The organism is Massilia cellulosiltytica (genome assembly GCF_047325105.1).
Taxonomy (GTDB): Bacteria; Pseudomonadota; Gammaproteobacteria; order Burkholderiales; family Burkholderiaceae_D; genus Telluria; species Telluria orientalis.
This window is the reverse complement of sequence record NZ_CP168562.1, coordinates 3658551-3716221: the sequence shown is the minus strand read 5'-3', so window position 1 is coordinate 3716221 and position 57671 is coordinate 3658551. Positions and strand designations below refer to the sequence as shown.

The following is a 57671-nucleotide window of genomic DNA, read 5'->3' as shown; positions in this document are numbered from 1 at the left end:
TCGGCTTCACCACGCCCACGATCCTGTCCTGGGACAAGCGCTGGCTGGAAGGCCGCGTCACCACGGAAGGCGTCGTCGAGACGGCGCGGCGCTACATTCCGGAGATGCGCAGGAAGGGCGCCGACGTGATCGTCGCGATCTCGCACGGCGGCCTCGATGCGAGCCCGTACTCGCCCACGATGGAAAACGGGAATTACTACCTCGCGCAGGTGCCCGGCATCGACGCGCTGCTGCTGGGCCACGCGCACCAGCAGTTCCCGAACCCCACGAGCACGGTGGCGCAGTTCAATCTCCCGAACGTCGACAAGGCGCGCGGCACCGTGTTCGGCGTGCCGACCGTGATGGCGAGCCTGTGGGGCAAGAACCTCGGCGTGATCCGCTTCGACCTGCGCCACGACGGCAAGGGCTGGACGATCGCCCGTGACAATACCGTCGTCGAGACGCGCGCCACGCAGCGGGCGGACAAATCGTATGTGGCCGCCGACCCGGCCGTGCTCGACCTCGTGCGCGCCGAGCACGAGGCGACGATACGCTATGTGAAAACGCCGGTCGGCAGCACGGACTTCCGCATGTCGACGTATTTCGCCGACGTGGGCGATCCGTCCGCGATCCAGCCCGTCAACGCCGCGCAGGCGGATTACGTGCGCGCCTACGTGAAGGCGAACCTGCCGCAGTACGCGAACCTGCCGGTGCTGTCCGTGTCCGCCGCATTCAAGGCCGGCGCGGCTGGACCGGGCGATTACACGGACGTGGCGCCCGGCAGCCTCGCGCTGAATAATGCGGCGGACCTGTACCTGTATCCGAATTCGCTGTACGCGGTCAACGTGGACGGTGCGGCGCTGACGGCGTGGCTGGAAAAGGCGGCGCACCGTTTCAACACGATCGACCCGGCGCGCGCCGAACCGCAGGAGCTCGTCAACGGCGGCTTCCCCAGCTATAACTTCGACACGGTCACCGACGCGGATCTGCACTACGAGATCGACGTGACGCGCCCGCCCGGCCAGCGCATCCGCAACCTCACGTGGCAGGGCAAGCCGGTCGCGAGCGGCCAGGCGTTCCTCGTCGCGACGAATAACTACCGCGCGAGCGGCGGCGGCAACTTCCCGGGTCTCGATGGCAGCAAGACCGTGCTCGCGTCGCCGGACGCGAACCGCGACGTGCTCATCGCCTGGATCCGCGCGCACAAGCGGCTCACGCGGGCGGCCGACGGCGCCGCGCGCAGCTGGCGCTTCACGCCCGTGACGACGGCCGGGCCGGTCGTGTTCCACGCGCCGCCGGGCAAGCTGGACCTGGCGCGCGCGGCAGGCATCGACAACGTCACGGAAGTGCGCGCCGACGACGGCCAGGGCAAAGGGATCGCGCTGTACGCGGTCGACCTGTCGAAATGACGAGATTGCTTGCGGCGAGGCTGCGGGCGGCGCTGGCGCGGCCTGCGGGCGGGGACGCCGCCGCCGCGCGGCGCCGCCTGCAACAACGGGCGGAAGGCGGCGAACCCGCCGCGATGTTCCTGCTGGCGCACATGCTGGCGGACGGGGAAGGCGGCCCTCCGGATGCGGCGGCCGCGCGCGCGTGGCTGGCGCGGGCTGCCGAGCTGGAGTATCCGGAAGCGTTACAGGAGCTGGCGCTGTCCGAGCCGGACCCGCAGCGGGCGGATATGCTCATGCGCGCGGCCGCGCACGCGCTGGCGCACCGCGCGCACCGGCATTGATCAGTTGCGGACGTTGCGGCCCGTGGCCTGGATCTCGCTCGAGGCGATCTCGGCCAGGTCGATGAGGCCTTGTACTTCGGCCGCGCGCAGGCGGCGCGGTTCGCGGTCGATCACGCACAAGGTGCCGAGCGGCTGGCCGGACTTGTCGCGCAGCGGCACGCCGGCATAGAAACGGATGTGCGGTTCCTGCAGCACGAGCGGATTCGTGCGAAAGCGCTCGTCTTCCATCGCGTCTTCGACGACGAACAGTTCGTTTTTCAGGATCGCGTGCGAGCAGAACGCCCAGTCGCGCGGCGTCTCGCGGGCGGCGAGGCCGACCCGGGCCTTGAACCACTGGCGGGTCGACGTCAGCAGGGAGATCAGGGCGATCGGCGAGCCGGTCACCATCGAAGCGAGGCGGACGAGGCGGTCGAAGCGGGCTTCCTCGTCGGTGTCGACGAGGCCGGTGGCGGCCAGCGCGGCGAGGCGCGAACGTTCGCCGACGCCGATGGGGTAGCCCGGTTGCGGCGCCGGCTGGTATTCCTTGTCCGTGCTGGGGTTCGGGGTCGACCGGGCCTGGTCGTCGCCATGCATCAGGCCTTGCACGAGGGAGAGACGCGTACGGCGGTGTCCGCCCGGCGTCTTCCACGATTCGATCGCGCCGCTTTCCATCCAGATTTGCACGGTGCTCGTCGCCACGCCGAGCAGGCGCGCGACTTCGCTCGTGGTCAGGATCGGGTCGTCTTCTTGTAAGTTGCTTTGCATAAACTTCCTCACTTCACGCCAGTATAGCGGATTCGGAGGGATCACATTTCTTAAAATCTAGTTGCTGTACGGTAATGTGCTTGCTGGCCAACACTTTCTCAGTGGACAGCGTGCTTTTCCGGCTGCACGAGCACGAACGGGCTCACGACGGAGGCCCACAACAGGGTGTCGGACGCCTGCCAGGTGCTGGCCTGCACGTCGGATACCTTGGCAACCTTGCCGTCGTTCATCCAGCGGCCGATGGCATCCTTGTCATCATGGGCGATGCGCAGCGCGACTTCGACGAGGTCCAGTTCTTCGCTCACATACACGACGGCACCGTGGGCGAAATGGCGTTCGAGTTCGGACCAGTGCACGCGGGCGGTCTCGCGGTTGATCTTGTCGTGCAGTTCGGTGTCTTTGAGCGGATCGGTTTTCATGGTGGTGTCTGGTTCAGAGGGGTTCGATGGCGGGAAGCGGCGAACCCGCCCATGTTAACCGATATGCATGCCCCTTGCGGACATTGCCGACCAATGCGGGGCGGAAGCATGCGAGATTCGTGCCCTCGGGCCGGCGCACGCTCGGGTAGATGACGCCCATCGAACCCGCCTCCAGCAACTCCGCCGCCAGCGCCTGCGACGCGACATAGCTGTCGGCCGCGAGGCAGTCGTCCCACGCGTCGGCGCCGCGCAGGTCGTGGAAGCCGGCGCTGAAATCGGCCAGCAGGGCCTGGTAACTCACGCTGTCGTCGAAGCGGCCGATTTCCTGGTATTCGACGGTTTTGTGGAACGCCACCTCGGCCAGCGCCGTCTCGACCTCGAACGCGCAATACCACGCGCCCCGTTCGCCGTCGTTGAAGCGGCTGCCTTCCGGGCGCGCATACGTGTAGGCCGCGTTGATGATGCGGAAGTTCGGCACGCCGAACACGAGTTCGTCGACGCCGATGCCGGGCAGCAGGCCCGATTCGCCGCGCAGGCGGTCGTTGGTGGCGTTGTCGAGGTCGAACAGGTCGCGCAGCATGCCGTCGTCATCGGCCAGCGGGGCCAGCACGGAATCTTCGAGGTCGGCGAAGCGCGACGGGATCAGGCGGCACGTATCGAATTGCCGCAACGCCGTCAAACGGGGGATGAGTTTCACTCACAGCCCTCCGCGGCGGGCGTCGAGCAGGCGGCGCACGGTCTGCATCGCCAGCAGGCCGCCGCCCAGCATGTAGGCCAGCGGCGTGCGGCCGTTGAAGATGGGATTGGTGTTGGGAAGGTGGATCCAGTCGTCGGCGAGCTTGTCGCCGTACAGGATGTGCAGGGCTTTATAGATGCCGAGCAGGTAGGAGATGCGGGTGATGCGGTCGACTTCCAGCACCCGCGCGGGGTGCTTCTTCCATTCGTAGAACGAGGACGACGACAGGCCGCCGAGCAGCTCGCGCGCATCCTCGTCGCGGATCTGCCAGGCGCCGGCCAGGCGAAAGAAGCCTTTCAGGGCCGATTCCGACAGCCGTTCGCGTTCCGAGCGGGCGGACAGGTCGACGAGTACCGCCGGTTCGAACCGGCTCTTGGGGTAGGCGTAAGCGAAGCTCATGAGGAATTCTCCGGTTATGGACTATATATACTCCGCTTTCGGACGTCGCGCAAGCGTCTTGTACAAACCGAATTGCCGTGCCAGAATTCAACGCTTGTCAAATCATCATCCTGGACAACGACATTAAAGGGGGGCGCGATGCGTCTGCTGTCGATTGGGGTCATGTGCATCAGCATGCTGATGCTGGCTATGGCGAGCGCGGCGCGGCCGTCGCACGACGAGCTGAAGAAACAGGTAGCAGACATCGAGCGTGCCTTTGCCGCGACGATGAAGGCGCGCGACCACGCCGCGTTCATGTCGTTCCTGGCCGACGAGGCCATCTTCTTTTCCGGTCCGACCCCGCTGCGCGGGCGCGAGGCTGTCGCGAATGCGTGGCGCAAGTATTACGAGGACGAACGCGCGCCATTCTCGTGGGAGCCGGAGCAGGTGGAAGTCGTGGATTCCGGCACCCTGGCCTATAGCGGCGGGCCCGTCTACGACCCCAGCGGCAAGGTGGTCGGACGCTACAACTCGATCTGGCGGCTGGAAGCGCCGGGGCGGTGGAAGATCGTGTTCGACCGGGGCGAGGCGCCGCCCTGTCAGTGTGGCAAGAACAAGTAACCGGCCCGCTGAACATTGTGACTGCTTGCCTGGAGCGAATTGACACTCGCCAGGCCAATCCAGATACTCGAACGCCCGACAACAACGACGAGCAGGCTGGAGACATGATACCGATCCGAACCGTTGCACCGCTAGGGCTGCTGGCGCTCGCCCTCACGCAATCCGCGTTTGCCGCGCAGGGCAAGCAGGTTGAAAAACTCGACCGCGGCGTCGTCGCCGTCGCCACCGGCAGCGGCGTCTTCGTCAGCTGGCGCGTGCTGGGCGTCGACGACCCCGACACCCGTTTCAACCTCTACCGCGACGGCGTCCGCCTGAACGGTGCGCCGCTTACGGCGAGCAATTTCATTGACACGAACGGCACGCCGGCGGCCCGCTACACCGTGCGCGCAATCGTCGACGGGCACGAAAAGAAGGACGAAGCGGCCGGCGCCACGTGGAGCCAACCCGTCCTTCGCATCCCCGTGCAGCGGCCGGCCGGCGGCGTCACGCCGAAGGGCGAGGCCTACACGTACGATATCAACGACGGCACACCGGCCGACCTGGACGGCGACGGCCAGTACGAGCTGATCGTCAAATGGCAGCCGACCAATGCCAAGGACAATTCGCAGTCGGGCTATACCGGCAACACGTATGTCGACGCCTATCGGCTCGACGGCACCCGGCTGTGGCGCATCGACCTGGGCCGCAACATCCGCGCGGGCGCCCATTACACGACGGTGGTCGCCTACGACTTCGACGGCAACGGCAGGGCCGAGGTGATGCTGAAGACGGCCGACGGCACCGTCGACGGCCAGGGCAAGGTGATCGGCGACGCCAATGCCGACTTCCGCAACGCGAACGGCTACATCCTGTCCGGTCCCGAGTACCTGACCGTGTTCGATGGCCGCACGGGCAAGGCGCTGGCGACCACGGACTACCTGCCGGCGCGCGGCTCGGTGGCCGCGTGGGGCGACAACTATGGCAACCGCGTCGACCGTTTCCTGGGCGGCGTCGCCTACCTGGACGGCCGCCGGCCCAGCGCCATCTTCTCGCGCGGCTATTACACGCGTGCCGTGGTCGCGGCATGGGATTACCGCGACGGCGTACTCTCCAGCCGCTGGGTGTTCGACACGGACAAGGAAGGCAGCGCCGTCCGCGGCCAGGGCTCGCACTGGTTCGCGGTGGCGGACGTCGACGGCGACGGCCGCGACGATATCGTCTACGGCGCGGCCGCGATCGGCAGCGACGGCCACATGTTGTACAGCACCGGCCTGTGCCACGGCGACGCGCTGCACGTCGGCAAACTCGACCCGACCCGCGCGGGCCTGCAGGCGTACATGGTGCACGAGACGCCGTCCTGCTACGGCGCCACCGGCTCCGAGATGCACGACGCGGCGACGGGCCAGATCCTGTGGGGCGTCAGCGGCAGCGGCGCCGACGTCGGCCGCGGCGTGTGCGCGGACATCGATCCGAACTACCTGGGCGAGGAATGCTGGGCGTCGCGCGGCGGCCTGATGGCGGCGAACGGCCACCAGATCTCCGCGGCGCGTCCGGGGAACATGAATTTCGCCAGCTGGTGGGATGGCGACTTGGGCCGCGAACTGCTCGACGGCACCGTCATCAACAAATGGCAGCCGGCGACGGGGAGCGTCGTGCGCCTGCTCGACGGCGCGCCGTACGGGGCGGCATCGAACAACGGCACCAAGGCGACGCCGGTGCTGTCGGCCGACATCCTCGGCGACTGGCGCGAGGAAGTCGTGTGGCGCACGGCGGACAACTCGGCGCTGCTCGTGTTCACGACGACGGCGCCGACCACTGCGCGCATTCCGACCTTGATGCACGATCCGCAGTATCGCGCGCAGGTGGCGGGGCAGAATGCCGGGTATAACCAGCCGCCGCATCCGAGTTTCTACCTGGGCGAAGGGATGGGGGCGGTGACGCAGGCGCCGATTTTTACCCGCTAGGCCCGTAACGTAAAACCGTCATTCTCGCGCAGGCGGGAATCCATTCTGAGGTTCCGAAGTCGGTTGCTCAGTATGGGTCCCCGCTTTCGCGGGGACGACGGGTTATACGGGTTCCGCGTGCTCCACCAGCAGCTGCACCTTGGTCACGCCATTGTATTCATTGGCATCCAGCCTGAACGCCACCCGCGCCTTGTCGCCCAGCGCATCCGTATGCCCGAACCAGATGGCATCGTAGCGCCGCCCGTTCCGCTCCAGCAGCAGCTTGAGGTGCTTGTCCTTCAGGATGCGCTGGCTGACGACGCGGAATTCGTCGCAGAACACGGGCGGCGCGAACCCCTGGCCCCAGACCTGGCCGTCCAGCAGTTCGATGAATTGCGTGCTGTAGAAATCGTCTTCCAGCGGGCCGTCCGTCTCGACGATACGCTCCAGCTGCGCCTCCGTCAGCCACGCGCGGCCGACGGCTTCGAACGCCTGCGCGAACGTGTCGAAATGGTCGCCGCGGATCGACAGGCCGGCCGCCATTGCGTGGCCGCCGAACTTGTCGATCAGCCCCGGCACCTTCTTCGACACCAGGTCCAGCGCGTCGCGCAGGTGGAAGCCCGGGATCGAGCGGCCGGAACCCTTGATCCAGCCGTCGCCCGCGGGCGCGAACGTGATCGTCGGGCGGTAGAATTTCTCTTTCAGGCGCGAGGCGACGATGCCGATCACGCCCTGGTGCCAGCCGTCGTCGAACACGGCGATGGTGCTGGCGTCCGCCGGCTTGAAATCGTCCAGGTGCAACAGCGCCGTACCCTGCATGTCGGCCTCGATCTCGCGCCGCTTCAAATTGATGTCGTTGAGTTCCTGCGCGATGGCCCAGGCGCGGCCCTCGTCGTCCGTGATCAGGCATTCGATCCCGAGCGACATGTCTTCCAGGCGGCCGGCGGCGTTCAGGCGCGGACCGAGGGCGAAGCCGAGGTCGAACGGCGACGCGCAGCGCGCCTCGCGGCCCGCCACGCGGAACAGCGCCGCGACACCCGCGTGCATGCGGCCCGCGCGCATGCGCTTGAGGCCTTGCGCGACGAGGATGCGGTTGTTCGTGTCGAGTTTCACCACATCGGCGACGGTGCCCAGCGCGACGAGGTCGAGCAGGTTGTCGAGCTTGGGCTGTGTCTGCGCGTCGAACACGCCGCGCCGGCGCAGTTCCGCCCGAAGGGCCAGCAGCACGTAGAACACGACGCCGACGCCGGCCAGGTTCTTGCTGGGGAAGCCGCATTCCGGCTGGTTCGGGTTCACGATCACGCGCGCGTCCGGCAGCGCGTCGCCGGGCAGGTGGTGGTCGGTGACGACGACGTCGATGCCGCGCGCCTTCGCCGCCGCCACGCCGTCGATGCTGGCGATCCCGTTGTCGACGGTGATGATGATGTCCGGGGATTTCTCGCGCGCCGTCAGTTCGACGATTTCCGGCGTCAGGCCATAGCCGTACTCGAAGCGGTTCGGCACGATGTAGTCGACGCGCGCGCCCATCGCCGTGAGGCCGCGGATCGCCGTGGCGCAGGCGGTGGCGCCGTCGCAGTCGTAGTCGGCGACGATGGTCATCTTCTTGCCGGCCGCGATGGCGTCGGCGAGGTAGACGGCCGCCGCGTCGATCTGGCGCAGCGCGCCGGGCGGTACCAGCGCTTGCAGCTCGACGGCCAACTCGCGCGGGTCGGTCAGGCCGCGGGACGCAAACACGCGCGCGAGGACGGGGTGGATGCCGCCCTGGCGCAGCATTTCGGACTGGCGTACGGGGCAGGGGCGGATGGTGATGCGGGTTTTCAAAGCAGTCGTTCCAGGGTGGGGCGGCGCCAGAATTTACGTTGCGCCAGCGGGGTCGTCGTCGTTTCGAGGTGGCCGTCGCGGTGGCTCAGCACGAGGCGCACTTCCTTGATGCGGCCGGATTTCAATGCGGCCAGCAAAGGCGCGAACAGCTCGGTCTCCAGGCGCTGCATCTGCTGCAGCCAGCCATGCCAGTCGGCCGCGATACCGGACGCCGCCACGTTGCCGCAGGCGAGCAGCCAGTGGCCATCCTCGTCCAGGATCGAATCGAGGCCGGCCAGGGTGTCCAGGCGGCGGTCGGCCAGCGCCGTCAGCCAGCCGGGCGTGTCGAACGCCGCCACGCGCGGGCGTACGAGCGGCTTGCCGGAGACCTTCGCCACCAGCTGCTGGGCGTGTTCGGTCGCCATGCTCGCATTCCCCCACGGCCAGAAGGAATTGATCGGCAACTGGCCGCGCGCCTCGCGCGCCGCGTTGGCCGGATCCGTGAACCACGTCACCTGCACGTCGTTCTGCAGCTTGCGGAACGCGCGCGCCTGCGGGCCGGATGGCATCCAGTCCGTCAGGTTCATGTTCACTGCCGCATCCGGGCTCGCCGTCGTGATCTCCGTCCAGTCGTCCGCGCGCATGAACCAGGTGTCGTGGGCGCCCCACGCGAGCGCGTAGCCGGCGTCCTCGAAGCAGGGGCGGGCGCTGTCGAACAGGGCGCGCGCTTCGTCCTCGCGCAGGTCGAGCTGGCGCATGTCGCCCATCTGCAAATGCGTGCGCGCGATCTGGATATGGGTCGGGTTCACGACGAACCACATGCCGTCGTCCGGATCGAGGCCGACGCCGCGCATCGCGCTGGTCGCGACTCCCGGGACGAGTCCGTGCGCGACACCCAGCGCCCGCGCGATCCAGAGCTCATAGGGCAGGACGCGGGCGTCGGTGTCCAGCGGGCGGTAGCGCGCATCTGATATTTTCGACAACAGCGCGGCCAGCGCCGGCGCCTGCAGGGCACGGGTCAGGTCGGGCGCGAATTCGGGAGCGGGGAGGGCGAACGGCAGGACGAGCGAAATGTGGGCCATCCCTCTATTTTAGGCGAAATGGACTCAGATGTCCGCCCCCGGTCCCGGCGTCGTCACGTCCGGCGACGTCGTGGGCGCGGTCGTCGAATCGGGCGGCATCCCGGCCGACCCGCCCGGCGGCAGCATCCCGGGAACGGGCGTCAGCCCGATGGCGTCGTGATACCACCCCTGGACGAGCACCAGGTGCCGGTGCTCGTCTTCCAGCGCCAGCGTGAAGCCGGCCACGAGGTCGTCCTGGCCGGCCTCGCCTGCGAGCGCGATCAGCGTCTCCCAGCCGGCGCGGTCGGCCAGCTCGGCCGTCAGCAGCGCGTGCAGCGACTGGGCCAGGCTCGTGCGCGGATCGTTCAGCACTTGCACGAACCCCAGGGACTCGACGCCGGTCACGTCCGCGCTGGGCGTCTGCGCCGTCGGGTCGCCGCCCAGCGATTCGATCGCCTCCTTCAGCAGCAGGAAGTGGCGGGCTTCGTCGCGGCGGATGGCGGCGACGTGGTCGCGCGTCATGCCGGCCGGGCCGCCCTGCAGCACGTCGCATTTCGCCAGCAGCGCGTCGTAAAGACGGGTGCCCGTGCGTTCGAACGCCAGGCGTTCGCCAAGCTTGTCGAGCAGGATCTGCGGCCGGTCGCCCTTGAGCATGTGCATGCCCATGCTGACGGCGCCCGCCACCGAGCCCGGCATGGGGATGGAGCCGATGTCGCCGGCGTCCATAATGAGTGCTTCGCGCGCGTCCAGCAGGGCGCGCTCGTCGCCCGGCGCGCCGCGGATCGGCGCGTTGTCGCTGCCCTGCATGGCCGCCGTGTCGATGGGCGACATCTGCACGCCCGTCCGGTTCATGCCGAGGTGTTCGGTCTGCTGTGCCATGGTGTCTCCGTTGCGGTTCAGGGCTGGACGACGCCACCCTGGTTGGCGGGCAGGGTCGTCGTGACGGCCGTCGTGGTGGCCGCGCCATGGCTCACGAGTTCCGTGCCCGGCGTCCACACGTAGCCGGCCGCCACCGCCTCGCTGGGCGAGCCGTCGCGGTTCATCTGCCGCCGGTAATCGATGCTGGCCTGGTCTTCGTGCGCCTTCGGCACGAATTGCGTGCCCAGCGCGCGCAGGTCGACTTCGCTGGCCAGCACCTGCCGCACGTAGTCGCGCTGGCTGCGGAACGGGATCGGGCCCGAAAAATCGCCGACGATCTCGGCCGGATCGCGCCGCTCGTAGCGCCGGAAGGCGTCGGCGGCCATGTGGAAGTGGCCCAGCTCGTAGTCGAGGCACCGCTCCCACACGGCCTTGACGTGGTGGTTCGTCTCCGTTTCGACGCAGCTGTAATAGGTGTAGCACTCGTTCGCCTCGTGCAGCATCCACTGCTCGACCCACGTCTCCGTCGGGTCCAGCAGCGATTCATATTGCGTGACGTGCTGTTCCTCCACCGAGGCGATCTCCGCATACAGCTGGCGCGCGACCGGGTCGGCGAACGCCGGGCCCACGTTCATATAATAGTTGTGGGTCTGCGCCTCGGCCGCCGTGATCGTCAGCGCGTGCAGCTTGCTGAGCATCGTGGCCATGCTGCGGTCGTACGGCATGCGCAGGTCGTCGCGCGGGGCGCGGTGGTGCTCGGGCGTGGGGCGGCCGGGGAGAATGTCCGTATAGCTCTGCAGGATATTGTTCGCATCCTTGCCCTCCACGCGGTCGAGCAGCGCCGCGTAGCGGTACAGGTGGTCGAAGTCTTCCAGCAGGCCGAAACGGTAGACCTGGGACAAGTAGTCGTCCGGCTCGGCCCGGGCCACGCTCGCCGTCAGCTCGATGGCGAGCTGTTCGTAGGCGATGGTCGTCTCGAGCGGAGAATGATCGGGCGACAGCAGCCAGTTCACCATCGTTGCCTGGTGCTGCTCGACCCGCCTGACGTCGGCCAGCGGCTGGCGCAGCGCCATGTTGCAGCGCGCGGCCATGTGCGAGAAGCGCAGGGCCTCGAGCTCGATGCCGTTCATGAGGATGATGCGCATGCGGGTAAAGGCATCGTCGTCCAGCTTGCTGATCGGCTTGCGCACCATGTCGCGCCACGTGGTGTGCTGCCGGTCGAGCGGCGTGCCCTTCGAATCGAAGACGGAAAATGCCATGGTGGGCCTCCTGTCTGCGTTCGATAGTCTTGCCGCGCCCGGAGTTCCGGACATTTTATGATGTGTGCAAGATAGAAAAAGTACTTCCAATTGTGACAACGCCCCACATGGATGAGCGTTGTGTGGCAAACTGCGGGACCAAAGCATTTACCCTGGAGCCCATGAGTCTCATCCACAAACTGCCGTACGAATGGCTGGTCGGCTTGCGCTACACGCGCGCCGGCAAGCGCAGCAGCCGCAACAGCTTCATTTCCTTCATCTCGCTGATCTCCGTGTCCGGCATCGCCCTCGGCGTGGCCGCCCTGATCGTCGTGCTGTCGGTGATGAACGGGTTCCAGAAAGAGGTCACGGACCGCATGCTGTCCGTGCTCGCGCACATCGAAGTGTTCGACGCGAGCGGCACCATGCCGAACTGGCGCCAGGCCGAGCAGGAAGCCTTCCGCAACCCGGCCGTGCGCGGCGCCGCGCCGTTCGTCGAGACGCAGGGCCTGCTGGTGCGCGAGGACACGATGAAGCCGGCCGTCATCCGCGGCATCCTGCCGTCGGAAGAGCACAAGGTGTCGGACGTGGCGAAGCAGATCCGCCAGGGCAGCATCGAGAGCCTCAGGCCCGGCGAGTACAACATCGTCATGGGCTACGCGCTCGCGCGCTCGCTCGGCGTGGGCATCGGCGACAAGGTCAACATGCTGCTGGCGCAGGGCCAGACGACGCCGGCCGGCATGGTCCCGCGCTCGCGCGTCTTTACGGTGAGCGGCATCTTCGAGGCCGGCCACTACGAATTCGATTCGGCGCTCGCCTTCATCAACATCGAGGACGCGCAGCGCATGGTGCGCATCGACGCGCCCAATGGCCTGCGCCTGCGCATCGCCGACATGCACCAGGCCCCGTTCGTCGCGCAGGAACTCAAGCGCAGCATGTCGGGCGAGCTGATGATGCGCGACTGGTCGCAGCTGAACGCCAACTGGTTCGCCGCCGTGCAGACGGAAAAGCGCATGATGTTCATCATCCTCACGCTGATCATCGCCGTGGCCGCGTTCAACCTCGTCTCGACCCTCGTCATGACGGTGACCGACAAGCAGCCCGACATCGCCATCCTGCGCACCCTCGGCGCATCGCCGCGTTCGATCACGAAGATCTTCATGATCCAGGGCGCCCTCGTCGGCATCATGGGCACCGCGGCCGGCGTGGGCCTGGGCGTGCTGGTGGCGCTGAACATCGACGTCATCGTGCCGTTCATCGAACACCTGCTCGGTGTGCAGTTCCTGTCCAAGGATATTTATCTGATCAGCGAAATCCCGTCCGACCTGCGCTGGCCGGACGTCTTCAAGATCGGCGGCGTCTCGGTGCTGCTGGCCTTCGTCGCGACCATCTACCCCAGCTGGTCCGCGTCGCGCGTGAAACCGGCGGAGGCACTCCGCTATGAATGACATGAATGTGAATACGGCTGTACTGGCCTGCCGCAACGTCGGCAAGACCTTCCGCCAGGGCGATTACTCGGTCCAGGTGCTGGACAACATCGATTTCTCGATCGGCCGCGGCGAGCGCGTGGCCATCGTGGGCGCGTCCGGGTCCGGCAAGTCCACGCTGCTGCACATCCTGGGCGGGTTGGACACGCCCAGCACGGGCAGCGTCACCCTGCAGGGCGAGGACTTCGCGACCCTGTCGGAGACGCGCCGCGGCGAGCTGCGCAACCGCTCGCTCGGCTTCGTCTACCAGTTCCACCACCTGCTGCCGGAGTTCACGGCGCTGGACAACGTCGCGATGCCGCTGCTGATCCGGCGCATGAAGCGCGAGGACGCCGTCGCGCGCGCCGAGGCGATCCTGGCGCGCGTGGGCCTGACGAAGCGCGCCATCCACCGGCCGGGCGAACTGTCCGGCGGCGAGCGCCAGCGCGTGGCGCTGGCCCGTGCCCTCGTCACGGAACCCGCGTGCGTGCTGGCCGACGAACCGACCGGTAACCTCGACCACTCGACGGCGCAGGGCATCTTCGACCTGATGCTGGAACTGTCGAAGACCCTCGGCACCGCGTTCGTCATCGTCACGCACGACCCGGAACTGGCGCGCCGCTGCGACCGCGTGCTGCGCATGACGGAGCACGGCCTGCAGCCGGCCGGGGCTTGACCCTGCCATGTGGATCGACACGCACTGCCACCTCAACGCCCACGAATTCGGCGGGGACTCGCGCGCCATCGCCCGGCGCGCGCAGGAACTCGGGGTCGGCATGATCGTGATACCGGCCGTCGCGCGCGCCAACTTCGACGTCGTGCGCGGGCTCGCGGCCGACCTGCCCAACGCCAGCTATGCGCTGGGCATCCACCCGATCTACGTGCCGCAGGCGACCGACGACGACCTCGCCGAACTGCGGCGCCAGGTCGAGGCGTCGCTGGCGGACCCGAACTTCGTGGCCATTGGCGAGATCGGCCTGGACTTCTTCATCCCGATGCTGTGCGAGCCCGCGATGCGCGACAAGCAGGAGCGCTTCCTGCGCGAGCAGCTACGCATCGCGCGCGATTTCGACCTGCCCGTGCTCGCGCACGTGCGCCGTTCGCAGGACCAGGTGCTGAAGCACGTGCGCCAGATCCGTCCGGCGGGCGGCGTCGCGCACGCGTTCAACGGCAGCTTCCAGCAGGCGAAGGCCTTCATCGACGCCGGCTTCCACCTCGGCTTCGGCGGCGCCATGACCTTTACGCGCGCGCTGCAGATCCGCCGGCTCGCCGCGGACCTGCCGCTGGAATCCATCGTGCTGGAGACGGATGCGCCGGACATCTCGCCGGCGTGGGTCCACCCGGGCCGCAACAGCCCGGAGCAATTGCCCGCGATCGGGGCCGCGCTGGCCGCCATGCGCGGACTCGATGCGGACGCCGTGCGCGCGGCGACGCACGCGAGCGCGCTGGCGACAATGCCGCGCCTGACCGCGCTGCTGGGCTGACTACGCGGCCCGCATGAAGCCCATGGGTCCTACCCGGCCCTCATGACGGCGCGACCGCGCCTGGACACGCCCGGTTCCATCGAGTCGCGCCGGCGCGCGACGCGCACCCGCGCGGCGCGCAGCGTGGGACCATCCGCATGCGCCGAAGTTCGCTCCTGTACACCCTGACGCACGTTAATCTCGCGCCGGTTGAAGCATGGAAGAATCCATTCTCGTGCCGCAGCCGCGGCGTGTTCACGGGAGAGACAGTGGAAAGCGCGAGCGATTTCCTGCGGGTTCTGCAGCACGAGAAGGTCCTGAGCACCGCGCACCGGCCGTTGCGCCTGCGCCTGGCCCACGGCGGCCAGCTCGCGGAGGACGTGCTGCTGCCCCAGCGGGTCGTGGGCCACGAGGCGATCTGCGGCGGCATCGACTACCGCGTCGCCTGCCTCGCCAGCAGCCCGCACATCGCGCTGAAAGACCTGATCGCGCTGCCGGCCGAACTGCAGTTCGTCACCGACCGCGGCATGCTGCGCAGCGTGTGCGGCATCGTCACCGAGGCGCGCGCGGGCGATGCGGACGGCGGCCTGGCCGGCTACGAGCTCGTCTTGCGCGACGTGTTCGCCGTGATGGAAAAGCGCACCAACAGCCGCGTGTTCCGCTACCAGAACGAGCTGGAGATCGTGCAGGTGCTGTGCGCCGAATGGCGCCAGTCGAACACCGTGCTGGCCAACGCCTTCGAAGTCGAACTCGATCCGCTGTTCGACATGCGCCAGTTCCCGCCGCGCGAACAGACCATGCAGTACAACGAGTCGGACGCTGCGTTCGTGCGCCGCCTGCTCAAGCGGCGCGGCATCGCCTGGGTGTTCCGGCCGGGCCGCAGCCGCGGCAGCCCCGTCGACCCCGCGCACGACCGCACGCCCGCGCACACGCTGGTGCTGTTCAACGACCCGAACGGCCTGCCGCAGAACGCGGCCGGCACGGTGCGCTACCACCGCGACAGCATGGCGGACGGCCGCGACACCGTCAGTTCCTGGCGCGCCGCGCGCCGCCTGCAGCCGGGCGTCGCCACGCGCCACAGCTGGGACTACAAGAATCCCGGCGGCGCGCAGTTCATGACCGCCTCCGCGCGCAGCAACGTGGACCAGGGTCCGAGCGGCAACATGCTCGCCGCGTCGCTGGACGACTATCTGATCGAGATGCCGCACGCGGGTAACGACGTCGAGGACCACTGGCGCCTGGGCCAGGTGCGCATGAGCCGCCACGAATTCGAATCGAAGTGCTTCCAGGGCGAGGGCAGCGTGCGCGACTTCTGCGCCGGCCAGTATTTCGCGCTCGAAGGCCATCCGGAGATCGACACCCATCCCGCCGCCGAGCGCGATTTCGTGATCACGGAGTTGCACGTGGTGGCCGACAACAACCTGCCGCGCGACCTGGAACGCCACGCGAGGCAGGTGGCGGCGGATGCGGCGCTGGGCGCGCTGCCGGCCCCGCGCACGGGCGACGGACAGGCGCGCGTGCGCGTCAGCTTTTCCGCCGTCCGGCGCGGCATTTCGATCGTGCCCGCGTACGACCCGCGCACCGACCTGCCGCAGCCGCCGCTGCAGAGCGCCATCGTCGTCGGGCCGGCCGGCGAGGACGTCCATTGCGACGCGCTGGGCCGCGTGAAAATCCGGTTCCCCGGCATGCGCGTCGCCGACCACCGCCATGCGCACGGCGCCGGCGCGTCCGATTCGCCGGCCGATTCGGCCTGGGTCCGCGTGGCGTCCAACTGGGCCGGCAACGGCAACGGCAGCCAGCAGCAGGCCGGCGCGCTGTCGCTGCCGCGCGTCGGTTCCGAAGTGCTGGTCGCCTTCCTCGGCGGCGACCCGGACCGCCCGATCATCCTCGCCCAGCTGTACAACCAGCGCACGGCGCCGCCCGCGTTCAGCCAGGCGGGCGCGCTGCCGGGCAACCGCTACGTATCCGGCACGCGCACGCACGAGATCCAGGGCGCGCGCGGCAACCAGCTGCGCTTCGACGACACGCGCGGCGAGATCAGCGCGCAGCTTGCCAGCGACCACGGCACGTCGGAACTGAACCTCGGCTGGCTGACGCGTCCGCGCGCCGATGGCACCGGCACGCCGCGCGGGGAGGGCGCCGAGCTGCGCAGCGACCTGGCGGTGGCCGTGCGCGGCGCCCAGGGCGTCCTGATCAGCGCGGAGGCGAGCCCGCAGGCGGAAGGCGGCCAGCTCGACCGCGCCGGCCTGGTGGGCCTGGCCGACGTCATGCAGGGCATCCTCGACGAAGTGGGCAGGCTGGCCGCGGTCCACACGGACGACGAGCCGACGGGCCGGCGCCTCGCCGTCCTCGTCGACAAGCTGAAGCGTTGGCATGCGGGCAGCAACGTCGCGGAAGGTGCCGCGGGCGGCGGGGAGCCCATCCTGGCCGCGACGGCGCCGAACGGCATCATCGTCGCCAGCAACGACAACCTGGCACTGGGCGCGAGCGGCAAGGTGGACGTCGTCAGCGCAGGCGACGCCGAGGTCGCGGCCGGTGCCAACATTTTCGTGCGCGCCGCTCGCCGCCTGAGCCTGTTCGCCCACGAACTGGGCGTGCGCCTCGTCGCGGGCCGCGGCGACATCGTCGTGCACACGCACGTGGGCAATATCCAGATCAAGTCGGCGGGCCGCATCAGCCTGATCGCTGCCGAACGCATCGAACTGGAAGCGCCGGCCGTGAAGATCATCGCGCCGGGCGCGCAGACCGACTGGGCCGACGGCACGGTCACCCAGCAGACGAGCGGCCGCCAGGTGTTCAAGGCGACGGAGCACGACCTGGTCGGCCCCGGCGGGGCGGCACCGGCAGGCGTGCGCATGCCGACGTCGCACCTGCACACGGACGAATACGTGGTGCTGCGGCACCAGCAGACCGGCAAGCCGGTCCCGAACCAACGCTACAAGGCGACGTTCGAAGACGGCCGCGCCGTCACCGGACGCACGGACGAACAGGGCCGCACCTCGTTGCTGATCGGCGAAATGATCGGCGACGTCGACATGGCCTTCCTCCCCGACGACGACCCGGCCCGTTGACCCCGAATTTTACGCAAACTCAACCCAGACCACGGAGCGCGCATGGCAGACCCGACCCGCCCCTTGCCCAACCTCGTCCCGCAGCCCGACGGCAGCTGGACGGGCCGAACCGTCCTGACCCCCACCTCGTTCACGACACGCGGGCTGTTCACCTTGCCGCCGTCGAAAGTCATTCCGGTCATCGTCGTGCCCGGAATCATGGGGAGCAACCTGCGGGCGGCGACCAGTCCGGCGATGCGGGCGAACGCCGTGCTGGATCCGGGCGAGCCGGCGTGGCGGGCGCCGAACGGGACGTTCGAGGGATTGAAGGCGGCGCGCAAGTGGAAGGAGTTCGATCCGAAGAAGCGTCAAAAGATTCTCAACGCACGGACGCTCGAGGTGGATAACCGTGGCGATATCCACTTGCCGCTGGAAGCACGCAACTACGGTACGACCGAGGCCGAGGTGCGGCAGCGCTGGTGGGGGGAAGTGCATTGGGATTCGTATGGCAGGCTGCTGTACGGCTTGCAGGTCGGCCTCAATCACACGTTCGAGATGGATCCGCTGGATAACGTCCGTGTGATATGCAGCCATTGGAAGAACGTGATGGCGTGCGATCCGGCGCAGTGGGGTGTGCGGGGCATCGCCAGGGTGACGGAGGCGGAGCTCGACAAGCACGCGGCGTATTACTATCCGGTTTATGCCTGTGGCTACAATTGGCTCGAGTCCTGCGACGCATCGGCCAAATGGCTGCGGCAGCGTATCGAACGGATCATTTCTTTCTGGACTGAGCGCAAGCGCGAATGCCGGCAAGTGATCCTGGTCACCCACTCGATGGGTGGATTGGTTGCGCGCGCTTGCGCGAAGCAGATCCCGGAGCAGATCCTGGGCGTCATCCATGGTGCCATGCCTGCCCTTGGTGCGCCCGCATGCTATCGCCGCATCGCATGCGGTACCGAGAAATGGAGTCCTAGCAATGGGCAGGTCGACAATATCAAGGCAGAGCACGTCGCCGAAATCCTGGGTGAACTGCCCAAGGACACGATGCCGGTGATGGCCGCCGCGCCCGGCGCTCTGCAGCTGCTGCCCAATCATCTTTATCCGCAGCCCTGGCTGCACATTTGCCTGGTCAACAAGGTCAACCATAAAGATGTGCCGCGCGAGGTGGTGCATCTGCCCGCGGGTGATCCATACGATATGTATCGCGATACGCAGTCGTGGTACAGATTGATCGACCCTGTGCTCGCAGACCCTGCAAAGCTCTACAACGATACCGAGGTCGTCGATGTTCTACGGCGAGCCGTCGACGAGGCCGAGCGGTTCCACCGCAAGGTCCTGGATACGTACTATCACCCGAACACGTACGCATTTTATGGCGCCGATCCGGAACACATGTCGTTTGGCGCGGTGCGATGGGTTGCACGCGACCCGGCTGCCGGCGCCGTGTTTACAGAGTCCAATATCAGGGCGGCGGCCCGGACGGGCTATGGCCCGGGTGGCGGGCGACGCGTGCGCGTGGAAGGACGTAGTGATCTCTACTTTGTTCCTGCACGCCAGGACGTGGCCGGCGACGGCACCGTGCCACATCAGTCCGGAGCGGGCCCCCGGGGAAAGGTCAGCCAGTTGTTCGACGTGCGTGGAATCGATCATCAGGGCGCATACAACAATGATGCAACCCTGATGCTGACCCAGCACCTGATCGTCAAACTGGTTCAGAAGCTGCAATGAAGCGCACCGGGAAACAGCGTTGGCGCCGTCGCGCCACATCGGTTGCGCCTCCATGCATGATGAGACGCAAGGAAACCCCAAGCCTCATCCGGTGTGCGGGGGCCGCTAAATGTAAATTGGATGGGCGAATGATTGTCGTCCGTACGGTCGATCGTATGGATGCGTTCATGCGGCAAGTCGTCTTGTCGTCGGGCCCAGTTTCCGTTGCCATGCCGGTACCGACGTTGCCATGACGCGAACAAGGAAACGCGGTTGGCGAGAGCTCATCGTTTTGCTTGCAGCTCTCGCCTGTGCAGGTACCTGGGCCGCTGGCCAGGTCCGCAGCATACGGGACAGATCCGAGGTGGCAAAAATGACGGGAAAGATGAAAACGGTATGCGTCGGACGGTACCTGGTCGACGTTCCTGGCGAGGCCGACGTCAGCTTGTCGGGCGAAAGGATATCCGGGTTCGCGATCGACTCCGTCGAGGAGGATGAGGCCACATTCCGTGGGCGGGTGGCGGCACGCGAGGCAGAGATCGCGGCACGCGGCCGCGATCACGACGACAGCGGCGAAGGCGGGATGCTCGACGCCCATGACCTCCGTATTCCCGGGGTCACCGGGCGAAGCTTCGTTTACGGCCGCAGCCGCGGGCATATGATGAACGGGGATCGCCGGATCGATATGGAGTCGGTGTCGATCGAAGTCCATGCGCACATGAACGGTTTGAGTTTCACGATGTCGGCGTCTTCGAAGCAGGCGCAAGGTGTCAAGGACGCAGAAACGCTGCTGGCACGATTGCAGGTGCGCGGCACGGACGAGATTCCGCGTGGTCCCGGATTCTGCATCTGGCGAGGGGTCTTCGCGGAACCTTTGCCGGAACATGAGAACGAACATGTCACCCTGCATCTCGGCCTGCCTGGCCATCCGGACATGGGATTGGCATTCGACGTCATGCCTGCTGGCCGCACTGATCGCAGCTTGCTTGCCCGTGTCGCCGATATCGACGCAGACGCCAGCGCCGATGAAATGCTGCGCGTGACTAAGCTGCGCTCGGGCAAGCGGAGCATCAATGGCATTGACGGGGAAGAGGTCCTGGAGCGCGTCCGCGAACTTAATTTCACGACGGGCTATAGCTTCATGTGGGAGGCGCATGGGGTCGACAATGATCACTCGCAGCCGTACTTGCTGCTTAACATGGAAACCGGCACGAACCCGAGCCCCGGGGGAAAACCTGTCGATTCCAGTCTTCATGAAGACGCGGTGCTCGAGCTTTGGGACAGCATTTCGTCCAGCATCCGCCTGCGCAAGTCCGATTCGCCGCCGCCGTCGGATCCGCCGCCGGAACCGCCCGGACCGAAACTGGGTGCAGTGGCGACTGCCGGAGAAATCTGTCCGCAATCCGGCTGGTGGAAATGCCGCGAAGGCGGCCCCGGCGTGGACGTACAGGGCGGATCCGTCCAATGGATACGCAAAGGCGACCGCATGCCACAGGCGCTGCTGCTACCGCGGCAGACGCTGTGGCAAAAGCTGCGCGGTCTCCAGCCGAGCATCGAACCGTCGCAGCCGACGACGTGGAGGCTGGTCGATAAACGGCTACGTCCCCGTACGCCAATGCTGGTCACCCTTGCCCCGCCGGGATCGGTCAGTGTCGCCCTGGAAGGCGAAGGCGACCCCGTCCAGGCAGCCGCTCTCGGCACGAACGTCCGGACCGGTGACATCTGTCCGGCGAGCGGCTGGTGGCGCTGCGGGGAGGCGCATGCGCTCGACGGGACGCGCTGGTTCCCGCGCGGAAGCACGCTTCCGGCTGCGACCTTCCAGGTAGCCGTGGGCATGTTCGGGCGTTCGGCGGGTCCGGAAGTGATCCAGCGACGCAGTACGTGGCAACTGATGCGCATCGCCGAGGCGGAACGGGTCGCACTTCTCGCCGGGTCCATACAGGACGGACAACCCGAGCCCGGGCCGCCGCCAATGGGACCGTCGACGCTCGCCTGAGCCTTCGTCATTGGCATGCTGTACGGTATTTTATAAATGAAATCCATTTCATGCCGGCCGCGTGCGTTTTCTTGTAGACGGATACGGCACATTGGCTTGATCGCCAATGCTGGCCACGTCGGTTTTTTATAAATGATATCCATTTTTGTATCGGAGGCCGAAAAAAAGGAATTGGATGGTAGCGTCTAACATCCCTAGGATGATTTTTCACACTATTCAAGGTGTGATAAAAATCATAACGGAGATCTCATGACCATTCGACCCGCCAGGCGCAGCGAGGCCCAGCCTCCACAACCCTATCCTTTGAAACTGTCCACCGCAGCATTGCTCGGAGCAGGCCTGATCAGCGCCGCAACCGTCTGCGCGCAGGAAGCAGCGCCCGCTCCCAAGGCCGTCGAGAATGTGGTGACGGTGACCGGTTCGCGCATCGCGGCGCGCGGCTTCAACCAGCCCACCCCGACCACGACGCTGACCGCCGACGACATCGAAAAATCGGCCGAGCCGAACATCTTCAACACCATCGCCCAGCTGCCGGCGCTGCAGGGCAGCACGGGCAGCCAGGTGCTGACGTACAGCACGTCGAGCGGCCAACAGGGACTGAGTGCGTTCAGCCTGCGCGGTCTGGGCGCGTTCCGCACGCTGACGCTGCTCGACGGCCAGCGCGTGGTGCCGGCCAATGTCACCGGCGTCACCGACATCAGCCAGTTTCCACAATTGCTGGTCAAGCGCGTCGACGTGGTCACCGGCGGCGCGTCGGCGTCGTATGGCTCGGACGCGGTCGGCGGCGTCGTCAACTTCATCACGGACAAGAAATTCAAGGGCTTCAAGGCCAACATCGAGGGTGGCGAGACCACCTACCACGACGACAAGAACGTCACGCTGCAGGCGGCATGGGGCCGCGGCTTCCTGGACGACAGGCTGCATGCGGTGGTCAGCGTGGAGCGCAGCAAGGAGGACGGCATACCGCCCAACGGCTTCGGCGCCGGCCCGGGCCCGAACGGCCGCACCGCGTTCAAGGCGCCGGCCTTTCAAACGCGCCCGTTTGCCCAGACCACCGACGGCAAGCCGCAGATCCGCGACATCCGTAACGCCCAGAACTACCAGTACAACCTCTACGGCCTGATCACCTCCGGCCCGCTGCAAGGCACGGCCTTCGGCGATGGCGGCGTGCCGTACAAGTTCAACTACGGTTCCAACGGTGTGCCCGACGGTAAGGGCGGCGTGAGCGGCTGTATCAGCCCGTTCTGCGTGGGGGGCGACCTCTCCGGTGTGTCGGCCAATACCACGACGCTGGCTTCGGAGCTCAAGCGCGACAACGCCTACACCCGTATCGGCTATGCGATCAACGACGACCACGAGATCTACATGACGATCAACGCGGCCGAGGTCAATTCGCAGAACCAGCCCAATGGCGGCGCGCCGAAAAACGCCAATCTGACCATCCAGTGCGACAACCCGTTCCTGCCCGCTTCGATCGCGGCAGCCTGCGCGACCAACAACATCACGAGCTTCCAGTACGGCACCGCCAACGCGAATCTACCGAAATACATCAGCGTCGAGCCGCGCCGCCGCATGGCGCGCTATGTGATCGGTGCCGACGGCCGCTTTGACGCCGGCGGTACGACCTGGTCGTACAACGGCTACTACCAGCGCGGCATCAACCGTACCGACCTGTACGTCAACAACATCACGCTGACGCCGCGCTATAACGCCGCAATCGACGCCATCCGTCTGCCCGACGGCAGCATCGTCTGCCGCAACGTCGTCGCGCGCAATTCGGGGTGCCAGCCCCTCAACATCATCGGCAACGTCCCGCAGAGCACCGGTGCGCTGGCCTATGTGATGCCGCCGATCGGCCCGCAGCAGCACGCCCGCCAGACCCAGGACGTGGCCAGCTTCAACGTCAGCGGCGAGCCGCTCGCGCTGTGGGCCGGTCCGCTGGCCGTCGCCACCGGTCTCGAGTACCGCAGGGAAGCCTATACCGTGCGCGCCGACCCGTACGGCAACGGCGTCACGGCGGACAGCCCGAATTCGCCCGCCTACCCGGCCGATCCGCTGCTGAACACGTCGTCCGGCGCGAATTGGTTTGCGGGCAATTACCATAACGGCTCGGGCGCCTATTCCGTGCGCGAAGCGTACCTGGAAGTCAATCTGCCGCTGTTCAAGTCGGCTGGGCTGGGCGAGGCCAACCTGAACGTGGCGGGACGCGGCACCAGTTACAGCACCGCCGGCAACGCCAAGACCTGGAAGATCGGCGGCACGTGGAAAACCAGTGTCGACGGGGTGCGCCTGCGCGCCGTCACCTCGCGCGACGTGCGCGCACCCAACCTGAGCGAACTGTTCGCGCCGGTCGTGATCACCAATAACACCGTAAACCACAATGGCACGAACTTGACGGTGCAGCAGCAGGTGACCGGCAACACGGCGCTCAAGCCGGAGGTCGCACGCAGCTCGGAGCTGGGCATCGTCCTCGCGCAACCGCGCTGGGCGCCGGGTTTCAGTGCCTCGTTCGACTATTACACGATCAAGGTGAACGGCGTCATTTCGACGCTGGGCCTGCAGCAGGAGGTCGACCTGTGCGACGCCGGGCACCAGGACCTGTGCGCGGCCATGGTGCTCGACAGCCCCGTGCCGACGAATAACTACGTGCGCCTGCAGCAATTCAACCTGGCGTCGCTCAAGCTCAAGGGCTACGACATCGAGACCTCGTACCGCGGCAGCATGGCCGGCCTGGGCCTGCCCGGCATGTTCACGCTGCGCGCGCTGGCCACGCATACGATCGACAACATTACGGACTCGGGCGTGCCGGGCACCATTCCGACGCAGGGGGCGGGCGTCAACATGGGCACCACGCCGCGCTGGAAGCTGCTGGCCTCTCAGGGCTGGTCGTCGGACAGCGGCAGCCTGACGCTGAGCGAGCGCTGGATCAGCAACGGTGTCTACAGCAATGAATACATCGAGTGCCAGACCAACTGTCCGGTCTCCACGCCCATCCACCAGACCATCGACAACAACCACATGAAGGGCGTGTTGTATGTCGACCTGGGCGCGACCTACAAGGTGTCGGAGAACGTCATGGCCTATGCCAAGATCGACAACCTGGCCAACCGCAACGCGCCGACCTCGGGCAATGGCATCAACCCGTCGCTGTACGACCTGTTCGGTCGCATGTATCGCGCCGGCGTGCGATTCACGTTCTGAGCCGAGTGGCGCCGCCGCAGCGCTCTTCAGCTGTGGCAGCTCAACAGAGGGTGTGGTAGCGCCGCTTCAGCCGTCCGCGCTGCGTAAGATATACGCTGGACAGTGCCAGACGAAAGGCAGGCGCCATGCGGATCGCGATATGCAGCTTTGTCGCCGGCGTGGCGTGGCTGCAGTGCCGGGCCGCGCTTCCCACATGGAGCGCGCTGGCATTCGGGGCGGCCTTGCTGCTGGCCTGCCTCATGGTTCGGCGAGCGCGGGGGCGGATCCCCCTGTTGATTGCCGGCGGCGCCCTGTTGGGTTTCGGCTGGGCGGCGTTCCTCGCGGACGGCGCGCTCGCGGACCAGCTGGCGGCGGTGGACGAGGGGCGCGACGTCACCCTGGTGGGCACCATCGATAATCTGCCCTATCGCTTCGATGGTGGCGTGCGCTTCAATTTCGCGGTCGAGCACGTCGTCGGTGGCGCGCTGAAGGTGCCACCGCGCGTAGCGCTCTCCTGGTATTCGGGCTCGCGCGGCACGGTTGCCACGGTCGGCGACGTCCAGCCGGGCCAGCGCTGGCAATTGACGGTGCGCCTGCAGCGCCCGCACGGCAACGCGAACCCGGGCGGGTTCGATTACGAAGCGTGGCTGCTGGAACAGGGCGTGCGCGCCACCGGCTATGTGCGGGCCGACGACGGCAACCGGCTGCTTCACGCGTTCGTGGCCGCTCCCGGCGCGGTCGTCGAGCGCGTCCGCGCGGCGCTGCGCGCGCGCATCCAGGCCGCACTCGCGGGACGCACGTACGCGGGCGTGGTCGTGGCACTGGTGATCGGCGACCAGCGCGGCATCGAGCAGGCCGACTGGCAGGTGTTCAACCGCACCGGCATCGGCCACCTCATTTCGATCTCGGGCCTGCACATCACGATGATCGCGGGCCTCGCCGCGTGGGCCGTATCGGCGTTGTGGCGCCGCTCGTTCTTCACCGATGCGCGCCTGCCGCTGCGCCTGCCGGCACAGAAGGCCGCCGCGCTGGCCGGCACCGTCGTCGCCTTGCTGTACGTGCTGCTGGCCGGCTTCGGCGTGCCGGCGCAACGCACGCTGTACATGCTGTCCGTCGTCGCGCTCGCATTGTGGATGGGGCGTCTCGCCGCCGTGTCGCACGTGTTGTGCACGGCGCTCGCAGTGGTCGTGCTGCTCGATCCGTGGGCCGTGCTGTGGCCGGGGTTCTGGCTGTCGTTCGGGGCCGTGGCCGTCATCCTGTTCGCGGGGCATGGCCGCATCGGGCCGCCGCCCACGGGACCGCGCGGCGCGCTGCTGCTGGCCGGACGGACGCAATGGGCCGTCACGGCGGGACTGGTGCCGTTGACGTTGCTGTTGTTCGGCCAGGTGTCGATCGTGAGCCCGGTCGCGAATGCGGTGGCGATCCCGCTCGTCAGCTTCGTCGTGACGCCGCTCGCGCTGGCCGGCAGCCTGGTTCCCGGGCCGCCGGGCGACTGGCTGCTCCTGCTCGCCCACTGGACGGTGGAGATGCTCGCCTGGCTGCTGCGGCTGATGGCCGGCTGGCCCGCCGCCGTGTGGCGCGCGCCGGCACCGCAGGCGTGGGTGTTCGCGCTGGGACTCGGCGGCATCCTGTGGATGCTGATGCCGCGCGGCTGGCCGCACCGCTGGGCCGGGGCCGTCGCGCTGCTGCCGATGCTGTTGCAGCGCCCGGACCATCCACGCGAACATACCTTTCGGGTGACCGCGTTCGATGTCGGCCAGGGCATGGCGCTGCTTGTCGAAACGGAGCGGCACCGCCTGCTGTACGACACCGGCCCCGCGTACGCCCCGGGCGCGGATGGCGGCAGCCGCGTGATCCTGCCGTACCTGCGGATGCGCGGCATCGCCACGCTCGACGGGATCGTCGTCAGCCATGGCGACACGGACCACACGGGCGGGGCGCTGGCGGTGCTGGAAGGCGTCGACGCGAGCTGGCTCGCTTCGTCGCTGCCCGCCGATCACGCGATCGTCCGGGCGGCGCCACGTCACGTGCGCTGCAGCGCCGGCCAGCATTGGGAATGGGACGGCATCGCGTTCGACATGCTGCATCCGACGCCGGCCAGCTACGACGACGCGCACCTGAAGACGAATGCGCGCAGCTGCACGCTGCGCATCAGCAATGGCCGGCGCACGGTGCTGCTGGCCGGCGACATCGAGGCGGCGCAGGAAGCGGCGCTCGTCGATCGTGGGGCGGACCGCCTGCGCGCGGACGTCCTGCTCGCGCCGCACCATGGCAGCGGCACGTCGTCCACGCCGGCCTTCCTGCAGACGGTTCATCCGGACATCGCGATCTTCCAGGTCGGATACCGCAACCGCTATCACCATCCGAAGCCCGAAGTCTACGACCGCTACGGCACGCTCGGCGCCCTGCGCCTGCGGACCGACGATGCGGGCGCGCTGACGCTGGACTTCGGCGCCGACGTGGCCTGGCGCGGCTACAGGAGCGAGCACGCGCGCTACTGGTACGGGCGCTGATCACGCCACGCGCGGCAGCGTGATCGTGACGCGCAAGCCGCCTTCGGCCCGGTTGGCGGCCGAGATCCGTCCGCCATGCGTCTCCACGACCCGCTTGGCGATCGCAAGTCCGAGCCCATGGCCGTCGACGTTGTTGCGCGTGGGGTTGGAGCGGAAGAACGGTTCGAACACGTCGCCCAGGTGTTCGGGCGCGATGCCCAGGCCCTTGTCGAGGACTTCGATGTGGACGAGGTCGCCGTCCGGATGCAGGCAGACGTTCACGGGGCCGCCCGCACCATGCTTGACGGCGTTGCGCACGATGTTCTCGACGGCGCTCCACAGCAGGTCCGGGGCGCCGCGCACCGTGACCGGTTCCGGCGCGTCGACGTCCACCACCGCGCCGGCTTCGAAGCGGGCATCGTCGGCGATCTGGTCGACCATCTCGACGAGGTCGACGGGTTCGGTGGCGGGCAGCGTCGTCGCCGCTTCCAGGCGCGACAATGTCAGCAGCTCGCCGACGAGGCGGTCCATGCGCACGCTTTCGCGCTCGATGCGTTCGAGCGACGCCTGCAGGCGGTCCGGCCGCTGGTGCGCGAGGCCGATGGCGGCCTGCAGGCGCGCCAGCGGCGAACGCAGTTCGTGCGAGACGTCGTGCAGCAGGCGGCGCTGGCCATCCATCAGGGCGCGCAGCTGGGCGCTCATGCGGTCGAAATCCTGGCCCAGTTCCGCCAGCTCGTCGCCGATGAGGCGCGGCGCCGCGTGGGCGAATTTCGGCGCGAGGTCGCCCGCCGCGGCGGCGTCGAAGGCGCGCTGCAGGGCGCGGATCGGGCGCGAGAAATACCAGGCGAGGAGGGCGGCGAACAGGAGGCTGGCCAGCGTGGCGGCGACGATGGGCAGCCAGGGGCCCACGTGCCGGCTGAATTCCGGCGGCAGGCCGAACCAGCCGCCACCCGGGCCGCCCGGGCCGCCGGGTCCGCCGTCCATGCGCGCGCCCGGGTCGCCGTCGCCCGGGCCGGCCGGCGGCGGCCCGGCGCCCGGTCCGGTGCCGAAGCCGCGCGGACCCGGACCGTCCATGCCCGGCACATGCCATGCGCGCGAGGCGAAGGCCGTGTAGCGGCGGCCGTCGGCGCCCGTCAGGTGGGCGACGGCATGCGTGTGGCCGTCGCCGTTCAGGTTGCGCTCGACTTCCTCGCGCAGCCTGGCGGGCACGGGCCGGTCGAGCAGCTCGTGGCCCTGCTCGTCGAGAACGTACAAATGCATGCGGCGGCTCCCGGCGGCGAGGTCGCGCAACGCGTCGATGCCGCCGTGCTTCAGCGTCGCGGCGGCTGCGTCCAGCATGATCGTCGCGGGGGGACTCTTGTCGAGCGTGGGTTCGCCGCCGCGCTGGCGCGCCTGGTCGCGCAGCCACAAGGTGCCGCCGACGCCGATCGTGGCCGCCACCTGGGCCAGCAGGATGGACAGGAAAAACTTCCAGAACAGCCGGCCCATCGCTACTCGCGGATCAGCTGGTAGCCGAGACGGTAGACGGTCTGCAGGCAGGAACGCCCGTCGGACAGCGTGCCCAGTTTATGGCGCAGGCTCGACAGGTGGACGTCGATGTTGCGGTCGAAGCGGGCCAGCGGGCGGCCCAGTCCCTGCTCGGAGAGATCGTTCTTGCTGACCGGGCGGCCCGCATTGCGCGCCAGGACTTCGAGCAGGTTGAATTCGGTGCTGGTCAGGTCCAGCGGCTGGCTGTCCCACATGGCGCGGCGCTGCTCCGGCAGCATCGTCAGCTTGCCGACGGTGAGCGTGATGCCGGGACCGTCATTGGGCGAGCTTTGCGTGCGGCGCAGGATGGCGCGCACGCGCGCCGTGAGTTCGCGCGGCGTGCAGGGCTTCGTGACGTAGTCGTCGGCGCCCAGTTCGAGGCCGAGGATGCGGTCGGCGTCGTCGCCGCGCCCCGTCAGCATCAGGATCGGCATGCGGCTGGCGGCGCGGATGCGGCGCAGCGTCTCGATGCCGTTCATGCGCGGCATCATCACGTCGAGGATGGCGATCGCGTACTGGCCGGTCAGCGCTTCGCGCGCGCCCGTCTCGCCGTCGTGGGCGCAGGCGACGCGAAAGCCTTCCTGTTCCAGGTATTCGGAAAACATGCCGACCAGTTCGGTGTCGTCGTCGATAAGCAGGACTTGGTTCATGTTCGCATCTTAGCGCAGCGCGGCTGTGCCGGCCACGACCGCCGCCGGCTCTTTACGCGCTTTTACACGCCGACAACACGCCTTAACATCGAGACAATCGAGAATGGCGTCTCCGAACAAAAAAGGATGACACACATGAAATTCACAAGCCTTTCCGCGGCAGCCGCGCTGCTCGCCGCCTGCCTTGCCGCCGCCCCGGCCTTCGCGACCGGCGAACCGGATGCGCCGCCGGCCGCCGGCCGGCACGGTCCCGACGGCGACCACGAGCGGGGCCCGGGCATGCCCTTCGGCCACGTGCCGCTGCACCGCCTGAAGCTGACGGAAGCCCAGCAGGACAAGGTGTTCGCCATCGTGCACGCCCAGGAACCGCAGCGCCGCGAGTACGACAAGGCGATCCGCAAGGCGCACGAAGGTTTGCGCGAACTGGGCCGCGCCGACGGGTTCGACGAGGCCAGGGCCGGCGCGCTGTCGCGCGACCTCGGCCAGGCGGTGGCCGCCCAGGCGCTGCTGCAGGCACGCACCGACGCGCAGATCCAGGCCGTGCTGACGCCGGAGCAGCGCGAGCAACTGCGCCAGCACCGCATGCGCGGACACGATGGGGGCGAGCGGCCGTAGGCGTTTCCCTCTAAATACTTGGAGATAATGACATTACAATGGGTGTCGTCCTGACTATGCGCTGCCGCGTCATCCCATTCCCGATGTCCAAGCCTTTACTCCATTTCACCCACGGGAACAGCTACCCGTCCGGTTCGTACGGCCGCCTGCTGGACGACTTGCGCCGCGATTTCGACGTGCGCACGACGGACATGCTGGGCCACGATCCGCGCTTTCCCGTGCGCGACAACTGGCACACGCTGATCGACGAGCTGATCGCGCAGCTGGAGGGGTACGGCCAGCCGGCGATCCTCGTCGGCCATTCGCTGGGCGGCGCCGTCAGCATGCTGGCGGCGCACCGGCGGCCGGACCTGGTGCGCTGCGTGGTGATGCTGGATTCGCCCGTCGTCGCGGGCTGGCGGGCGTGGGTCTGGCGCATCGCGAAGATGCTCGGACTGCGCATGCGGCTGTCGCCGGGGAACGTGGCCCGGCGGCGGCGCAACGTGTGGCCGTCGCGTGCGGCCGCGTTCGAGCATTTCATGGCGAAACCCGTGTTCCAGGCGTGGGCGCCGGGTGCCCTCGACGATTACCTGGAGCACGGTCTGGCAGCGCATGCCGAAGGCGTGCAACTGCGCTTCGACCGCGACGTCGAAGCGGCGATCTACAGCACGCTGCCGCACGACATGGACCGGGTGCTGCGTGCGCCTTTCCCCGTGCCCGTCGGCTTCATCGCGGGGACCGATTCCACGGAGCTGCGCCAGGCGGGCCTGGACGGGACGCGCCGGCTGGTCGGCGACAATCTCGTCACGATCGAAGGCACGCACCTGTACCCGATGGAGAAGCCGGCGCTGACCGCCGCGTTGACGCGCGAGATGATCGCGCGGCTGCTCGCGCAGGCCGAGGAAAAAAAGGCCGGTCGTCCCAAGGCGCTTTTCGCGTAAAATTGCGGGATTCATATCCCCATTTTTTTTGGAAAAGAAGCCCAGCGATGAGTATCAAGAGCGACAAATGGATCCGCCGGATGGCGGAAGAACACGGCATGATCGAACCGTTCTCGCCGAAACAGGTGCGCGAGACGGACGGCCGCAAGATCATTTCGTGGGGCACGTCCTCGTACGGCTACGACATCCGCTGCGCCGACGAATTCAAGGTGTTCACGAACATCAACAGCACCATCGTCGATCCGAAGAACTTCGATTCGAACTCGTTCGTCGACGTGAAGAGCGACGTGTGCATCATCCCGCCGAACTCCTTCGCGCTGGCCCGCACGATCGAGTACTTCAAGATCCCGCGCAACGTGCTGACCGTCTGCCTGGGCAAGTCGACCTACGCGCGCTGCGGCATCATCGTCAACGTGACGCCGTTCGAGCCGGAGTGGGAAGGCTATGTGACCCTGGAGTTTTCGAACACGACGCCGCTGCCGGCCAAGATCTACGCCGGCGAAGGCTGCGCGCAGGTGCTGTTCTTCGAGAGCGACGAGGTCTGCGAGACCTCGTACAAGGACCGCGGCGGCAAGTACCAGGGCCAGCATGGCGTGACGCTGCCCAAGGCCTGATCGCGCCGAACACGTAAGAAAGGAGGCCGCGGCCTCCTTTTTTTACACCGTCAGTCCTGCTTCACGCAGTCGACGAAATACCCCAGCTTCCCGTCGATCTCGCGCTTCACGAGACCATGCACGTCGGTCTCGAAGCCCGGGAACCGCTCGTTGAAGTCGCGTGCGAAGCGCAGGTAGTCGACGATGGTCTTGTTGAAACGCTCGCCCGGGATCAGCAGGGGGATGCCCGGCGGGTAGGGCGTCAGCAGGATCGCGGTGATGCGGCCTTCCAGTTCCTCGATCGCCACGCGCTCGATCTCGCGGTGCGCCATCTTCGCGAACGCGTCCGACGGCTTCATCGCCGGGATCATGTCCGACAAATACATCTCGGTCGTCAGGCGGGCGACGTCGCGCGATTTGTAGAAGTCGTGGATCTGCTGGCACAGGTCGCGCAGGCCCCACGATTCGTAGCGCGGGTTCGCGGCCGTGAACTCCGGCATGATTCGCCACATCGGCTGGTTGCGGTCGTAGTCGTCCTTGAACTGCTGCAGCGCGGTGACGAGCGTGTTCCAGCGGCCTTTCGTGATGCCGATCGTGAACATGATGAAGAACGAGTACAGGCCGCACTTCTCGATGATCACGCCGTGCTCGGCGAGGTACTTGGTGACGATCGACGCCGGGATGCCGGAGGTGCCGAACGAGCCGTCCAGCGACAGGCCCGGGGTGACGACCGTCGCCTTGATCGGGTCGAGCATGTTGAAGCCTTCGGCCAGCCTGCCGAAGCCGTGCCAGTCGTCGTCCGCGTGGATCATCCAGTCGGCCTGCGTGCCGATGCCTTCCTCGCTCGTGACCTGCGGGCCCCACACCTTGAACCACCAGTCGTCGCCGTAGTCCTCGTCCACCTTCTGCATCGCGCGGCGGAAGTCCAGCGCTTCGTAGATCGATTCCTCGACGAGGGCCGTGCCGCCCGGCGCTTCCATCATCGCGGCGGCGACGTCGCACGACGCGATGATCGAGTACTGCGGCGACGTCGACGTGTGCATCAGGTACGCCTCGTTGAACGCGTCCTGGTCCAGCGCCACGGTCTCCGATTCGCGCACGAGCACCTGCGACGCCTGCGACAGGCCCGCGAGCAGCTTGTGCGTGGACTGCGTCGAGAAGATCATCGACTGCTTCGCGCGCGGGCGGTCGCGGCCGATCGCGTGCATGTTGCGGTAGAAGTCGTGGAACGTCGCGTGCGGCAGCCAGGCTTCGTCGAAGTGCAAGGTGTCGATCTCGCCGTCCAGCAGTTCGCGCAAGGTCTCGACGTTGTAGACGACGCCGTCGTAGGTCGACTGCGTGATCGTCAGGATGCGCGGCTTCTTGTTCTTCGCTTCGCGGGCGAACGGGTTCGCTTCGATCTTCCGGCGGATCGACTCCGGCGAGAATTCTTCCAGCGGGATCGGGCCGATGATGCCGAGGTTGTTCCGGGTCGGCATCAGGAACACGGGGATCGCGCCGCACATGATGATCGAGTGCAGGATCGACTTATGGCAGTTGCGGTCGACGACGACGATGTCGCCCGGCGCCACGGTCGAGTGCCACACCATCTTGTTCGACGTCGAGGTGCCGTTGGTGACGAAGTAGCAGTGGTCGGCGTTGTAGATGCGCGCGGCGTTGCGCTCCGACTTCGCGACGGGGCCCGTGTGGTCCAGCAGCTGGCCCAGTTCCTCGACGGCGTTGCAGACGTCGGCGCGCAGCATGTTCTCGCCGAAGAACTGGTGGAACATCTGGCCGATCGGCGACTTCAGGAACGCGACGCCGCCCGAGTGGCCGGGGCAGTGCCAGGAATACGACCCGTCGTTGGCGTAGTTGACGAGCGCGCGGAAGAACGGCGGCGCCAGGCTGTCCAGGTAGGCTTTCGCTTCGCGGATGATGTGGCGCGCGACGAATTCCGGCGTGTCCTCGAACATGTGGATGAAGCCGTGCAGCTCCTTCAGGATGTCGTTCGGGATGTGGCGGCTCGTGCGGGTCTCGCCGTAGATGTAGATCGGGATGTCCGAGTTCTTGTGACGGATCTCCTGCACGAACGCGCGCAGGCCGCTCAGTGCGAAATTGGTCTCCTCGATGGTGCCGCCGCCGAATTCCTCGTCGTCGATCGACAGCACGAAGGCGGAAGCGCGCGACTGCTGCTGGGCGAACTGGGACAGGTCGCCATAGCTGGTCAGGCCGAGCACTTCCATGCCTTCTTTTTCCATCGCGGCCGCAAGCGCGCGAATGCCGAGACCGGACGTGTTCTCGGAACGGAAATCCTCGTCAATGATGACGATTGGGAAACGAAATTTCATGGACAGCTCCAAAGCGAAGCGCCGTGCGCGCCGCTATCCGGGAGGGAAGGCGGCCGGGCACGGCACCGGAAAAATGAAGAAGCGGATTTTCGCAGAAATCGCGGGGTCCCGTGCAAAAATTTTTAATAGGTTAGCTACACGGGGCAGATTGTGGCGCACTCTTGTGTAAACAAGATGACGGAGCAGCCGCTACGTTAAGGGATTAACGGAAGCGGGTATGCGGTGGGCGTAGAGTGGGAACTCTTTTGCAGCCGAGGTCATCATGTCTACCGTCCGCGTCCAGTTGGAAAGCAGCGTCCCCCGTTCGCCCGCCGAGCTGTGGGACTGGAGCACCTCGGTCGAGGGCGTCGTGACCGAGATGGGACCGGTCCTGAAGCTCGATTTCCCCGAGGGGATGACGCACATCCCGCGCGACGGCAGCAACCTTGGGCGGCCGCTGGGCGATTACCGGTTCCTGCTGTTCGGCGTCGTGCCGGTCGATCTGTCGCGGCTGACCTTTACCGAGATGGAGCCGGGCCGCCGCTTCGTCGAGCAGTCGCCGCTGCTGTCGATGAAGAGCTGGCGGCACGAACGGATCATCACGCCGTCCCCGGATGGTTCGAAAGTCGTCGACCGCCTGGAATTCACGCCGCGCTTCGCCGGTCCGGTCGTCGGCTGGATCATCGAGCGCTTCTTCCGCCACCGCCACGCGGTGCTGAGGAAGCACTACCGCGAGCGCCGCTCGGTGGCCAGAGGAGAACAGGGCGCCCAGCGGATCCACGCGTAGCTACCTGACTCTGTCGTAGGTGACGATGGCGTAGTCGACGCCGGCCGTCGGCGAGTGCAGGGGTTCGTTCGAGACGGCGGCCCACTGCGCGCTGTCGATCTCCGGGAAGAACGTGTCGCAACGGTAGGCCTTGTCGATGTGCGTGACGATCAGGCGGTCGGCAACGCGCATCGCCTCCGCGAAGATCTGCGCGCCGCCGATGATGCTGGCCGAATCGTCGCTGACGAGGGCGACGGCGTCTTCCAGCGAATGCACGACGTCCACGCCGTCATGGCCCCAGCCGGTATTGCGCGTGACGACGATGTTGCGGCGGCCCGGCAGCGGACGGCCGATCGATTCGAACGTCTTGCGGCCCATGATGATCGGGTGGCCGAGGGTCACGCGCTTGAAGTGCGCGAGGTCCTCGGGCAGGTGCCAGGGCAGCTGGTTGTCGACGCCGATGCCGCGGTTGGCATCCATTGCGACGACGAGGGATAAATGGTTGGCCATGCGAACCTCCTTGCTTACACGGCGACCGGCGCCTTGATGGCCGGGTGCGGATCGTAGCCGACGATCTCGAAGTCTTCGAATTTATAATCGAACAGCGAGTCGGGCTTGCGGTGGATGACCAGCTTGGGCAGCGGACGCTCCTCGCGCGACAGCTGCAGTTCGACCTGTTCCATGTGGTTCGAGTACAGGTGGCAGTCGCCGCCCGTCCACACGAAGTCGCCGACGTCCAGGCCGGCCTGCTGCGCCATCATGTGCGTGAGCAGCGCGTACGACGCGATGTTGAACGGGACGCCGAGGAAGATGTCGGCGCTGCGCTGGTACAGCTGGCACGACAGCTTGCCGTCCGCAACATAAAACTGGAACAGCGCGTGGCACGGCGGCAGCTTCATCTTCGGCACGTCGGCCACGTTCCAGGCCGACACGATCATGCGGCGCGAGTCCGGATTGTTCCTGATCTGGTCCATGACCTGCGTGATCTGGTCGATGTGCTCGCCGGCCGGCGTCGGCCAGCTGCGCCACTGGTAGCCGTAGATGGGGCCGAGGTCGCCGTTCACGTCCGCCCACTCGTCCCAGATCGAGACGCCGTTTTCCTTCAGGTACGCGATATTCGTGGAGCCGGCGAGGAACCAGATCAGTTCATGGATGATCGACCGCAGGTGCAGTTTTTTCGTGGTGACGAGCGGGAACCCGTCCTGCAGGTTGAAGCGCATCTGGTGGCCGAACACGGAACGGGTGCCGGTGCCGGTGCGGTCGGTCTTGACCGTGCCATGGTCCAGCACATGGCGCATCAGGTCGTGGTATTGGCGCATCGGTATGGCTCGATTTGAAAGGTTGAAAACCCGCGCATTTTAACCCAAGCCGCGCTCCACGGCGGCCGCCAGCAGCGCCACGGCTTCGCGCACGCGGCCGTCGGGCGTGTCGAGCAGGTTGTCGCCCACGTACAGCTCGAAGAACGCGGTATCCGGCAGCACGCCGTGGTTGACGCGATTGAACGGCCAGATGCCGTGGTCGCGCGCCAGCTCGCGGCGGATCTCCAGCGCGCGCTCACGGCTCACGGGCAGGTGGATGTGCAGCATGTTGGCTTGCGGCCGGGCGGGGTTCACGCGCAGCACCGGGTGGTCGCGCAGCACGTCGAACAGGAAGCGCGTGCGCTCGAAGTACGCGGGCATCGCGGCCAGTCTCTGCTCGAACTGCATCGCCGCCGCGACCACGTACGGCGAGCGATGGATCACGTTGCCGCCCTGGCGCTTGAACCACTCGGCGGCCTGCGCGACGAATTCGCGGCTCCCGGCCAGCATGGCGCCACCGAGACCGCCGATGCCCTTGTACAGCGACGTGTAGACGGTGTCGAAGCCGGCCGCGATCTCGGCCACCGGACGGCCATATCCTGCCGCCGCCTCCCACAGGCGCGCGCCGTCCATGTGCAGGTGGATGCCGCGCGCGCGGCAGTGCGCCTTGATGGCCTGCAGGTCGTCCCACGCCGACAACTGGCCGCCGATCTCGCGCATCGGGATCTCGAGCGCGACGGCGGACAGGCGGTCCGGGATGCCCGTGATGTCGGCGGCCGTCCACGGACGAAACGGGTCGCCCGTGCGCAGCGCGTCGAAATGCCCCAGCAACTGGTAGTTGGAACGTTCGTGGACGAAGATGTGGGCGGTCGGATGCAGCGCCACCGGTGCGCGTCCGCGCGCGTCGGCGGCGAGGCGCAAGGTCGTCACCTGCGCGAGCGTGCCGCTGATGCAGAACACGGCGGCCTCGAAGCCGAGGACTTCGGCCACGCGGGCCTCGAAGCGCTGGATCAGGGCGCCGTCGCCGTAGGTGTCGTGGGCGATGCCGTTGGCGTCGCACCAGGCGGCCATCGCGGCGAACATCTCCGCCGGCGTGCGGGCGCGGTGGCCGGGGAGGATGGTAGTGCAGCGGGCAAGCAGTTCGGTGTCGGTCAAGGTGACGCTCCAGGCAGGTGGCCTTACTCTACACCGAAGGCCGCGCAGGTGGAAGGGCTGTAAACCGTCGTTCCCGGACTAGCCGTCCGCCTTGGCGGGAACCCAATTTCGGCGGCCGTGGATGCAAACTTGGGCCCCCGCCTGCGCGGGGGGCGACGGCGGTTCGAGTTAGTACTGCGCGAGCGCAGTGCGCTTCGCGGTCTGCTGTTGGTCCAGCTTGAACAACCGCACCGAGCGCGCCAGCTGGTCCGCCTGTTCCTGCATGGCCTGGGCGGCCGCGCTGGCCTCCTCGACGAGAGCAGCGTTCTGCTGGGTGACCTGGTCCATCTCGCCGATCGAACGGTTGATGTGCTCGATGCCGGTGCTCTGCGCCGCATTGGCCGTGCTGATGCGGGCCATGATGGCGGTGACTTTCTCGGCGCTGGCCAGCACTTCGTTCATCGTGACGCCGGCTTCCTGCACGATGCGGCTGCCCGCATCCACTTCCGCCGTCGACGCGACGATCAGGCCCTTGATCTCCTTCGCCGCGGCGGCGCTGCGCTGGGCGAGGTTGCGCACCTCAGTCGCCACGACGGCGAAGCCGCGGCCCTGTTCGCCGGCGCGCGCGGCTTCCACGGCCGCGTTGAGGGCGAGGATGTTGGTCTGGAACGCGATGCCGTCGATGACGCCGATGATGTCGCCGATCTTGCCGGACGACGCCTTGATCGTGTCCATCGTGTCGATCACTTCGCGCACCATGCGGCCACCTTCCTGCGCCACCATCGACGTGTTCACGGCCAGCTGGTTCGCTTCGTGGGCGTCGCCGGCGTTGCGGCGCACGGTCTCCGTCAGGTCCTGCATCGAATTCACGGTGGACGCCAGGTTGGCGGCCTGCTGCTCGGTGCGAGAGCACAGGTCCAGGTTGCCGGTCGAGATTTCGCCGGACGCGTTGGCGATCTGCTCGGCGCCGCTGCGCACCTGGCCGACGACGGTCGACAGGCTGCCGCTGATGTTGTTCATGGCGTCGGCCAGCAGGCCGATCTCGTCGCTGCGGTCGACGGGGATGCGCACGGTGAGGTCGCCCTCGGCGATGCGGACGGCGGCGTCGCGGGCCCGTACGAGTGGACGGGTGACGGTGTGCTTCATCACGGTGTGCAGGATCGCCGCGAAGATCGCCAGCGCCACGAGGCCGATGACGATGTAGCGGTTGCGCAGGCTCGCCGCTTCCTTGGTGATCTCGTCCTCGTACGTGCCGCCGGCGATCATCCAGTTCCAGTCCTTGAACAGCGTGTAGGCGGCGACTTTCGTGCGCGGGCTCGTCTCGCCCGCCTCGGCGTTCTGCCACGGGTACTGGATCAGGCCGTGCTTCGTTGCCAGCATCTCCTTGATGAATTCGCGGCCGCTCGCATCCTTGCTGGCGAGGATGTTCTTGCCTTCCTTGACGGGGTGGACGATCAGGTCGCCGTAGGTCTTGCCGGGGGTTGCGTCGAGCACGTAGTAATAGCCCGTGTCGCCGACCTTCATCTTCCTGATGCGGTCGCGCAGCGCGGCGATGTTGGCGTCGACGTCGAGGCCGATGTACAGGACGCCGATCACCTTGCCGGACGCGTCGCGGATCGGTTCGTAGTCCGTCATGAACTGCTTGCCGAACAGCTTCACCAGGCCGACGTAGGGTTTGCCCGCGCGGATCGCGGCATACGCGGGGCTCTCGTGGGCGAGGATCGTGCCGACGGCGCGGTCGCCGTTTTCCTTCTTGACCGAGGTGCTGATGCGCACGAAGTCGTCGCCGCTGGCCACGAAGATCGTCGCGTTGCCGCCCGTCTGGTGGGTGAAGCGGTCGGGCAGCGTGAAGTCGAGGTTCAGGGGCTTGCCGTTCGAGTTCAGGGTGGGCACCTGCTTGTCGCCGACGGCAACCATCGCGTCAGGGTCCAGCGTGAACTCGCCTTCGAAATGCGTGGCGAAGATGCGGCCGAAACTCGTGGCCTGGCTCTTCATCACGTTGTCGAACATCTCGACGGCGTTGACGACGCTCTGCAGCTCGGAGTTGACGTTGGCGATCGCGCGGGCATGCAGCATCGACGACGTCGTCCAGGTGATGGTGAAGACGAGGCCGGCGAGGATGACGGAGACGAGGGCGAACGTGAAGGCCGTGATCTTCGAGCCGACCGTCAGGTTCGTGACGCTGAACGATTTCTTGTTCATGAAAATAGAGGATAAGCTGGCGTTGCGCTATGGTACGCCAGGTATCCACTAGGAAACAAAAATGTGTCGCGTTTTCGATGTGTTCATGCAACAAATTCTTGCCGGGATGGCATGAATCGTTGCGTAACCGCGCGCGGCGTTATCGTCCGGCTAACTCAATGCTCGACCTGAACGTTATGGAACTGTAAAGCCGCCAGGTTCGCGTAGATGCCGCCGAGCGCCACCAGCGACGCATGCGTGCCCGTCTCGACGATGCGCCCGTCCTCCATCACGATGATGCGGTCGGCCCGCTGCACGGTGGCCAGGCGGTGCGCGATGATGAGCGTGGTGCGGCCCACCATCGCCGCTTCCAGCGCGCGCTGCACGAGGCGTTCCGACTCCGCGTCGAGGGCGCTCGTCGCTTCGTCCAGCAGCAGCAGCGGGGGATTCTTGAGGAGTGCGCGCGCGATGGCGACGCGCTGGCGCTGGCCGCCCGACAGGCGCACGCCGCGCTCGCCTAGGTAGGACTGGTAACCCTGCGGCAGGCGTTCGATGAATTCGTGGGCCGCGGCCAGCTTCGCGGCGGCGATCACTTCTTCGTCGGTCGCGTCGGCGCGGCCGTAGCGGATGTTTTCCAGCGCGTTCGCGGAGAAGATGACGGTGTCCTGCGGGACGATGCCGATGGCGCCGCGCAGCACGTGCAGGTCGAGGTCGCGGATGTCCACGCCGTCGAGCCGGATGCTGCCTGCCTGCGGGTCGTAGAAGCGCAGCAGCAGCTGGAACAAGGTGGTCTTGCCGGCGCCGGACGGGCCGACGACGGCCACGGTCTCGCCGGGTCTCACGTCCAGGCTCACGTGGTCCAGCGCCGCGGTCTCGGGCCGCGACGGGTACGAGAACTGCACGTTCGCGAGGTTCAGGGCGGCACCGCCGGCCGTGCGGTGCGGCAGCGGCGTCGGGTGCGCGGGGTTGCGGATGTCGGAGCGGACGGCCAGCAGTTCCAGCAGGCGCTCGGTGGCGCCGGCCGCGCGCTGGGCCTCGCCCATCACTTCGGACAGCGCGCCGATGGCCCCGGACACGATCGACGCGTACAGGATGAACTGGCCCAGGTCGCCGCCCGTCATGGCGCCTTCCAGGACGGCGTGGGCGCCCAGCCACAGCACGAACACGATGGCGCCGAAGACCAGCGCGATCGCGAGCATCGTCAGGACGGCGCGGGCGCGGATGCGCCGCATCGCCGTCGCGAACGCGCCTTCGACGGAAGACCCGAAGCGCCGGGCTTCGATCTTCTCGTGGGTGAAGGCCTGCACGGTGGGCATGGCGTTGAGGATCTCGCCGGCGATGGCCGACGCGTCGGCGATGCGGTCCTGCGAATCGCGCGACAGCTTGCGCACGCGCCGGCCGAACAGCACGATCGGCACGACGACCAGCACCAGCAGGCCGAGGATGATCGACGTGAGCTTCGCGCTCGTCACGAACAACATCGCGAGGCCGCCGACGAACAGCAGGGTGTTGCGCAGCGCGAGCGAGATGCTCGTGCCGACGACGGCCTGGATCAGCGTGGTGTCGGTGGTCAGGCGCGACAGCACCTCGCCCGTGCGCGTCGTCTCGAAGAATTCGGGACTCTGTTCGACGACGTGGCGGTAGACGGCGCTGCGGATGTCCGCCGTCACGCGCTCGCCGAGCCACGACACCGTGTAGTAGCGCGCCGCCGTCGCGACCGCGAGCACGGCGGCCACGCCGAACAGCGCGAGGAACGTGGCGTTGACGCTGGCGGCGTTCGACGCACCTCCCTTCGCGCCGAAGCCGTGGTCGATCATCTGCTTGAAGGCGGCGGGGATCGCCAGCGTGGCGCTGGCCGCGACGAGCAGGGCGAGGCCGGCGAACAGGAACTGGCGGCGGTACGGCCGCAGGAAGGGCAGCAGGCCTTTCAATGCGGCGAGGGCGCCCTTGCGCGAGGTGGTGTCGTTGGATGGGGTGTCGCTGGTGGAACCGTTGCTCATGTCGTCTTCTTGTTCGTCTTGTTGCGGATGCTTACAGCTTCATGGCCGATACGTAGCCGGTCAGCTCGAGGTAGCCCCTTCCGGCGGGCCTTCCGTCGCGCTGCACGGTGACGGCGCCTTCCCAGTACACGGCCCCGGTCGAGCGGCGCGAATCCAGTTCCTGGTCCGGCTGCAGCGGCTCGATGCGCCATTGCGTCGTCCCCGTGGCGAGCAGCGTCGCCACCGGGTAGGCGGCGTTCGTGCGCGGCGAGGTCCAGGTTCGTTGCGGCGCGAAGCGCACCTGGTCCGGACCGTATTGCGTCACCTTGCCTGCGCCGTCGCGCCAGGTCGCGTGGGCCCACAGTGTACTACCATCCCTGGCGCGGATCCGGAAGGCCATCAGCGCGCCGCCGTCGTCGAGGTTCACGCCGGTCCAGTCCCAGCCCGCGGCGTTGGTGTCCAGCACCTGGCTGGACCATTCGTGGTCGAGCCATGCGGTGCCCGTCACGGCCTGCTTGCGGCCTGCGTGAACGACGTCGCCGTCGACCTGCAGATGCGGCTCGCTATAGTAATAGCTGGCGTGGCCCGCCTGTGGACCCTTTTGCGAAAAGCCGGCCTCGCCCTGCAGCAGCACCGGTTGCGTGGGCGTGAGTCGCAACGTGAACGACAGCTCGCCGGCGCGCACGACGACGCGGTAGCGGCCGTCCGGTTCGCGCCGCATGCTCCAGTCGTCGAGTTTCACGTCCGTCGTGCCCGTGCCCGCGTAGGCGAGCCCGAAGCCGGCGCGCGCGCTTCGCTGGTCGTGCACGAGGTGGCCAAGCGCCGGGTCGGACAGCGCCGCGTGGCCGATGACCAGCTGTTTCGGCGCGAACGCGCTCGGGTTGGCCGGGTCCGTCTCCGTGCGGCTGCGGAAGAACGTGACCTGGAAGCCGAGCGGCTTGCCGTCGGGTGTTTTCAGCCAGCCGGTCGCGTACCACCATTCCGTACGGTAGTCCGGATGGGCGCCGTAATCGGCCGGGAAGGCCAGGGTGCGTCCCGGCGTGACCGGTGCAAACACGGGCGGTGCCGCGTGGACGCACGTCGCCACGAGCCACAGCAGCAGGGTGCGGACCAGGATCATCACCAGTCCTCCCGTACCGCGCGCACCGGCCCGCCGGACAAGGCGTAGCGGCCCGACACGAGCGCCGTCGCAACGGACGCCGCCACCAGCACGGCCGCGACGCTGCCCAGCAGGGGCCACGGCAGGTGCAACTGCATCGTCCAGTGGAACGATTGCGGATTCACGACGTAGACGAGGATCAGGCTGATGACGAGGCCGAGCACGAAGCCCGTGACGACGCCGAGCGCCGTCAACGCGCCGCCCTCGACGGCGAGGATGCCCAGCACCTGCCGGCGCGTGACGCCCACGTGGCGCAGCATGCCGAATTCCTTCGCGCGCGCCAGCGTTTGCGCGGAGAATGTCGCGGCCACGCCCGAGAGGCCGATGGCGATGGCGATCGCCTCCAGCAGATAGGTCACGGCGAAGCTGCGGTCGAAGATGCGCAAACTCATGGCCCGGATGTCGCCGGGCCGTGCCAGTTGGAGCGCCGCGCCGAACGGTAGTTTGCGCAGCGCGGCCTCGACGTGCGCGATATCGGCGCCGGGGGCGGCCCACAGCGCGGCATCGGTGACGGTCGTGTCGCCCGTCAGCGCGCGATAGTCATCCAGGAGCACGACGACGGCGCCGGTCTGGTTGGCATAGTCGCGCCAGACGCCGGCGATGAAGAAAGGCTGCGACCGGCCGCCCAGCGGCAGGTTCACGGTCTGCCCGGTCTTCAACCGGTACAGGTCCGTCATCGCTTCCGATACCCACACGGGCCGGGCGCCCGCGGGCACCGGGGCCGGGTCGCCGACGAGGGCCAGCATCCGTCCCGGATCGTTCGCGTCGATATCGCGCGCGACGAGCGCGATGTTGGGCCGGGCCGGGTCGAGCGACAACGGCCGCGTGCGCAGGAACGCGGCGCGCGCGACGCCGGGCACGCCGGCCAGCGCCGCCTGTTCCGGCGCGCCGAAGCCGCCCGTGTTGCCACCGCTGCTGCTGCGCACGTACAGGTCGGCAGGCAGGATGTGCAGGATCCAGTCGTCGACGGAGACGCGGAAGCTGGCGACCATGATGCCCATTGCGACCATCAGGCTGAAGCTCGCCAGTACGCCGCCCAGTGCGATCGAGGCCTGGCCCGGCGCGTTGGCGAGGCGCGCCAGCGTGAGTGCCAGCACGGGCGAATGGTCCTCACGGCGGCGCAGCACGCGGTCCAGTGACCGGAACGCCGATGCGGCCAACCGGGGCATCAGGCCGATGCCGCCGATGAGCAGCAGGGCGACGGCGAAATAGCCGAACAGCGGCAACCCGAACACGGGCGGCGCGAACGCGCAGGCGCCGGCGAGCAGAAGGCAGACCAGGGCGGGCCAGACGCGGTTGAGGCGCTCCAGCGCCGTCTCGTCGTTACCCGACTTGAGTGCGATGGCGGGCCGGGCACGCGCCGCTTCGAGTGCAGGCGCGGCGCAGCCGAGCAGCGCGACGCCGAGGCCCAGGCCGAAATAGACGAGGGCGGCGCCGGGCGCGAACTGTACGTGCGGTTTCACGCCGGGGAAGTAGCCGGCGCCGAGGTCGCCGCCGAACAGCGACAGGGCGGCAGCCGCGAGGCCATAGCCCGCCGCGATGCCGAGCAGGGCGCCGAGCACGCCCAGGATCGCGCCTTCCAGCAGCACCTGGCGCAGCAGCGCGCGCCGTTCCAGGCCGAGCACGCGCAGCAGCGCGAACTGGCCGCGCCGGCGCAGCACGGACAGCGCCTGTGTGGAAAACACGAGGAATGCGCCGGTGAACAGGGCGACCAGCGCCAGCACCGTCAGGTTCACGCGGTATGCGCGGCTGAGGTTATTGCTGCGGCTTTCCTGGTTGGCGTCGCCGGGACGGCCGACCGTGAAGCGGCCGGGATAATCGCGCTCCAGCTCCGCCGCCAGCGCGCGCTCGAACGTGGCGCGGTCGACGCCGTCGCGCAGTTTCAGGTCGATGCGCGACAGTTTGCCGGTGAGTCGAAAACGCCACTGCAGCGCGCCGATGTCCATCACGCCGAGGCGCTGGCCGCTGCGCGCGCGCAGGATCGGCCCGGCCACGCGCAGCGCCAGGTCGTGCGTGCCGGCGCGGACCGTGATGCGGTCGCCGCGCGCCTTGCCCAGCCACGCCTGCGCGGCCGGCGACAGGAACACGGCATCGTCCGCGAGGACGTCGTACGGGTGGGACGCATCCGGCACGCCCATCAGGTCGGGGGCGATGTAGCCGGCGCGGAAGGCGTCGAGGCCGACGATCTTCAGCGACCCCTGGCCATCGGCCCGTGCGGCGTCGACCTCGAGCACGGGCGAGGCGAGAGCGACGCCTTCGTGGGTGGCCAGGCGTGGGTAGATGCCCTCGTCGAACAGCGCTTCGCGCCCCGTGACCTGGACGTCGGCCTGGCCGGAGAGGCTGTGCACGGCCGCGTTGAATTCATTGAATGCCGCTGCATTGATCAGGTGGATGGCGAAGCCCATCGCGACGCCGACCGCGATGGCGACGACGGCCAGCACCGCGCGCATCGGGTGCGCGCGCCACTCGCCGAACAGCAGCCAGCGCGACAACGGGTTGACGCCGAAAATCACGCCGGACATTCCACCGCCAGCGCTTCCGTCGCCCGTTTCGACCGGCGCTGCGCGGCCACCTTGGCGCGGCCCGTCAGCCGGGCGACGTCTTCCTCGGCCCAGCGCTTGCGCAGGTTCAGCCGCGCGCACTGCTTGCGGTGCGTGGCGGCGGCTCTGGCCTGGCGCGCGTCGGCCTTGTCACCGCGTTCCTGTTCCCGCTTTTGTTCCTTCTCCCGCGCGATGCGCAGCTTTTCCAGCTGGAGGAGCGTGCGCGCGTCGCGCGTCGGCACCGATTCCGCGCCTTCGGGGCGGATGCCCACCGGCGCCGGCAACTCGACCGACTTGCCGTGGACGCAGGGGCGGTCCGAGTAACTCGTCTTGCCGCCCTGCGTGCATTTGTAGACGGGATCGGCGAGGGCGTTGGTCAGCAAACAGGCCGCGAGCAGGGGAAGAAAACGCATCATGAAGGTCTCCGGGTCACAGGATTTTACCGGGGTTCATGATGCCCAGCGGGTCGAGCGCAGCCTTGATCGCACGCATCAGCTGCAGCTCGACCGGCGACTTGTAGCGCGGGAGCTCGTCGCGCTTCAACGCGCCGATCCCGTGCTCGGCCGAGATCGACCCGCCATGCGCCGCCACGCTGTCGTGCACGATGCGGTTGATGGGGCCCTGCTCGGCGAGGAAATCGTCGTGGCGGATGCCTTCCGGCGGCGCGACGTTGTAGTGCAGGTTGCCGTCGCCCAGGTGGCCGAAGCAGACGACCTGCACGCCGGGATAGTCCGCTTCCAGCTGCGCGTCCGTCGTCTCGATGAAGTCGGCGATGCGCGAGATCGGTACGGATATGTCGTGCTTGATGTTCTTGCCGGCCGCCGCCTGCGCGAGCGGGATGTGCTCGCGGATGGCCCACAGCGCGCGCGACTGGGCGATCGACGTCGCGACGACGGCATCCTGCGCGAGCCCGTCTTCCAGCGCCCGTTCGATCGCGCGTTCCAGCAAGGCCACGCCGTGCGCCTCGGACTCGTGGCTCGACAGTTCCAGCAGCGCGTACTGGGGATAGCGTTCCGGGAACAGCTTCGGCAGGTCGGGGAAATGGCTGGCGACGAGGCGCAGGCTGACGTCGCTCATCAATTCATAGCCCGTCAAGGTCGGCCCGCATTCGCCTTCGACGAGCTTCAGCAGCGCCAGCGCGTCGCGCGGCGTGGCCAGCGCGACGAGCGCCGTGATCGCGGCCTTCGGCTGCGGGAACAGTTTCAGTACGGCCGCCGTGATGACGCCGAGCGTGCCTTCCGCGCCCACGTACAGGTCGCGCAGGTCGTAGCCCGTGTTGTCCTTGCGCAGGCCGCGCAGCGCATCCCACACCTCGCCCTGCGCGGTGACGACTTCGAGGCCCAGGCACAATTCTCGCGTGTTCCCGTAGCGCAGGACGCCCGTGCCGCCCGCATTGGTCGACAGGTTGCCGCCGATGGTGCAACTGCCTTCGGCCGCCAGCGACAGCGGGAACAGCATGCCGTGGTCAACGGCGGCACGCTGGATGTCCTGCAGGATGCAGCCGGCTTCCACGGTCATCGTGCGGTTGAACGTATCGACGGTGCGGATGCGGTTCAGGCGCCGCAGCGACAGCACGATGGCGTCGCCCGCCGCATCCGGCACGCTGCCCAGCACGAGGCCGGTGCGGCCGCCCTGCGGCACGATCGGGACGCGCAGTTCCGCGCACAGGCGCACGACGGCGGCCACTTCGGCCGTGCTGGCGGGACGCACGACGGCGCGGGCACGGCCCGTGAATCGGCCGCGCCAGTCGGTCAGGTACGGGGCGGTGTCGTGCTCGTCGACGAGGACGTTCGTCGGCCCGACGATGGCGCTGCAACGCTCGATAAGGTGATCAGCGATGAGCATCAGTCATGCGGCACTTTGACCTTGTCGAGCAATTCCTTGGCCAGCTTCTGCGCCTGCTTCTTGTACGGGCGCAGGTACAGCAGGGCGAACAGGAAGTACGAGACGACGAGCAGCGCTTCGCCCAGCGCCATCATGCGCGAGATTTCCGTCTTGTCGCTCCAGGCGCGCACGATGCCTTCGACGAAGTAGATCAGGATGACCATCGACGACCACTGCAGCGTGTACAGGTCGCGTTTCAGGACGCCGCGCAGCGGCAGCAGCAGCGGCAGGGCCTTCAGGGCCAGCAGCGAGCCGCCGGGATGGAGCGGCGCGACGACGATCTCCCAGACCAGCAGCCAGGCGAACAGGATGACGAGACTCGTCACCGCGCCCGTGTGAAATGCCCTTTGCGTTTGCATCGTTTATTCCGTCCCCTGCAGTTTGCGGCTGGCGATCGCGAGGCGCCGGCCGAGCGCGATCGCAAGCCGCTTCTCGTCTTCCGTCACCGGGCGGTTGCCGTCCACGCCCGACCAGTGGGTCGCGCCGTAGGGACTGCCGCCGCTCGCGGTGGTCATCAGTTCCGGCTCGGTGTAGGGCAGGCCCATCACCATCATGCCGTGGTGCAGCAGCGGGATCATCATCGACAGCAGGGTCGATTCCTGGCCGCCGTGCAGGCTGCCCGTCGACGTGAACACGGCAGCGGGCTTGCCGGCCAGCGTGCCGGACAGCCATTGCGCGGAAGTACCGTCGAGGAAATATTTCATGGGCGCCGCCATATTGCCGAACCGCGTGGGCGAACCCAGCGCCAGTCCGGCACACTCCGCCAGGTCCTCGAGCTCCACGTAGGGCGCGCCGGCACGCGGGATGTCGGGTTCCGTCGCTTCGGCCACCGTCGATACCGCGGGAACAGTCCGCAACCGGGCTTCCAGGCCCGGCACGCTGTCGATGCCCTGGCCGATCAGTTCGGCCAGCCGGCGCGTCTTTCCATGACGCGAGTAATACAACACGAGGATAATCCGATTGGTTGGGTTCATCGTTGGTATTATAGGGCGCTTTACAAGATGACACGCTCGCCGTCGGCGCTTTTTCGATGCTTTCCAAGACCGTCACCAATCTTTCCCGCAGCACGACCGAGATGATCAATACGGGCGTCGACCGGGTGCGCGGACTGACGTGGAACGAGGTGCGCGACCTCGTGCGCTTCGCGCGCCGCCGCCTCACCGAGGAAAAGCTGCCGCAGGTCGCGGGCAGCCTCACGTTCACGACCACCCTGGCCATCGTCCCGCTGCTGACGATCGTGCTGGCCATCTTCACCACGTTTCCGATGTTCGGCAAACTGCGCACCGCCCTGGACAATTATTTCGTCCAGATGCTGATGCCGAAGGCGATCGCCAACACGATCACGTCGAACCTGACGCAGTTCGCCAGCAAGGCGACGGGGCTGTCGGCCGTCGGCGGTATCGCCCTCGTGTTCACGACCGTCGCGCTGATCGGCACGATCGAGCGGGCGTTCAACCAGATCTGGAAGGTGCGCCGCCCCCGTCCCGTCGTGCAGCGCGTGCTCGTGTACTGGGCGCTCGTCACCCTGGGGCCGCTCGCGTTCGGCCTGTCGCTCACGTTGACGTCGCAACTGTTTTCCGCCACCAATGGCCTGATGAGCCTCGTGCCGTTCCTGGGCGCGGTCTTCTACACGGTCGTGTCGGTCGCGTTGACGACGGGTGCCTACGTGCTGCTGTACATGACGGTCCCGAACCGCGACGTCGACTGGCGCGACGCCATGTGGGGCGGCCTGGTCGCCGCCATTGCGTTCGAGGTGGCGAAACGGGTGTTCGCCATCTTCATCCGCCAATTTCCCACCTACGCCATCATCTACGGGGCGCTGGCCGCGCTGCCGCTGTTCCTCGTCTGGATGTACCTGTCCTGGATGATCACCCTGGTGGGCGCGCTGCTGACGGCCGCGCTACCCATCGTCAAGTACGAGCGCTGGTGGTACGAACCCGTCCCGGGCGGCGCGTTCGTGGATGCGATGGCCGTGCTGAAGGTGCTGCACGGCGGTGCGCGGCTGACGGGCACGGCGATGGTGTCGAGCGCCCAGATCCGTACGTGCACGCGGATCGGTTACGACGAGATGACCGAGTTGCTGGAGCGGATGGTGGCGGCCGGCTGGGTCGGGCGCGTGCACGTGGAGGAGCAAGTGTCGCTGCGGTGGAGGATGGGAAAACGCGGAGGCGCGCGGGCCGGGACCGATTGCTGGGTGCTGCTCGTCGATCCGCGCCTCGTCAGGCTGGCGGACGTCTACCGGCTGTTCGTGTTCGGCGGCGTCAAGAGCGAGGCCGGCCCGCCGGCCGACGGCGCGCAGTCGCCGCTGGCGCTGGACACGGCCGCGCTCGCGCGCCAGGTCGAGGCGTCCGTCGAGCGGGGGCTGGACGAGACGCTGGCTGACCATTTTGACAGCTCAGTTGCGCCGCTTACCAACTGAGCTTGCCGGTCAGCATCTCCCAATACATCACCCAGTCCGCGCGGAACGAATACCACGGGTAGCCGAACGTGGCCGGGCGGTTTTTCTCGAACAGGAAGTGCCCGATCCAGGCGCCGCCGTAGCCCGTCACGACGGCGACGACGAGCCACCAGGGATTCAGGCTGTCGATGTATTGCGCGATGCCCGCGATGGCCGACGACGTGCCGAGGAAGTGGGCGCGCCGGCACATCCGGTTCTCGTGCTGGGTCAGGTACCAGGGATAGAACTGCGCGAAACTGTCGTAGCGGACGGCGGCCATGCTGCTCTCCGGGTTGTCTCCCTGCCGTCCAGTGTAGATCAATCCAGGCCGCGCACGAAGTCCGCCAGCGCCGCGCTTACCGCATCCGGCTGTTCCGTCATCAGCGCATGCCCGCAATCGAGCGCGACGACGCGCGCATGCGGGATCGCGGCCACGAGCCCTTGCGCCGAACGGGGCGGCGTCATCACGTCGCGCCGGCCCTGCACGAACAGGGTTGGGCACGCGATGGCCTGCGCGGCCGCGCCCCCGTTCGCGTACGTATTGCACGCCACGAAGTCCGTGTGGAACAGCCGGTCCGGGTTCAGCTGCGACAGCCGCTGCATCAGCCGGCGCGACGCGCCCGCCAGCCAGGTACCTTGCGGCCGGCCCGGCGCGGCCGGCGCGACCGCGGCGTGCGACCACAGGTTGACCATGTCGATGGCGGCCGGCTCGTTCGTGCGCGCCGTCTCCAGCAGGGCGTCCGACACCTTCATCGGCCACGTGCTGCCCACGAGGGCCAGCGCGCGTACGCGGGCGGGCGCCCGGGACGCGGCCTCGAGGGCGATCAGCGAACCCATGCTGTGGCCGGCCAGCACGGCGCGGGCGATGCCGGCCGCGTCGAGCAGGCCGAGCAGCCAGGCGGCCATGTCCTCGACCGTGGCCAGCGCGGGGCCGGCACTGCGGCCGTGGCCGGGCAGGTCGACGGCCAGCACGTGATGGCCCTGGTGCGCGAGGGTGCGGGCCTGGGCGGTCCAGACGGAATGGTCGTTCTGGGCGCCGTGGATGAACACGATGGCGTCCCGGCCCGGCGCGCTGCCGGCAGTGTAGACGTAGGCGGTCCTGCCGTTCACGTCGAGCAGCATGTCAGGCTCCTTTCTGCGCCAGTTTCAGGGCGCGGGCGAGGTCGTCGAGCAGGTCGTCCAGGTCTTCCAGGCCGATGTGGAGGCGCACGTTGCCCGCGCCAGCGTCGGTGGCGGACGAGCGGGGGCCGCCGATGGCATCCGCCCGGCCGAAGACCTTCAGCGTATCGAGGAAGCGGGCGGCCGCGGCCGGGCCGCCCTGCAGTGTGAACGGGACGACGGCGCCGGCGCCGCGCGGCAGCAGTCCGTGTTCCGCATACGCGACGCCCGCGACGGCCGGGTGACCCGCGAGCGTCTGCGCGACCTTGCGGGCGCCGGCGACGTGGCGGTCCATGCGCATGCCCAGGGTCTCGAGGCCCCGCAGGATCGTGGCCGCATCGTGCGCGCCCGGCGCGGTGCCGAAAGCGCGCAGGCCGACGTGGCGCGCGCACAGGGCGAAGGCGCCGACCGTCGACTCTTCGGCGAACACGCGGCCGTCGCAGGCGGGGTTCGGTTCGCACAGGTCGGCGTAGCGGCCCGTGCGCGTGTGCGCGGCATGCCAGTCGAACGTGCCGCCGTCGACGAGCAGGCCGCCGGGCGCGTCCGCTTGTCCCGCGAGGAAGGCGGCATCATGGACCACGAGGTCGGCGCCGTGGTCGAACGCGGACAGCAGCCACGGCGTGGCAAGTGTCGCGTCGACGAGCAGCGGCAGGTCGTGGCCGTGCGCGACGGCGGCCACGCGCGGGATGTCGAGAACGGTGCCGTCCAGCCCGAGGGCCGCGCCGACGAGCACCCGCGTCTCGGCCCGGATGGCCGCGCGCCACGCGTCGGGAGCGCGCGGATCGACGAACGTCGTCGTGACGCCGAAGCGGCGCAGGCCGTGGGCGAGGAGGGCGCGCGCGTCGTCATGCAGGTTGTCCGCGGCGACGACGTGGTGGCCGTTGCCTGCCAGCGTGGCCAGCGCCAGATGCAGCGCGGCCTGGCCGCTGGCCGTCGCGATGCCGGCGACACCACCTTCGAAGGCGGCGACGCGCTCCTCGAGCGTGGCGCCGGCCGGGGCGGGTAACGGGGCGCCGGCGGCGACGTGCAGCGCCAGCGTGCTGAAGCCGGGGTAGCGGGGACCGCTCATGGGGTTCATCCTGAAAACGAAGACGGCGCATGCTAGCATCCGATAGCGCTAACCGTTACATTTAATCATCAAGATGGTGCAGAGTGCACGGTTGCAAGGCAAAAAGGTGGATTTTTTGGGGAGCTTAGGCTAGAGTCAAATTTATGAAATACACAACGCAGCACGCATCTCCACTCAAGGGGGTCCAAATGAAGGTATCGGAAATCCTGCAGGTCAAGGGCGACATCCTGTACACCGTGTCGCCGGACACCGACCTGGCCAACGCCGCCGCCACGATGGCCGAGCGCGACATCGGCTCGCTCGTCGTGATGGAATATGGCGACCTGGTCGGCATGCTGACCTTCCGCGAGGTCATCAAGGCCTTGCACGCGCATGGCGGTTCGCTCGAACCCGCGGGCACCGTGCGCAAGCACATGGACGACAGCCCGATCACCGTCACCCCGGACACCGAAGTCAACGAAGTGCGCCGTATCATGCTGGAAAAGCACGCGCGCTACCTGCCCGTCATGAACGCGCGCACGCTGCTGGGCGTGATCTCGTTCTACGACGTCGCGAAGGCCGTGCTCGAGGCGCAGAGCTTCGAGAACCGCATGCTCAAGGCCTATATCCGCGACTGGCCTGCCGAGCAGATGGCCGAGGATTGAGCGGTCGCCGGTGATTACGCGGCGCGCGTCAGCGCGTCGCTGCCCAGCCACTCGATGAGTGCCTCGGGCGCGAGCGGGCGCGCGAACAGATAGCCCTGCGCGAGCGGGCAACCGAGCGCCTGCAGGATCTGCGCCTGCACCTCGTCCTCGACACCTTCGGCGATGATCGACAGGCCCAGGTTGCGGCCCAGCTCGATGACCATCTCCGCGATGCTGCTGCCCCGTGCCGCGTCCGTGATCTCGGTCACGAACGCGCGGTCGATCTTGAGCCGATCCACGCACAGGCGCTGCAGATAGGAGAGGGACGAGAAGCCCGTGCCGAAATCGTCGATGGCGATCGACACGCCGGTGCGCTTGATTTCGGCGAGGCGTTCGATCAGCAGGTCGGGTTCTTCCATCGCCATCGATTCCGTGATCTCCAGCTCGACACGCTCCGGCGGCGCGCCCGTATCGAGCAGCGCGTGGCGCAGCATGTCGATGAAATGCGGATGGCGGAACTGGACTTGCGAGACGTTGATCGACATCGTGAAGTCGAGGTGGCCCGCCGCGCGCACGCGCACGAGTTCCGCGCAGGCTTCGCGCAACACCCACGCGCCGATGTCGATGATCAGGCCCGAGTATTCCGCGATCGGAATGAACCGGTCGGGCGGGACGAAGCGGCCGTCTTCCGTGCGCCAGCGCAGCAGCGCCTCGGCGCCGAACGCGCGGCGCGCGGCGAGTTCGACCTGGGGCTGATAGGCGAGGAACAGTTCGCCGCGCGCGAAGCCGCTGCGCAGCGCGTGCATCAGGCGCACCCGTTCACGGATCTCCACGCCCATGCCGCGCGAAAAATAGAAGTGGCCGCCGCGCCGCTGGGTTTTCGCGCGCTTCAGCGCGATGTCGGCATCCTTCAGCGCATCGGCCGCGGTGCCGTCATGCTCCAGCAGGCGCACGAGGCCCAGCGTGGCGGACACCTGCACGTCCTGGCCTTCGATCGAGAACGGCGCCGCGAACTGGTCTTGGACGGCGGCCGGATCGATCAGGTCGGCCTCGCCCAGCAGGCAGAAGATGTCGCCGCCGATGCGTGCCAGCGCCACCCGCGCATCCAGGCGCGTGCGCAGGCGCTGCGCCACCGCGCCGAGCAGCGCGTCGCCGAACTGGTGGCCGAGGGCGTCGTTCGTTTCGGCGAACTGGTCGATGTCGACGAGGCACAGGGTCGCGTCGGCGCGCGCCTGCAGGCTGTCGTCGATGAGTTCGACGAGGCGGGTCCGGTTCGGCAGGCTCGTGAGGCCGTCGTAGAACGCCGCGCGGTGCAGGGCGGTCATCAGGGCGACGTTGTCCAGGCCGACCGCGATGCTGCTCGTGAATACGTCGACGAGGCCGCGGCGCAGGGCGTCCAGCGGCCGCGTCAACTTCAGCCACGCGGCGAAATGACGGTGCGACTTGCCGCAGAAGTAAAGGGCGACGTGGTCGGGTTCGTACAGGTTGCGCCGTTCGGCCAGCGCACGCGCGATGGCGGCGGCGGGGCCCTGACCGCCCGGCGCGAGCATGCCGTCGCGCGCGAGATCCGCGCTGGGCCCGCAACTGGCCAGCACCTGCCAGCCGACGTGGCCCGTGCCCGGCACGCAGGCGCACAGCACGCCGTCCGCCGGCTGGCCCGCGAGGACAGCCACTTCGCGCAGGATGCCGAGCGTCATCTCGCCGACCGTGTGCAGGGCCATCAATTCCGTATTGGCGCGCACGACTTCGGCAAGGCCCGTGCGGCTGTCTTCGAGCGCGTGGATCTGCTCGTAGGCGCGGATCGCGGCGGCCACGCTCGTGTAGAGCTTCGTGCGGGTGAGTTCCGACTTGGTGCGGTAATCGTTGATGTCGTAGCCGCGGATGGCGTCCATCTCGGGCGCATAGCCGGGCTGGCCCGTGCGCAGGATGATGCGCACGTCGTGGCGGCCGAGCGTGTCGCGCACGTGGCGCACGAGGTGCAGGCCGGCGTCGGCCTGTTCCATCACGACGTCGAGCAGGATCACGGCGATGTCGTCTTCGCGTGCCAGCACGTCCATCGCTTCGGCGGCGGAATACGCATGCAGGAATGCCAGCGGCCGGCCGTGCATCTCGAGCGTACCGAGCGCGAACGTCGTCGTCGAATGGACGTCGGCGTCGTCGTCGACGATCAGCACGCGCCACGCGCCGCCGTCCTTCGCGGGGGCGTCTGCCGGCGACTCGTCTGCGAACACCAGGTCATCGTCCTGTGCGGCGCCCGGAGGCGTGTTCGGTGCGGGCATTGCTGCGTCTCCAGGTTAAGCTCGATAGTTGCGAACTAGTATATCTGCAATGGTATCAAGTCAGGCAAGAAAATTCCACACGGAAACATTTTTATTCGTGCAAGTAGGCAATTCACCGATCGGTTGTCCATGCTGGTAGAATCTTCCATTCCATTCGCACAACCCAACGAGATTCCATGTCCGGCAACACATTTGGCAAGCTGTTTTCCGTAACCACTTTCGGCGAATCGCACGGTCCCGCAATCGGCTGCGTGATCGACGGCTGTCCGCCGGGACTGGCGTTGTCCGAAGCCGACATCCAGCCCGAGCTGGACCGTCGCAAGCCGGGCACGTCGCGCCACGTGACGCAGCGCCAGGAAGCGGACCAGGTGAAGATCCTGTCCGGTGTCTACGAAGGCGTGACGACGGGCACGCCGATCGCGCTGCTGATCGAGAACACGGACCAGCGCAGCAAGGACTACGGCAACATCGTCGAGATGTTCCGTCCTGGCCACGCGGACTACACCTATTGGCACAAGTACGGCGTGCGCGACCCGCGCGGCGGCGGCCGCTCGTCCGCGCGCCTGACCGCGCCCGTCGTCGGCGCCGGCGCCATCGCCAAGAAGTGGCTGCGCGAGAAGTACGGCACCGAGTTCATGGGCTGCATGAGCCAGCTGGGCGACATTCCCGTGCCGTTCGAGGATTTCAGGCACGTGCACCACAACCCGTTCTTCGCCGCGACGTCCGACGCCGACCTGATCGCGCGCATGGAAACGGCAATGGACGAACTGCGCCGCGCGGGCGATTCCATCGGTGCCCGCATCGACGTGGTGGCGAAGAACGTCCCGGTGGGTCTCGGCCAGCCGATCTATGACAAGCTCGACGCCGACATCGCCTACGCCATGATGGGCATCAATGCGGTGAAAGGGGTGGAGATCGGCGCCGGTTTCCACTCGGTCGCGCAGAAGGGCTCGGAACACGGCGACGAACTGACCCCGGAAGGCTTCGTCGGCAACAATGCCGGCGGTGTGCTGGGCGGGATCTCGACGGGCCAGGACATCACCGTGTCCATCGCCATCAAGCCGACGTCGTCGATCCGCACGCCGCGCCGCTCGATCGACAAGCAGGGCAATCCGGTGACGGTCGAGACGTTCGGCCGCCACGACCCGTGCGTGGGCATCCGCGCGACGCCGATCGCGGAGGCGATGCTGGCGCTGGTGCTGATCGATCACGCCCTGATGAACCGCGCCCAGTGCGGCGACGTGCACGTGGATACGCCGCGCCTGCGTTAAACCCGTCGTCCCCGCGAAAAGCGGGGACCCATACTGAAGTGCAGGATTCGATAAGTCCGAAGTCGCGCGGTCTTTTCGTAGTCCGAATTCGGCCGCTCGGCATGGATTCCCGCTTGCGCGGGAATGACGATCAGGCCCGGCTCGCCACCGCTTCCACCGGCTGCCGCCGCTCCACGCTCTTGACGACGAGCGCGCGCAATTCGTTCAGCAGCGAGAACTCCGTCTGGCTCAGGTAGACGGACGGGAAGCGGTCGTCCCAGTCGCCGTAGATGAAGCCGACCGGCTCGCCGCGCGTGCACAGCGGGATGATGACGAAGCAGCGGGCCTCGGACAGCGTGCCTTTCCACCAGCCCGGCAGCTTGCTCGAGAATTTCGGATCGCGCGCGTTTTCGATGAAGATCACGCGGTCGCTGCCGAGGGAGGCGAAGAACACGTTAGGTTCGTACGCATCGTCGAACGACAGCTTGGGCACGAGTGTCTTGGCGTTGTCGCCCAGGCCGATCTTGGCCGTGTAGCGGCCGTCGCGGCGGTCGCGCAGGAAGCCGAACGCGCGCGTGAACGACAGGCCGTGGTACGCCGTCTCGATCGCCATCGACACCATCTGGCCCGGCGTTGCGGTTGCGGCGGCGTCGCGCATGTCGGCCACCCCGTTCAGCAGGATCTTGTTGCCGGCCTCGCGCAGGCGCGTGACGGCGGAGGCGCGGGCGCGCTTCTCGGGCGGGTTCGCGAGCGGCGCGATCGACAGGTCCGCGGCCGCTTCGACCTTCGCCTTCTCGATGGCACCGACGATGTTGTCCGGCTCGATGCCGATCAGCGGCGCGAAGCCGGCTGCCAGCAGTTTCACCTGTTCGGCGCCCGCTTCGTCGCCGTGCCACAGGCTGTCGGCGCATTGCGACGCCATGGTGCCGAGGGCGGCAAGCCAGTCGTCGTGGCCGAAGTCGGCACCGCGCAAGCCGGGCTCCACGCGGCGCATGCCGGCGATCAGGTTGCGCGGCAGGCCCCAGTGTTCGGCCGTGGCGCGGCCGATCTGTTCGAGCGACAGGCCCAGTTGCGCGATGGCGATCGGGTCGATATCGCCGGCGCCCGCCGCCTGCTGCATCAGGGTCCAGTGCTCGGGCAGGTAGAACGTGACCATCATCCGGCCCAGCGAATGGAGGATCGAGCACACGACGGCTTCTTCCGGATCGCGCGTGGCCGCTTCGGCCGCGACCTGGTGCGCCACCATCCCGGCCAGCACGGCCTTTTCCATCTCGATGTGGGCCTGCAGCGAATCGGGCGTCGACTTGGACAGTTCCTCGATCAGTTTCAGGCCCAGCGCCAGGTGGCCGATGGCTTCCGTGCCCAGCACGAGGATGGCCTTCGAGACAGTGTTGATGCGCTGGCCGAAGGCCGAGTACATGCCGCTGTTCGCCAGGCGCAGCACCTTCTGGGTGAGCACGGGGTCGGACAGCACCGTCTGGGTCATGGAAAAGTCGCGCTCGTCTTCGCCGCGCATGGAGGCGAGGATGGCGTTGATGGCCTTGGTGAAGCCGGGCATGTCGCCGCGCCGCCGGATCCGCTCCCACAGCAGGGCGAGGGTGGCGTCGGCTTTCGGCGATCGTTCGATGGTAGCAGTCTGGTTCATGTGAGGCCCGCCCGTAATTCGTCCGGCAGCAGTTCCGTGTACAGGTTTTCCTTGAGCGCGGCCATGGCCACGTGGGCCGGCATCGGTTTCCCGGTCAGGTAGCCTTGTACGTAGTCGCATCCGCGCGACTCGACGTAGGTCAGTTGTTCTTCGGTCTCGACGCCTTCGGCCACGACCGACAGGTCGAGGTGCTTGGCCAGGTCGAGCACGGCATTGCAGATCGCCGCGTCCTTGGTCGAGGCGGGCAGGTCCTTGATGAAGGCACGGTCGATCTTCAGTACGGAGATCGGGAAGCGTTTCAGGTAGGCGAGGCTCGAATAGCCGGTGCCGAAGTCGTCGATCGCGATGCGGGCGTTGCGTTCCGCCATCTTGGTCAGGATCGCCTCCGCGTGCGCCGGGTCGACCATCAGCGTGCCTTCCGTGATCTCGAGCACGAGCTTGTCGCCGGGCGCGCCGGAAAAGTCGAGGGCGTCGTCCAACACGTTGAGGAAGCGGTCGTTGCGGAACTGGCGCGGGCTGATGTTGACCGAGATATACAGGTCGCGCTTGGCCACTTCCTCGAACTGGCGCAGCTGCACCAGCGCCGCCTTGAGCGCCCAGGCGCCGAGCAGGTTGATGAGGCCATTGGTCTCGGCGATGGGGATGAAGCGCACGGGCGGCACCATGCCGAGGGTCGGATGCTTCCAGCGCATCAAGGTCTCGAAGCCTTCGATCTGGCGCGTGCGGCTGGACACGATCGGCTGGTAGTACAGCAGGAACTCGCCTTCGCGCACGGCCTGGAACATCGCGGCTTCGAGCGAGATGTCGTGCTGCGGCATG

At 67.6% G+C, this 57671-nt stretch carries 47 protein-coding genes (2 of these 47 cut by a window edge); 19 read left to right on the top strand and 28 right to left on the bottom strand.

What is annotated here, in order from left to right; translation table 11 throughout:
• Window positions 1-1388: the 3' portion of a bifunctional 2',3'-cyclic-nucleotide 2'-phosphodiesterase/3'-nucleotidase gene (locus ACEN9H_RS16185; protein WP_413671226.1), read on the top strand. 637 nt of this gene lie to the left of the window's left edge; 1388 of the gene's 2025 nt are visible here — the last part of the coding sequence; its start codon lies off the left edge, out of view; it ends in the stop codon at window positions 1386-1388.
• The gene (locus ACEN9H_RS16180; RefSeq protein ID WP_413671225.1) at window positions 1385-1708 is read left to right on the top strand and encodes a hypothetical protein; all 324 of its coding nucleotides are present in this window, start codon (window positions 1385-1387) and stop codon (window positions 1706-1708) included. The genes ACEN9H_RS16185 and ACEN9H_RS16180 overlap by 4 nt, the downstream gene beginning before the upstream one ends.
• On the opposite strand, the gene ACEN9H_RS16175 is transcribed toward ACEN9H_RS16180, so the two are convergent.
• From ACEN9H_RS16175 to ACEN9H_RS16160, 4 genes are all read right to left on the bottom strand, one after another.
• Complete coding sequence (locus tag ACEN9H_RS16175; RefSeq protein ID WP_413671224.1) at window positions 1709-2452, bottom strand: GAF domain-containing protein; 744 nt, start codon at window positions 2450-2452, stop codon at window positions 1709-1711. It lies immediately after the preceding gene.
• Window positions 2453-2550: 98 nt separating this feature from the next.
• A complete protein-coding gene (locus ACEN9H_RS16170; protein WP_056131800.1) occupies window positions 2551-2871 on the bottom strand; it encodes a DUF2288 domain-containing protein in 321 nt (106 codons plus the stop codon).
• A 13-nt stretch (window positions 2872-2884) separates the two neighbouring features.
• Window positions 2885-3568, bottom strand: a complete 684-nt coding sequence (locus ACEN9H_RS16165; protein ID WP_371765476.1) for an RES family NAD+ phosphorylase — start codon at window positions 3566-3568, stop codon at window positions 2885-2887.
• Window positions 3569-4006 (bottom strand): MbcA/ParS/Xre antitoxin family protein, encoded by a 438-nt coding sequence (locus tag ACEN9H_RS16160; RefSeq protein WP_056131805.1) that lies wholly within the window; start codon window positions 4004-4006, stop codon window positions 3569-3571.
• A 174-nt stretch (window positions 4007-4180) separates the two neighbouring features.
• Between ACEN9H_RS16160 and ACEN9H_RS16155 the strand changes: the two genes are divergently transcribed.
• Both ACEN9H_RS16155 and ACEN9H_RS16150 read left to right on the top strand, forming a co-directional pair.
• Complete coding sequence (locus tag ACEN9H_RS16155) at window positions 4181-4606, top strand: YybH family protein (RefSeq protein ID WP_413671223.1); 426 nt, start codon at window positions 4181-4183, stop codon at window positions 4604-4606.
• 104 nt (window positions 4607-4710) lie between these two features.
• Window positions 4711-6549, top strand: a complete 1839-nt coding sequence (locus tag ACEN9H_RS16150) for a rhamnogalacturonan lyase (RefSeq protein WP_413671222.1) — start codon at window positions 4711-4713, stop codon at window positions 6547-6549.
• Between the two features lie 102 nt (window positions 6550-6651).
• Here ACEN9H_RS16150 and recJ read toward each other — a convergent pair whose 3' ends face one another.
• Genes recJ through ACEN9H_RS16130 form a run of 4 tightly spaced genes read right to left on the bottom strand, consistent with a single transcriptional unit; the run spans window position 6652 to window position 11506 of the window.
• A complete protein-coding gene (recJ, locus tag ACEN9H_RS16145) occupies window positions 6652-8301 on the bottom strand; it encodes a single-stranded-DNA-specific exonuclease RecJ (RefSeq protein ID WP_056329020.1) in 1650 nt (549 codons plus the stop codon).
• Between the two features lie 44 nt (window positions 8302-8345).
• Complete coding sequence (locus ACEN9H_RS16140) at window positions 8346-9410, bottom strand: hypothetical protein (RefSeq protein WP_413671221.1); 1065 nt, start codon at window positions 9408-9410, stop codon at window positions 8346-8348.
• Window positions 9411-9434: 24 nt separating this feature from the next.
• A complete protein-coding gene (locus ACEN9H_RS16135; protein WP_413671220.1) occupies window positions 9435-10268 on the bottom strand; it encodes a ferritin Dps family protein in 834 nt (277 codons plus the stop codon).
• A 17-nt stretch (window positions 10269-10285) separates the two neighbouring features.
• Window positions 10286-11506 carry a hypothetical protein gene (locus tag ACEN9H_RS16130; RefSeq protein ID WP_413671219.1) on the bottom strand — a complete coding sequence of 407 codons (1221 nt, stop codon included), beginning with the start codon at window positions 11504-11506 and terminating at the stop codon, window positions 10286-10288.
• Window positions 11507-11667: 161 nt separating this feature from the next.
• On the opposite strand from ACEN9H_RS16130, the gene ACEN9H_RS16125 reads away from it, so the two are divergent.
• The 8 genes from ACEN9H_RS16125 to ACEN9H_RS16090 all read left to right on the top strand — a co-directional run bounded on the left by ACEN9H_RS16125 (window position 11668) and on the right by ACEN9H_RS16090 (window position 26860).
• Window positions 11668-12933, top strand: coding sequence for a lipoprotein-releasing ABC transporter permease subunit (locus ACEN9H_RS16125; RefSeq protein WP_056131823.1), 1266 nt, complete (start codon window positions 11668-11670; stop codon window positions 12931-12933).
• A 1-nt stretch (window position 12934) separates the two neighbouring features.
• Entirely contained in the window at window positions 12935-13627 is a 693-nt protein-coding gene (gene lolD, locus ACEN9H_RS16120) for a lipoprotein-releasing ABC transporter ATP-binding protein LolD (protein WP_371765486.1), read from the top strand.
• Between the two features lie 7 nt (window positions 13628-13634).
• Window positions 13635-14435: a TatD family hydrolase gene (locus tag ACEN9H_RS16115; protein WP_413671218.1), complete on the top strand. Its 801-nt coding sequence runs from the start codon at window positions 13635-13637 to the stop codon at window positions 14433-14435.
• Window positions 14436-14572: 137 nt separating this feature from the next.
• A complete protein-coding gene (locus ACEN9H_RS16110) occupies window positions 14573-17485 on the top strand; it encodes a type VI secretion system Vgr family protein (RefSeq protein WP_413671217.1) in 2913 nt (970 codons plus the stop codon).
• A 42-nt stretch (window positions 17486-17527) separates the two neighbouring features.
• The gene (locus ACEN9H_RS16105; RefSeq protein ID WP_413671216.1) at window positions 17528-19192 is read left to right on the top strand and encodes an esterase/lipase family protein; all 1665 of its coding nucleotides are present in this window, start codon (window positions 17528-17530) and stop codon (window positions 19190-19192) included.
• 352 nt (window positions 19193-19544) lie between these two features.
• On the top strand, window positions 19545-21167 hold the full coding sequence (locus ACEN9H_RS16100) for a T6SS immunity protein Tli4 family protein (RefSeq protein WP_413671215.1): 1623 nt from the start codon (window positions 19545-19547) through the stop codon (window positions 21165-21167).
• 249 nt (window positions 21168-21416) lie between these two features.
• Entirely contained in the window at window positions 21417-24368 is a 2952-nt protein-coding gene (locus ACEN9H_RS16095) for a TonB-dependent receptor plug domain-containing protein (protein ID WP_413671214.1), read from the top strand.
• Between the two features lie 125 nt (window positions 24369-24493).
• Window positions 24494-26860, top strand: a complete 2367-nt coding sequence (locus tag ACEN9H_RS16090; RefSeq protein WP_413671213.1) for a DNA internalization-related competence protein ComEC/Rec2 — start codon at window positions 24494-24496, stop codon at window positions 26858-26860.
• On the opposite strand, the gene ACEN9H_RS16085 is transcribed toward ACEN9H_RS16090, so the two are convergent.
• Both ACEN9H_RS16085 and ACEN9H_RS16080 read right to left on the bottom strand, forming a co-directional pair.
• The gene (locus ACEN9H_RS16085) at window positions 26861-28327 is read right to left on the bottom strand and encodes an ATP-binding protein (RefSeq protein WP_413671212.1); all 1467 of its coding nucleotides are present in this window, start codon (window positions 28325-28327) and stop codon (window positions 26861-26863) included. It abuts the gene before it with no gap.
• A gap of 2 nt (window positions 28328-28329) precedes the next feature.
• Entirely contained in the window at window positions 28330-29016 is a 687-nt protein-coding gene (locus tag ACEN9H_RS16080; RefSeq protein ID WP_056131851.1) for a response regulator transcription factor, read from the bottom strand.
• Between the two features lie 135 nt (window positions 29017-29151).
• On the opposite strand from ACEN9H_RS16080, the gene ACEN9H_RS16075 reads away from it, so the two are divergent.
• The 3 genes from ACEN9H_RS16075 (at window position 29152) to dcd (ending at window position 31165) form a co-directional block, all read left to right on the top strand.
• Complete coding sequence (locus tag ACEN9H_RS16075) at window positions 29152-29631, top strand: Spy/CpxP family protein refolding chaperone (RefSeq protein WP_056131854.1); 480 nt, start codon at window positions 29152-29154, stop codon at window positions 29629-29631.
• A gap of 83 nt (window positions 29632-29714) precedes the next feature.
• Window positions 29715-30551 carry an alpha/beta fold hydrolase gene (locus ACEN9H_RS16070; protein ID WP_413671211.1) on the top strand — a complete coding sequence of 279 codons (837 nt, stop codon included), beginning with the start codon at window positions 29715-29717 and terminating at the stop codon, window positions 30549-30551.
• Between the two features lie 47 nt (window positions 30552-30598).
• Window positions 30599-31165, top strand: coding sequence for a dCTP deaminase (dcd, locus tag ACEN9H_RS16065; protein WP_056131857.1), 567 nt, complete (start codon window positions 30599-30601; stop codon window positions 31163-31165).
• 50 nt (window positions 31166-31215) lie between these two features.
• Here the strand turns inward: dcd and ACEN9H_RS16060 are convergent, their stop codons facing one another.
• Complete coding sequence (locus ACEN9H_RS16060) at window positions 31216-33471, bottom strand: arginine/lysine/ornithine decarboxylase (RefSeq protein ID WP_056131860.1); 2256 nt, start codon at window positions 33469-33471, stop codon at window positions 31216-31218.
• A 262-nt stretch (window positions 33472-33733) separates the two neighbouring features.
• Between ACEN9H_RS16060 and ACEN9H_RS16055 the strand changes: the two genes are divergently transcribed.
• Window positions 33734-34237 carry a hypothetical protein gene (locus ACEN9H_RS16055; RefSeq protein WP_413671210.1) on the top strand — a complete coding sequence of 168 codons (504 nt, stop codon included), beginning with the start codon at window positions 33734-33736 and terminating at the stop codon, window positions 34235-34237.
• On the opposite strand, the gene ACEN9H_RS16050 is transcribed toward ACEN9H_RS16055, so the two are convergent.
• From ACEN9H_RS16050 to wrbA, 11 genes are all read right to left on the bottom strand, one after another.
• On the bottom strand, window positions 34238-34726 hold the full coding sequence (locus ACEN9H_RS16050) for a dihydrofolate reductase (RefSeq protein WP_413671209.1): 489 nt from the start codon (window positions 34724-34726) through the stop codon (window positions 34238-34240).
• A gap of 14 nt (window positions 34727-34740) precedes the next feature.
• A complete protein-coding gene (thyA, locus tag ACEN9H_RS16045; RefSeq protein WP_413671208.1) occupies window positions 34741-35535 on the bottom strand; it encodes a thymidylate synthase in 795 nt (264 codons plus the stop codon).
• 39 nt (window positions 35536-35574) lie between these two features.
• Window positions 35575-36669, bottom strand: a complete 1095-nt coding sequence (locus ACEN9H_RS16040; RefSeq protein ID WP_413671207.1) for a threonine aldolase family protein — start codon at window positions 36667-36669, stop codon at window positions 35575-35577.
• A gap of 168 nt (window positions 36670-36837) precedes the next feature.
• Entirely contained in the window at window positions 36838-38850 is a 2013-nt protein-coding gene (locus ACEN9H_RS16035; protein WP_413671206.1) for a Cache 3/Cache 2 fusion domain-containing protein, read from the bottom strand.
• Between the two features lie 155 nt (window positions 38851-39005).
• Window positions 39006-40829, bottom strand: a complete 1824-nt coding sequence (locus ACEN9H_RS16030; protein WP_413671205.1) for an ABC transporter transmembrane domain-containing protein — start codon at window positions 40827-40829, stop codon at window positions 39006-39008.
• Window positions 40830-40860: 31 nt separating this feature from the next.
• Window positions 40861-41928, bottom strand: coding sequence for a lipocalin-like domain-containing protein (locus ACEN9H_RS16025; RefSeq protein ID WP_413675590.1), 1068 nt, complete (start codon window positions 41926-41928; stop codon window positions 40861-40863).
• Window positions 41928-44489: an FtsX-like permease family protein gene (locus ACEN9H_RS16020; protein ID WP_413671204.1), complete on the bottom strand. Its 2562-nt coding sequence runs from the start codon at window positions 44487-44489 to the stop codon at window positions 41928-41930. The genes ACEN9H_RS16025 and ACEN9H_RS16020 overlap by 1 nt, the downstream gene beginning before the upstream one ends.
• On the bottom strand, window positions 44477-44923 hold the full coding sequence (locus ACEN9H_RS16015; RefSeq protein ID WP_413671203.1) for a DUF4124 domain-containing protein: 447 nt from the start codon (window positions 44921-44923) through the stop codon (window positions 44477-44479). Before ACEN9H_RS16015 ends, ACEN9H_RS16020 begins: the two co-directional genes overlap by 13 nt.
• Before the next feature lie 13 nt (window positions 44924-44936).
• On the bottom strand, window positions 44937-46352 hold the full coding sequence (locus ACEN9H_RS16010; RefSeq protein ID WP_413671202.1) for an FAD-binding oxidoreductase: 1416 nt from the start codon (window positions 46350-46352) through the stop codon (window positions 44937-44939).
• The gene (locus ACEN9H_RS16005) at window positions 46352-46750 is read right to left on the bottom strand and encodes a DUF2069 domain-containing protein (protein WP_056131888.1); all 399 of its coding nucleotides are present in this window, start codon (window positions 46748-46750) and stop codon (window positions 46352-46354) included. Before ACEN9H_RS16005 ends, ACEN9H_RS16010 begins: the two co-directional genes overlap by 1 nt.
• 3 nt (window positions 46751-46753) lie before the next feature.
• The gene (gene wrbA, locus ACEN9H_RS16000) at window positions 46754-47365 is read right to left on the bottom strand and encodes an NAD(P)H:quinone oxidoreductase (RefSeq protein WP_056131891.1); all 612 of its coding nucleotides are present in this window, start codon (window positions 47363-47365) and stop codon (window positions 46754-46756) included.
• Window positions 47366-47421: 56 nt separating this feature from the next.
• Here wrbA and ACEN9H_RS15995 point away from each other — a divergent pair, with 56 nt between their 5' ends.
• Entirely contained in the window at window positions 47422-48810 is a 1389-nt protein-coding gene (locus ACEN9H_RS15995) for a YihY family inner membrane protein (protein WP_413671201.1), read from the top strand.
• On the opposite strand, the gene ACEN9H_RS15990 is transcribed toward ACEN9H_RS15995, so the two are convergent.
• The 3 genes from ACEN9H_RS15990 to ACEN9H_RS15980 are packed head-to-tail and all read right to left on the bottom strand — an operon-like array spanning window position 48800 to window position 51055.
• Window positions 48800-49108: an Mpo1-like protein gene (locus ACEN9H_RS15990; RefSeq protein WP_371765449.1), complete on the bottom strand. Its 309-nt coding sequence runs from the start codon at window positions 49106-49108 to the stop codon at window positions 48800-48802. The two genes, ACEN9H_RS15995 and ACEN9H_RS15990, sit on opposite strands and share 11 nt — an antisense overlap.
• Window positions 49109-49146: 38 nt before the next feature.
• Window positions 49147-49950, bottom strand: a complete 804-nt coding sequence (locus tag ACEN9H_RS15985; RefSeq protein ID WP_413671200.1) for an alpha/beta fold hydrolase — start codon at window positions 49948-49950, stop codon at window positions 49147-49149.
• 1 nt (window position 49951) lies between these two features.
• On the bottom strand, window positions 49952-51055 hold the full coding sequence (locus ACEN9H_RS15980; protein ID WP_413671199.1) for a PLP-dependent transferase: 1104 nt from the start codon (window positions 51053-51055) through the stop codon (window positions 49952-49954).
• 188 nt (window positions 51056-51243) lie between these two features.
• Here ACEN9H_RS15980 and ACEN9H_RS15975 point away from each other — a divergent pair, with 188 nt between their 5' ends.
• Window positions 51244-51699: a CBS domain-containing protein gene (locus ACEN9H_RS15975; protein WP_036231747.1), complete on the top strand. Its 456-nt coding sequence runs from the start codon at window positions 51244-51246 to the stop codon at window positions 51697-51699.
• 14 nt (window positions 51700-51713) lie between these two features.
• Here the strand turns inward: ACEN9H_RS15975 and ACEN9H_RS15970 are convergent, their stop codons facing one another.
• Entirely contained in the window at window positions 51714-53957 is a 2244-nt protein-coding gene (locus ACEN9H_RS15970) for an EAL domain-containing protein (RefSeq protein WP_413671198.1), read from the bottom strand.
• Window positions 53958-54133: 176 nt separating this feature from the next.
• Here ACEN9H_RS15970 and aroC point away from each other — a divergent pair, with 176 nt between their 5' ends.
• Window positions 54134-55228 (top strand): chorismate synthase, encoded by a 1095-nt coding sequence (gene aroC, locus ACEN9H_RS15965; RefSeq protein ID WP_413671197.1) that lies wholly within the window; start codon window positions 54134-54136, stop codon window positions 55226-55228.
• Between the two features lie 130 nt (window positions 55229-55358).
• Here aroC and ACEN9H_RS15960 read toward each other — a convergent pair whose 3' ends face one another.
• Together ACEN9H_RS15960 and ACEN9H_RS15955 are read right to left on the bottom strand one after the other, a co-directional pair.
• Window positions 55359-56852 carry an HDOD domain-containing protein gene (locus tag ACEN9H_RS15960; protein ID WP_413671196.1) on the bottom strand — a complete coding sequence of 498 codons (1494 nt, stop codon included), beginning with the start codon at window positions 56850-56852 and terminating at the stop codon, window positions 55359-55361.
• A protein-coding gene (locus ACEN9H_RS15955; RefSeq protein WP_413671195.1) for a putative bifunctional diguanylate cyclase/phosphodiesterase crosses the window boundary here: on the bottom strand, window positions 56849-57671 show its final stretch. The gene runs 911 nt beyond the window's last position; only the last 823 of its 1734 coding nucleotides appear in the window; its start codon lies off the right edge, out of view; it ends in the stop codon at window positions 56849-56851. The genes ACEN9H_RS15960 and ACEN9H_RS15955 overlap by 4 nt, the downstream gene beginning before the upstream one ends.

Coding starts and splice junctions, on each gene's coding strand:
- ACEN9H_RS16180 (WP_413671225.1), top strand. CDS start 1,385: ATGACGAGATTGCTTGCGGCGAGGCTGCGGGCGGCGCTGGCGCGGCCT.
- ACEN9H_RS16175 (WP_413671224.1), bottom strand. CDS start 2,452: ATGCAAAGCAACTTACAAGAAGACGACCCGATCCTGACCACGAGCGAA.
- ACEN9H_RS16170 (WP_056131800.1), bottom strand. CDS start 2,871: ATGAAAACCGATCCGCTCAAAGACACCGAACTGCACGACAAGATCAAC.
- ACEN9H_RS16160 (WP_056131805.1), bottom strand. CDS start 4,006: ATGAGCTTCGCTTACGCCTACCCCAAGAGCCGGTTCGAACCGGCGGTA.
- ACEN9H_RS16155 (WP_413671223.1), top strand. CDS start 4,181: ATGCTGATGCTGGCTATGGCGAGCGCGGCGCGGCCGTCGCACGACGAG.
- ACEN9H_RS16150 (WP_413671222.1), top strand. CDS start 4,711: ATGATACCGATCCGAACCGTTGCACCGCTAGGGCTGCTGGCGCTCGCC.
- recJ (WP_056329020.1), bottom strand. CDS start 8,301: ATGCTGCGCCAGGGCGGCATCCACCCCGTCCTCGCGCGCGTGTTTGCG.
- ACEN9H_RS16140 (WP_413671221.1), bottom strand. CDS start 9,410: ATGGCCCACATTTCGCTCGTCCTGCCGTTCGCCCTCCCCGCTCCCGAA.
- ACEN9H_RS16135 (WP_413671220.1), bottom strand. CDS start 10,268: ATGGCACAGCAGACCGAACACCTCGGCATGAACCGGACGGGCGTGCAG.
- ACEN9H_RS16130 (WP_413671219.1), bottom strand. CDS start 11,506: ATGGCATTTTCCGTCTTCGATTCGAAGGGCACGCCGCTCGACCGGCAG.
- ACEN9H_RS16125 (WP_056131823.1), top strand. CDS start 11,668: ATGAGTCTCATCCACAAACTGCCGTACGAATGGCTGGTCGGCTTGCGC.
- lolD (WP_371765486.1), top strand. CDS start 12,935: ATGAATGTGAATACGGCTGTACTGGCCTGCCGCAACGTCGGCAAGACC.
- ACEN9H_RS16115 (WP_413671218.1), top strand. CDS start 13,635: ATGTGGATCGACACGCACTGCCACCTCAACGCCCACGAATTCGGCGGG.
- ACEN9H_RS16110 (WP_413671217.1), top strand. CDS start 14,573: ATGCGCCGAAGTTCGCTCCTGTACACCCTGACGCACGTTAATCTCGCG.
- ACEN9H_RS16105 (WP_413671216.1), top strand. CDS start 17,528: ATGGCAGACCCGACCCGCCCCTTGCCCAACCTCGTCCCGCAGCCCGAC.
- ACEN9H_RS16100 (WP_413671215.1), top strand. CDS start 19,545: ATGACGGGAAAGATGAAAACGGTATGCGTCGGACGGTACCTGGTCGAC.
- ACEN9H_RS16095 (WP_413671214.1), top strand. CDS start 21,417: ATGACCATTCGACCCGCCAGGCGCAGCGAGGCCCAGCCTCCACAACCC.
- ACEN9H_RS16090 (WP_413671213.1), top strand. CDS start 24,494: ATGCGGATCGCGATATGCAGCTTTGTCGCCGGCGTGGCGTGGCTGCAG.
- ACEN9H_RS16085 (WP_413671212.1), bottom strand. CDS start 28,327: ATGGGCCGGCTGTTCTGGAAGTTTTTCCTGTCCATCCTGCTGGCCCAG.
- ACEN9H_RS16080 (WP_056131851.1), bottom strand. CDS start 29,016: ATGAACCAAGTCCTGCTTATCGACGACGACACCGAACTGGTCGGCATG.
- ACEN9H_RS16075 (WP_056131854.1), top strand. CDS start 29,152: ATGAAATTCACAAGCCTTTCCGCGGCAGCCGCGCTGCTCGCCGCCTGC.
- ACEN9H_RS16070 (WP_413671211.1), top strand. CDS start 29,715: ATGTCCAAGCCTTTACTCCATTTCACCCACGGGAACAGCTACCCGTCC.
- dcd (WP_056131857.1), top strand. CDS start 30,599: ATGAGTATCAAGAGCGACAAATGGATCCGCCGGATGGCGGAAGAACAC.
- ACEN9H_RS16060 (WP_056131860.1), bottom strand. CDS start 33,471: ATGAAATTTCGTTTCCCAATCGTCATCATTGACGAGGATTTCCGTTCC.
- ACEN9H_RS16055 (WP_413671210.1), top strand. CDS start 33,734: ATGTCTACCGTCCGCGTCCAGTTGGAAAGCAGCGTCCCCCGTTCGCCC.
- ACEN9H_RS16050 (WP_413671209.1), bottom strand. CDS start 34,726: ATGGCCAACCATTTATCCCTCGTCGTCGCAATGGATGCCAACCGCGGC.
- thyA (WP_413671208.1), bottom strand. CDS start 35,535: ATGCGCCAATACCACGACCTGATGCGCCATGTGCTGGACCATGGCACG.
- ACEN9H_RS16035 (WP_413671206.1), bottom strand. CDS start 38,850: ATGAACAAGAAATCGTTCAGCGTCACGAACCTGACGGTCGGCTCGAAG.
- ACEN9H_RS16030 (WP_413671205.1), bottom strand. CDS start 40,829: ATGAGCAACGGTTCCACCAGCGACACCCCATCCAACGACACCACCTCG.
- ACEN9H_RS16025 (WP_413675590.1), bottom strand. CDS start 41,928: ATGATCCTGGTCCGCACCCTGCTGCTGTGGCTCGTGGCGACGTGCGTC.
- ACEN9H_RS16020 (WP_413671204.1), bottom strand. CDS start 44,489: ATGTCCGGCGTGATTTTCGGCGTCAACCCGTTGTCGCGCTGGCTGCTG.
- ACEN9H_RS16015 (WP_413671203.1), bottom strand. CDS start 44,923: ATGATGCGTTTTCTTCCCCTGCTCGCGGCCTGTTTGCTGACCAACGCC.
- ACEN9H_RS16010 (WP_413671202.1), bottom strand. CDS start 46,352: ATGCTCATCGCTGATCACCTTATCGAGCGTTGCAGCGCCATCGTCGGG.
- ACEN9H_RS16005 (WP_056131888.1), bottom strand. CDS start 46,750: ATGCAAACGCAAAGGGCATTTCACACGGGCGCGGTGACGAGTCTCGTC.
- wrbA (WP_056131891.1), bottom strand. CDS start 47,365: ATGAACCCAACCAATCGGATTATCCTCGTGTTGTATTACTCGCGTCAT.
- ACEN9H_RS15995 (WP_413671201.1), top strand. CDS start 47,422: ATGCTTTCCAAGACCGTCACCAATCTTTCCCGCAGCACGACCGAGATG.
- ACEN9H_RS15990 (WP_371765449.1), bottom strand. CDS start 49,108: ATGGCCGCCGTCCGCTACGACAGTTTCGCGCAGTTCTATCCCTGGTAC.
- ACEN9H_RS15985 (WP_413671200.1), bottom strand. CDS start 49,950: ATGCTGCTCGACGTGAACGGCAGGACCGCCTACGTCTACACTGCCGGC.
- ACEN9H_RS15980 (WP_413671199.1), bottom strand. CDS start 51,055: ATGAGCGGTCCCCGCTACCCCGGCTTCAGCACGCTGGCGCTGCACGTC.
- ACEN9H_RS15975 (WP_036231747.1), top strand. CDS start 51,244: ATGAAGGTATCGGAAATCCTGCAGGTCAAGGGCGACATCCTGTACACC.
- ACEN9H_RS15970 (WP_413671198.1), bottom strand. CDS start 53,957: ATGCCCGCACCGAACACGCCTCCGGGCGCCGCACAGGACGATGACCTG.
- aroC (WP_413671197.1), top strand. CDS start 54,134: ATGTCCGGCAACACATTTGGCAAGCTGTTTTCCGTAACCACTTTCGGC.
- ACEN9H_RS15960 (WP_413671196.1), bottom strand. CDS start 56,852: ATGAACCAGACTGCTACCATCGAACGATCGCCGAAAGCCGACGCCACC.